This is a genomic window from Pseudomonas sp. ES1, assembly GCF_050586605.1.
Lineage (GTDB): Bacteria > Pseudomonadota > Gammaproteobacteria > Pseudomonadales > Pseudomonadaceae > Aquipseudomonas > Aquipseudomonas sichuanensis.
In genome coordinates, this window is record NZ_JBOBDM010000026.1 from 1 (window position 1) to 55525 (window position 55525).

51 protein-coding genes (1 of these 51 cut by a window edge) are annotated in these 55525 nt (G+C 64.3%); 26 read left to right on the forward strand and 25 right to left on the reverse strand.

Annotated elements, in window-relative coordinates:
- Positions 1-7 precede the first annotated feature (7 nt).
- The 3 genes from ACQ4N9_RS12825 to ACQ4N9_RS12835 form a co-directional block, all read right to left on the reverse strand.
- The gene (locus tag ACQ4N9_RS12825) at positions 8-1312 is read right to left on the reverse strand and encodes an MFS transporter (RefSeq protein WP_110993296.1); all 1305 of its coding nucleotides are present in this window, start codon (positions 1310-1312) and stop codon (positions 8-10) included.
- Between the two features lie 242 nt (positions 1313-1554).
- Positions 1555-2739 (reverse strand): transporter associated domain-containing protein, encoded by a 1185-nt coding sequence (locus tag ACQ4N9_RS12830; RefSeq protein WP_125859958.1) that lies wholly within the window; start codon positions 2737-2739, stop codon positions 1555-1557.
- A 9-nt stretch (positions 2740-2748) separates the two neighbouring features.
- On the reverse strand, positions 2749-3558 hold the full coding sequence (locus tag ACQ4N9_RS12835; protein ID WP_390968267.1) for a cytochrome C assembly family protein: 810 nt from the start codon (positions 3556-3558) through the stop codon (positions 2749-2751).
- Positions 3559-3878: 320 nt separating this feature from the next.
- Between ACQ4N9_RS12835 and ffh the strand changes: the two genes are divergently transcribed.
- The 6 genes from ffh (at position 3879) to ACQ4N9_RS12865 (ending at position 7949) form a co-directional block, all read left to right on the forward strand.
- Complete coding sequence (gene ffh / locus ACQ4N9_RS12840; RefSeq protein ID WP_125465251.1) at positions 3879-5255, forward strand: signal recognition particle protein; 1377 nt, start codon at positions 3879-3881, stop codon at positions 5253-5255.
- Between the two features lie 232 nt (positions 5256-5487).
- Positions 5488-5739: a 30S ribosomal protein S16 gene (gene rpsP, locus ACQ4N9_RS12845; protein WP_011535318.1), complete on the forward strand. Its 252-nt coding sequence runs from the start codon at positions 5488-5490 to the stop codon at positions 5737-5739.
- Positions 5740-5744: 5 nt separating this feature from the next.
- On the forward strand, positions 5745-6281 hold the full coding sequence (gene rimM / locus ACQ4N9_RS12850; protein ID WP_390968265.1) for a ribosome maturation factor RimM: 537 nt from the start codon (positions 5745-5747) through the stop codon (positions 6279-6281).
- Positions 6282-6284: 3 nt separating this feature from the next.
- A complete protein-coding gene (trmD, locus tag ACQ4N9_RS12855) occupies positions 6285-7037 on the forward strand; it encodes a tRNA (guanosine(37)-N1)-methyltransferase TrmD (RefSeq protein WP_110993301.1) in 753 nt (250 codons plus the stop codon).
- A gap of 43 nt (positions 7038-7080) precedes the next feature.
- Positions 7081-7431, forward strand: a complete 351-nt coding sequence (gene rplS / locus ACQ4N9_RS12860; protein ID WP_023629812.1) for a 50S ribosomal protein L19 — start codon at positions 7081-7083, stop codon at positions 7429-7431.
- A 101-nt stretch (positions 7432-7532) separates the two neighbouring features.
- Positions 7533-7949 carry an acyl-CoA thioesterase gene (locus ACQ4N9_RS12865; RefSeq protein WP_390968262.1) on the forward strand — a complete coding sequence of 139 codons (417 nt, stop codon included), beginning with the start codon at positions 7533-7535 and terminating at the stop codon, positions 7947-7949.
- 203 nt (positions 7950-8152) lie between these two features.
- On the opposite strand, the gene ACQ4N9_RS12870 is transcribed toward ACQ4N9_RS12865, so the two are convergent.
- Positions 8153-9976 carry a cation:proton antiporter gene (locus tag ACQ4N9_RS12870; protein WP_390968260.1) on the reverse strand — a complete coding sequence of 608 codons (1824 nt, stop codon included), beginning with the start codon at positions 9974-9976 and terminating at the stop codon, positions 8153-8155.
- Positions 9977-10044: 68 nt separating this feature from the next.
- On the opposite strand from ACQ4N9_RS12870, the gene xerD reads away from it, so the two are divergent.
- The 7 genes from xerD to ACQ4N9_RS12905 all read left to right on the forward strand — a co-directional run bounded on the left by xerD (position 10045) and on the right by ACQ4N9_RS12905 (position 17784).
- Positions 10045-10941, forward strand: coding sequence for a site-specific tyrosine recombinase XerD (gene xerD, locus ACQ4N9_RS12875; protein WP_322360062.1), 897 nt, complete (start codon positions 10045-10047; stop codon positions 10939-10941).
- 155 nt (positions 10942-11096) lie between these two features.
- Positions 11097-11846, forward strand: coding sequence for a DsbC family protein (locus tag ACQ4N9_RS12880; RefSeq protein ID WP_390968258.1), 750 nt, complete (start codon positions 11097-11099; stop codon positions 11844-11846).
- 82 nt (positions 11847-11928) lie between these two features.
- Positions 11929-13233, forward strand: coding sequence for a homoserine dehydrogenase (locus ACQ4N9_RS12885; protein WP_125465245.1), 1305 nt, complete (start codon positions 11929-11931; stop codon positions 13231-13233).
- A 167-nt stretch (positions 13234-13400) separates the two neighbouring features.
- Positions 13401-14810 carry a threonine synthase gene (gene thrC / locus ACQ4N9_RS12890; RefSeq protein ID WP_390968256.1) on the forward strand — a complete coding sequence of 470 codons (1410 nt, stop codon included), beginning with the start codon at positions 13401-13403 and terminating at the stop codon, positions 14808-14810.
- A gap of 366 nt (positions 14811-15176) precedes the next feature.
- Positions 15177-16760, forward strand: coding sequence for an ATP-binding cassette domain-containing protein (locus ACQ4N9_RS12895; protein ID WP_390968255.1), 1584 nt, complete (start codon positions 15177-15179; stop codon positions 16758-16760).
- Between the two features lie 224 nt (positions 16761-16984).
- Positions 16985-17374, forward strand: a complete 390-nt coding sequence (locus ACQ4N9_RS12900) for a histidine kinase (RefSeq protein WP_390968253.1) — start codon at positions 16985-16987, stop codon at positions 17372-17374.
- 128 nt (positions 17375-17502) lie between these two features.
- Entirely contained in the window at positions 17503-17784 is a 282-nt protein-coding gene (locus tag ACQ4N9_RS12905; RefSeq protein ID WP_110993308.1) for a DUF3509 domain-containing protein, read from the forward strand.
- 136 nt (positions 17785-17920) lie between these two features.
- Here ACQ4N9_RS12905 and ACQ4N9_RS12910 read toward each other — a convergent pair whose 3' ends face one another.
- Together ACQ4N9_RS12910 and ACQ4N9_RS12915 are read right to left on the reverse strand one after the other, a co-directional pair.
- The gene (locus ACQ4N9_RS12910; protein WP_390968473.1) at positions 17921-18823 is read right to left on the reverse strand and encodes a TIGR02285 family protein; all 903 of its coding nucleotides are present in this window, start codon (positions 18821-18823) and stop codon (positions 17921-17923) included.
- Positions 18820-20019 carry a CaiB/BaiF CoA transferase family protein gene (locus ACQ4N9_RS12915; RefSeq protein WP_258642915.1) on the reverse strand — a complete coding sequence of 400 codons (1200 nt, stop codon included), beginning with the start codon at positions 20017-20019 and terminating at the stop codon, positions 18820-18822. Before ACQ4N9_RS12915 ends, ACQ4N9_RS12910 begins: the two co-directional genes overlap by 4 nt.
- 150 nt (positions 20020-20169) lie before the next feature.
- Between ACQ4N9_RS12915 and ACQ4N9_RS12920 the strand changes: the two genes are divergently transcribed.
- Together ACQ4N9_RS12920 and recJ are read left to right on the forward strand one after the other, a co-directional pair.
- On the forward strand, positions 20170-20712 hold the full coding sequence (locus ACQ4N9_RS12920; protein WP_110993311.1) for a YaeQ family protein: 543 nt from the start codon (positions 20170-20172) through the stop codon (positions 20710-20712).
- Between the two features lie 31 nt (positions 20713-20743).
- Complete coding sequence (gene recJ, locus ACQ4N9_RS12925; RefSeq protein ID WP_390968250.1) at positions 20744-22453, forward strand: single-stranded-DNA-specific exonuclease RecJ; 1710 nt, start codon at positions 20744-20746, stop codon at positions 22451-22453.
- A gap of 974 nt (positions 22454-23427) precedes the next feature.
- Here recJ and ACQ4N9_RS12930 read toward each other — a convergent pair.
- The gene (locus ACQ4N9_RS12930; RefSeq protein WP_110992449.1) at positions 23428-24057 is read right to left on the reverse strand and encodes a TetR/AcrR family transcriptional regulator; all 630 of its coding nucleotides are present in this window, start codon (positions 24055-24057) and stop codon (positions 23428-23430) included.
- 185 nt (positions 24058-24242) lie between these two features.
- Between ACQ4N9_RS12930 and ACQ4N9_RS12935 the strand changes: the two genes are divergently transcribed.
- Together ACQ4N9_RS12935 and ACQ4N9_RS12940 are read left to right on the forward strand one after the other, a co-directional pair.
- Positions 24243-25340: an efflux RND transporter periplasmic adaptor subunit gene (locus tag ACQ4N9_RS12935; protein WP_390968085.1), complete on the forward strand. Its 1098-nt coding sequence runs from the start codon at positions 24243-24245 to the stop codon at positions 25338-25340.
- A gap of 6 nt (positions 25341-25346) precedes the next feature.
- A complete protein-coding gene (locus ACQ4N9_RS12940) occupies positions 25347-28412 on the forward strand; it encodes an efflux RND transporter permease subunit (RefSeq protein WP_390968084.1) in 3066 nt (1021 codons plus the stop codon).
- Between the two features lie 194 nt (positions 28413-28606).
- Here ACQ4N9_RS12940 and ACQ4N9_RS12945 read toward each other — a convergent pair whose 3' ends face one another.
- From ACQ4N9_RS12945 to plsB, 3 genes are all read right to left on the reverse strand, one after another.
- Positions 28607-29293, reverse strand: a complete 687-nt coding sequence (locus ACQ4N9_RS12945) for a DUF4197 domain-containing protein (protein ID WP_390968083.1) — start codon at positions 29291-29293, stop codon at positions 28607-28609.
- 34 nt (positions 29294-29327) lie between these two features.
- On the reverse strand, positions 29328-29726 hold the full coding sequence (locus ACQ4N9_RS12950) for a YbaY family lipoprotein (protein ID WP_390968082.1): 399 nt from the start codon (positions 29724-29726) through the stop codon (positions 29328-29330).
- Positions 29727-29927: 201 nt separating this feature from the next.
- Entirely contained in the window at positions 29928-32417 is a 2490-nt protein-coding gene (plsB, locus tag ACQ4N9_RS12955) for a glycerol-3-phosphate 1-O-acyltransferase PlsB (RefSeq protein WP_390968081.1), read from the reverse strand.
- A gap of 230 nt (positions 32418-32647) precedes the next feature.
- Between plsB and ACQ4N9_RS12960 the strand changes: the two genes are divergently transcribed.
- Positions 32648-32857 (forward strand): cold-shock protein, encoded by a 210-nt coding sequence (locus ACQ4N9_RS12960; protein WP_110992443.1) that lies wholly within the window; start codon positions 32648-32650, stop codon positions 32855-32857.
- 98 nt (positions 32858-32955) lie between these two features.
- On the opposite strand, the gene ACQ4N9_RS12965 is transcribed toward ACQ4N9_RS12960, so the two are convergent.
- The 3 genes from ACQ4N9_RS12965 to dapE are packed head-to-tail and all read right to left on the reverse strand — an operon-like array spanning position 32956 to position 35316.
- Complete coding sequence (locus ACQ4N9_RS12965; protein ID WP_390968080.1) at positions 32956-33333, reverse strand: hypothetical protein; 378 nt, start codon at positions 33331-33333, stop codon at positions 32956-32958.
- Between the two features lie 19 nt (positions 33334-33352).
- Positions 33353-34165 (reverse strand): putative RNA methyltransferase, encoded by an 813-nt coding sequence (locus tag ACQ4N9_RS12970; RefSeq protein ID WP_390968079.1) that lies wholly within the window; start codon positions 34163-34165, stop codon positions 33353-33355.
- Positions 34165-35316 carry a succinyl-diaminopimelate desuccinylase gene (gene dapE / locus ACQ4N9_RS12975; RefSeq protein ID WP_390968078.1) on the reverse strand — a complete coding sequence of 384 codons (1152 nt, stop codon included), beginning with the start codon at positions 35314-35316 and terminating at the stop codon, positions 34165-34167. The genes ACQ4N9_RS12970 and dapE overlap by 1 nt, the downstream gene beginning before the upstream one ends.
- Before the next feature lie 229 nt (positions 35317-35545).
- Here dapE and ACQ4N9_RS12980 point away from each other — a divergent pair, with 229 nt between their 5' ends.
- The 6 genes from ACQ4N9_RS12980 (at position 35546) to ACQ4N9_RS13005 (ending at position 41989) form a co-directional block, all read left to right on the forward strand.
- On the forward strand, positions 35546-36202 hold the full coding sequence (locus ACQ4N9_RS12980; RefSeq protein ID WP_390968077.1) for a DUF1120 domain-containing protein: 657 nt from the start codon (positions 35546-35548) through the stop codon (positions 36200-36202).
- A gap of 72 nt (positions 36203-36274) precedes the next feature.
- A complete protein-coding gene (locus tag ACQ4N9_RS12985) occupies positions 36275-36925 on the forward strand; it encodes a DUF1120 domain-containing protein (protein WP_390968076.1) in 651 nt (216 codons plus the stop codon).
- Positions 36926-37056: 131 nt separating this feature from the next.
- The gene (locus ACQ4N9_RS12990) at positions 37057-37779 is read left to right on the forward strand and encodes a fimbria/pilus chaperone family protein (protein WP_390968090.1); all 723 of its coding nucleotides are present in this window, start codon (positions 37057-37059) and stop codon (positions 37777-37779) included.
- A gap of 1 nt (position 37780) precedes the next feature.
- Entirely contained in the window at positions 37781-40174 is a 2394-nt protein-coding gene (locus tag ACQ4N9_RS12995) for a fimbria/pilus outer membrane usher protein (RefSeq protein ID WP_390968075.1), read from the forward strand.
- Positions 40175-40185: 11 nt separating this feature from the next.
- A complete protein-coding gene (locus ACQ4N9_RS13000; RefSeq protein ID WP_390968074.1) occupies positions 40186-41316 on the forward strand; it encodes a DUF1120 domain-containing protein in 1131 nt (376 codons plus the stop codon).
- A 28-nt stretch (positions 41317-41344) separates the two neighbouring features.
- The gene (locus ACQ4N9_RS13005) at positions 41345-41989 is read left to right on the forward strand and encodes a DUF1120 domain-containing protein (protein ID WP_390968073.1); all 645 of its coding nucleotides are present in this window, start codon (positions 41345-41347) and stop codon (positions 41987-41989) included.
- A gap of 42 nt (positions 41990-42031) precedes the next feature.
- Here ACQ4N9_RS13005 and ACQ4N9_RS13010 read toward each other — a convergent pair whose 3' ends face one another.
- Complete coding sequence (locus ACQ4N9_RS13010) at positions 42032-44629, reverse strand: glycosyltransferase (RefSeq protein ID WP_390968072.1); 2598 nt, start codon at positions 44627-44629, stop codon at positions 42032-42034.
- A gap of 254 nt (positions 44630-44883) precedes the next feature.
- On the opposite strand from ACQ4N9_RS13010, the gene tcdA reads away from it, so the two are divergent.
- Positions 44884-45693, forward strand: a complete 810-nt coding sequence (tcdA, locus tag ACQ4N9_RS13015) for a tRNA cyclic N6-threonylcarbamoyladenosine(37) synthase TcdA (RefSeq protein WP_390968071.1) — start codon at positions 44884-44886, stop codon at positions 45691-45693.
- A 110-nt stretch (positions 45694-45803) separates the two neighbouring features.
- Here the strand turns inward: tcdA and ACQ4N9_RS13020 are convergent, their stop codons facing one another.
- From ACQ4N9_RS13020 to graT, 6 genes are all read right to left on the reverse strand, one after another.
- Positions 45804-46214 (reverse strand): SufE family protein, encoded by a 411-nt coding sequence (locus tag ACQ4N9_RS13020; RefSeq protein ID WP_390968070.1) that lies wholly within the window; start codon positions 46212-46214, stop codon positions 45804-45806.
- The gene (locus ACQ4N9_RS13025; protein WP_390968069.1) at positions 46211-47416 is read right to left on the reverse strand and encodes a cysteine desulfurase; all 1206 of its coding nucleotides are present in this window, start codon (positions 47414-47416) and stop codon (positions 46211-46213) included. Before ACQ4N9_RS13025 ends, ACQ4N9_RS13020 begins: the two co-directional genes overlap by 4 nt.
- A 78-nt stretch (positions 47417-47494) precedes the next feature.
- Positions 47495-48529, reverse strand: coding sequence for a 2,3,4,5-tetrahydropyridine-2,6-dicarboxylate N-succinyltransferase (dapD, locus tag ACQ4N9_RS13030; RefSeq protein WP_125465222.1), 1035 nt, complete (start codon positions 48527-48529; stop codon positions 47495-47497).
- A gap of 31 nt (positions 48530-48560) precedes the next feature.
- Positions 48561-48908 (reverse strand): ArsC family reductase, encoded by a 348-nt coding sequence (locus ACQ4N9_RS13035; protein ID WP_390968068.1) that lies wholly within the window; start codon positions 48906-48908, stop codon positions 48561-48563.
- Positions 48909-49032: 124 nt separating this feature from the next.
- Positions 49033-49332 carry a type II toxin-antitoxin system antitoxin GraA gene (gene graA, locus ACQ4N9_RS13040; RefSeq protein WP_003252274.1) on the reverse strand — a complete coding sequence of 100 codons (300 nt, stop codon included), beginning with the start codon at positions 49330-49332 and terminating at the stop codon, positions 49033-49035.
- A gap of 8 nt (positions 49333-49340) precedes the next feature.
- Positions 49341-49619 carry a type II toxin-antitoxin system toxin GraT gene (graT, locus tag ACQ4N9_RS13045; protein ID WP_390968067.1) on the reverse strand — a complete coding sequence of 93 codons (279 nt, stop codon included), beginning with the start codon at positions 49617-49619 and terminating at the stop codon, positions 49341-49343.
- 252 nt (positions 49620-49871) lie between these two features.
- On the opposite strand from graT, the gene ACQ4N9_RS13050 reads away from it, so the two are divergent.
- A complete protein-coding gene (locus ACQ4N9_RS13050) occupies positions 49872-51518 on the forward strand; it encodes a Na+/H+ antiporter (RefSeq protein WP_390968066.1) in 1647 nt (548 codons plus the stop codon).
- A 55-nt stretch (positions 51519-51573) separates the two neighbouring features.
- Here ACQ4N9_RS13050 and ACQ4N9_RS13055 read toward each other — a convergent pair whose 3' ends face one another.
- From ACQ4N9_RS13055 to ACQ4N9_RS13075, 5 genes are all read right to left on the reverse strand, one after another.
- Positions 51574-52428, reverse strand: coding sequence for a hypothetical protein (locus ACQ4N9_RS13055; protein WP_390968065.1), 855 nt, complete (start codon positions 52426-52428; stop codon positions 51574-51576).
- A 274-nt stretch (positions 52429-52702) separates the two neighbouring features.
- Positions 52703-53275, reverse strand: a complete 573-nt coding sequence (locus tag ACQ4N9_RS13060; protein ID WP_390968089.1) for a hypothetical protein — start codon at positions 53273-53275, stop codon at positions 52703-52705.
- A gap of 22 nt (positions 53276-53297) precedes the next feature.
- Positions 53298-53987 carry a hypothetical protein gene (locus tag ACQ4N9_RS13065; RefSeq protein WP_390968064.1) on the reverse strand — a complete coding sequence of 230 codons (690 nt, stop codon included), beginning with the start codon at positions 53985-53987 and terminating at the stop codon, positions 53298-53300.
- A 98-nt stretch (positions 53988-54085) separates the two neighbouring features.
- The gene (gene dapC / locus ACQ4N9_RS13070; RefSeq protein ID WP_390968063.1) at positions 54086-55285 is read right to left on the reverse strand and encodes a succinyldiaminopimelate transaminase; all 1200 of its coding nucleotides are present in this window, start codon (positions 55283-55285) and stop codon (positions 54086-54088) included.
- Between the two features lie 21 nt (positions 55286-55306).
- Positions 55307-55525, reverse strand: partial view of a [protein-PII] uridylyltransferase gene (locus tag ACQ4N9_RS13075; protein ID WP_390968062.1) — the 3' portion only. It continues 2484 nt past the right edge of the window; the window shows 219 of its 2703 coding nt (coding positions 2485-2703); its start codon lies beyond the right edge, outside the window; it ends in the stop codon at positions 55307-55309.

The window sequence follows — 55525 nt, forward strand, 5'->3', positions numbered from 1 at the left end:
CAGCGGTTCAAAGCTCGGTATTGCGGGTTTCTTTCAGGCACAACACGGCAATCAGGCTGATCACCGCCGCCGCCGACACATACCCACCCACCCAGCTCAAGCCCCCCATGCTCACCAGCTTCTGGGCAAAGAACGGTGCCGCCGAGGCGCCGACGATGCCGCCCAGGTTGTAGGCCGCCGAGGCGCCGGTGTAGCGCACGTGGGTCGGGAACAGCTCTGGCAGCAAGGCGCCCATCGGCGCGAAGGTCACCCCCATCAGGAACAGCTCGATGCTCAGGAACAGTGCCACGCCCGTGGTCGAGCCCGAGGTGAGCAGCGGCTCCATGGCGAAGCCCGAGGCGATGGCCAGCAGCGCACCCACGATCAATACCGGCTTGCGCCCGTAGCGGTCGCTGAGCCAGGCCGACAGTGGCGTGGCCAGGGCCATGAACACCACGGCGAAGCACAGCAGGCCGAGGAAGGTCTCGCGGCTGTAGCCCAGCGTCGACACGCCGTAGCTCAGCGAGAACACCGTGGAGATGTAGAACAGCGCGTAGCACACCACCATCGCCGCTGCGCCCAGCAGGGTCGGCAGCCAGTACTGGGCGAACAGCTCGACCACCGGCATCTTGACCCGCTCCTGGCGCGCCACGGCCTTGGCGAATACCGGGCTTTCCTCGAGTTTCAGGCGCACGTACAGGCCGACCAGCACCAGCGCGGCGCTGAGCAGGAACGGAATGCGCCAGCCCCAGTCGCGGAACTGCTCGTCGCTGAGCACCAGGGCCAGGGTGAGGAACAGGCCGTTGGCGGCCAAAAAGCCGATCGAGGGGCCCAGTTGCGGGAACATGCCGAACCAGGCGCGCTTGCCTTCGGGGGCGTTCTCGGTGGCCAGCAGCGCCGCGCCACCCCATTCACCGCCAAGGCCCAGACCTTGGCCGAAGCGCAGGATGCAGAGCAGGACCGGCGCCCATACGCCGATGCTGTCATAACCCGGCAGCACGCCAATCAGCGTGGTCGAAACCCCCATCAGCAGCAGCGAAGCGACCAGGGTCGACTTGCGCCCGATACGGTCGCCGAAGTGACCGAACAGCGCCGAGCCCAGTGGCCGGGCGAGGAACGCGATGCCGAAGGTAAGGAAGGCCGCGAGCATCTGCGCGGTGCCCGACCCGGACGGGAAGAACACCGGCCCGATCACCAGGGCGGCGGCGGTGGCGTAGACGTAGAAATCGTAGAACTCGATGGCAGTGCCGATGAAGCTGGCGGTGGCCACCCGCGCTGGCGAGTTGACCGGGGCCGCCGAGGCAGGTTCGGCGTAGGTGCTGCTGGTAGTCATGCGTAGGTCCCTGACAGTCGATGCTCCATGGGGCACGGCCCATGTGGCAGGCACACGGGAGCCGGAGCGTATTGTTATGAGTCGCGTGACTGACGATAGCCCAGGGGGTAGGGAGGGTCGGGCGCTGTTCGGGGTGGTGACGCAGGGCCGTGGGGCGTGTCAGTGATGCGGACTGGCCGTGGGGCGCCGGGTGCGGGTAGCAGGCGGGACGGCAGGGCTGGGTAAGCGTTGGCCGAGTATAACTATCGGGTCAGGGTCCAGACCAGCACCTTGCTGGCGCAATTGTCCTCGGTTTCGAGGATTTCCAGGCGATAACGGCCGATCTTCAGGCATACCGCCGTTGCCGGGATGCTTTCCAGCGCCTCGGTGACCAGGCCGTTGAGGGTTTTCGGCCCGCCATCACAGGGCAGGTGCCAGCCGAGGGTGCGGTTGATCTCACGCAGCGAGGCGGTGCCCTCGATGATGAAGCGGCCATCGCTCTGCGGGTGCACGTGCGGGTTGTCGAGGCTGTGTTCGTCTTCGAATTCGCCGACGATCTCTTCGAGGATGTCTTCGAGGGTGACGATGCCCAGCACTTCGCCGTATTCGTCCACCACCACGCCCATGCGCCGCTGTTGCTTGTGGAAGTTCAGCAACTGCATCTGCAGAGGCGTGCTTTCGGGGACGAAGTAGGGCTCGTAGCAGGCGGCCTGGAGCTTTTCGAAGGTGAGTTCGGCGCGCGGCAGCAGGTGGCTGATCAGTTTGGTGTTGAGTACCGCTTCCACCTGGTTGATGTCGTTGTGATAGACCGGCAGGCGGGTGTGGCGGCTGACGATCAGTTGCTCGACGATACGCTCGATGGGGTCGTCGAGGTTGATGCCGTCGACTTCGTTGCGCGGTACCAGGATGTCGTTGACGGTGATCTTGTCCAGGGCCTGCAAGCCCGCCAGCAAGCCATTGTGGGACGGGTCATGCTGCTCGTCGTCATCGAAGTCGTCTTCCTGCGGGTGCAGCGCCACCGCCATGGGCTGCACGCGGAACGGGCGCAGGATCAACCGGGCGCAGCCATCGAGCAGGCAGGCCAAGGGTTGCAGTGCGGCCAGCGGGACCTTGAGCAGGCTGGCGCCCAGGCTGATGAATGCTTGCGGATTGCGTCGGGCCAGGCGTCGCGGCAGGTACTCGGCGAGCACCAGCAAGGCTGCGGTGGCGGCCAGCCCGGCCAGCCAGAAACCGTGTTCGCCGCTGTAGCGCTGGCCGATCAGGCAGGCCAGGCCCAGCACCAGCAGCTTGCCGAGGCTGGCGCAGAGCACCAGGGCCTGGGCGGGCAGGGTCGGGTCGGCGTGGCCGTTCTGTTGCTGGCGAGCGCAGTCCACGGCGGTGAACAGCGCTGACCACAGCAGGGCCAGTACCAGTGTGCCGAGCAGCGGGGCGTACGGCAGGGTATCCATGGGCGGCCGTCAGATATGCAAGATGAATTCGCGGACCAGCTTGCTGCCGAAATAGGCCAGCATCAGCAGGCAGAAACCGGCGAGGGTCCAGCGGATCGCCTTGTGGCCACGCCAGCCCAGGCGGGTGCGGCCCCACAGCAACACACTGAACACGATCCACGCCACGCAGGCCAGCAGGGTCTTGTGCACCAGGTGCTGGGCAAACAGGTTGTCGAGGAACAGCCAGCCGGAGATCAGCGACAGCGACAGCAGCCCCCAACCGGCCCAGAGGAAGCCGAACAGCAGGCTTTCCATGGTCTGCAGCGGCGGGAAGTTGCGGATCAGCCCGGACGGGTGCTTGTGCTTGAGCTGGTGGTCCTGCAGCAACAGCAGCAGGGCCTGGAACACGGCGATGGTGAACAGGCCATAGGCGAGGATCGACAGCAGAATGTGCGCGAGGATGCCCGGCTCTTCATTGATCAGCGGCACCGTGCCGGGCGGGGCGAATTGCGCCAGCAACGCTGTTACCGCACCCAGCGGGAACAGCAGCACCAGCAGGTTTTCCACTGGAATGCTCAGGCAGGCGATCAGCGTCAGGCCGATCACCGCCACGGCGATCAGGCTGGCGGCGCTGAAGAAATCCAGGCTCAGGCCCAGCGGGGTGATCAGCTGGAAGAACAGCGCGCCGCCCTGGGCGAGCACCGCCAGTGCGCCGAGCAGGCCGAGCAGCCGCTTGTCGGCGCGGGCGCCACGGGCCAGGCCGGTAGCCTGGTAGACGGTCGCGGCCACATAAAGGAAGGCGGCGATCAGGTTGGGGATGAGGCTGGGTGAAGAGAGCATAAGTCCTGGCAGGCAAGCCTTAAAGGGACGGAGTTTGGCATAGAACGCGGTGGGCAAGGAAGACTGCTGCACTGCGCCGGCCATTTCGCGGGTAAACCCGCTCCCACAAGGGTTGCGCTGAACCTGTGGGAGTGGCGGTTCGCCGCTGCGATTTACCCGCGAAGGCGACATCCAGGCCACCGAATATCCAGCGCCTCTGCACCGAGGTGTGCGCCAGCGCCGCTCTTCGCTATAATCGCCGCCTTGTTGTGCCCAGCGCGTGTGCATTTCCACCTGGGCGCCTGAAAAACCTTGGCTTCACTGGGCCTGAAAGGATCACCATGTTCGAAAACCTGACCGACCGCCTGTCACAGACGCTGCGCCATGTCACCGGCAAGGCCAAGCTGACCGAAGACAACATCAAGGACACGCTGCGCGAAGTGCGCATGGCCCTGCTCGAGGCCGACGTTGCCCTGCCGGTGGTCAAGGATTTCGTCAACAGCATCAAGGAGCGCGCGGTCGGCACCGAAGTGTCGCGCAGCCTCACCCCGGGCCAGGCCTTCGTCAAGATCGTCCAGGCCGAGCTGGAGCGCCTGATGGGCGCGGCCAACGAAGAGCTGACGCTCAATGCCGCACCGCCCGCCGTCGTACTGATGGCTGGCCTGCAGGGTGCCGGTAAGACCACCACCGCCGGCAAGCTGGCGCGCCACCTGAAAGAGCGCAAGAAGAAAAGCGTGATGGTGGTGTCCGCCGACGTTTATCGCCCGGCGGCGATCAAGCAGCTGGAAACCCTGGCCAACGACATCGGCGTGACCTTCTTCCCGTCCGACATCAGCCAGAAGCCGGTGGACATCGCGCAAGCGGCGATCCGTGAAGCCAAGCTCAAGTTCATCGATGTGGTGATCGTCGACACCGCCGGCCGCCTGCACGTCGACGCCGACATGATGGACGAGATCAAGGCGCTGCACGCGGCGGTCAAGCCGATCGAAACGCTGTTCGTGGTCGATGCCATGACCGGCCAGGATGCCGCCAATACCGCCAAGGCCTTCGGCGACGCACTGCCGCTGACCGGTGTGATCCTGACCAAGGTCGACGGTGATGCCCGTGGCGGTGCCGCACTGTCGGTGCGCGCCATCACCGGCAAGCCGATCAAGTTCATCGGTATGGGCGAGAAGACCGAAGCCCTCGAGCCGTTCCACCCCGACCGGATCGCCTCGCGCATCCTCGGCATGGGTGATGTGCTCAGCCTGATCGAGCAGGCCGAGCAGACCATCGACAAGGCCAAGGCCGACAAGCTGGCCAAGAAGCTGAAGAAGGGCAAGGGCTTCGACCTCGAAGACTTCCGTGATCAGCTGCAGCAGATGAAGAACATGGGCGGCCTCGGCGGGCTGATGGACAAACTGCCGAACATGGGTGGCGTCAACCTGTCGCAGATGGGCAACGCCCAGGGCGCGGCCGAGAAGCAGTTCAAGCAGATGGAGGCGATCATCAACTCCATGACCCCGGCCGAGCGTCGCGACCCTGACCTGATCAGCGGTTCGCGCAAGCGCCGCATCGCCCTGGGTTCCGGTACCCAGGTGCAGGACATCGGCCGGCTGATCAAGCAGCACAAGCAGATGCAGAAGATGATGAAGAAATTCTCCGCCAAGGGCGGCATGGCCAAGATGATGCGCGGTCTTGGCGGCATGCTGCCGGGCGGCGGCATGCCCAAGATGTAATCGAATCTGGGTGGCTGCCTTCATAAGAAGGTGGCCACCCAACCCCCGCTTCGGCGGGAATAGTGCCGCAAAACAGCGGCTTAACCGGCAGATCTGAACGGTGGGTCAATCGCTCGCCGAAAAAGGCATTTGCAAATGTCCGTGTATTCCCCGAGAATATGCGGCCTTTTGGGCACCCGTGTGCCCATTGGGCATTCAGTTTTGCAGCACCGACTATAGGAACGATGTTCACATGGTAACCATCCGTCTTGCCCGTGGCGGCTCGAAAAAGCGCCCTTTCTACCACCTGACCGTGACCAACTCGCGTAACGCCCGTGACGGCCGTTTCGTTGAGCGCGTTGGCTTCTTCAACCCGATCGCATCGGGCGCCGAAGTCAAGCTGTCGGTCAACCAAGAGCGCGTCACCTACTGGCTGAGCCAGGGCGCACAGCCGTCTGAGCGTGTTGCTCAGCTGCTGAAGGAAGCTGCCAAGGCTGCAGCCTGAGCAGTATGAACGCGACGCCAGAAAAGGCTGACGACCTCATCGTCGTTGGCAAGATTTTTTCGGTTCACGGCGTTCGCGGCGAGGTGAAGGTGTACTCCTTTACCGATCCGATTGAAAACCTGTTGGATTATCCGCGCTGGACGCTCAAGCACGAAGGCAAGGTAAAGCAGGTCGAGCTGGTCAGCGGTCGTGGCTCCCAAAAGGGCCTGGTCGTGAAATTGAAAGGCCTCGATGATCGTGATGAAGCCCGGCTTCTGAGCGGTTACGAAATCTGCATTGCGCGGAGCCTTTTGCCCAACCTGGCAGCCGACGAGTACTACTGGTACCAGTTGGAAGGCCTGAAGGTCATCAATCAGGACGAACAGCTGTTCGGCAGGATCGATCACCTGTTGGAGACCGGCGCGAACGATGTAATGGTGGTCAAGCCTTGCACAGGCAGCCTGGATGATCGCGAGCGACTGTTGCCCTATACGGAGCAATGCGTGCTGGCAATCGACCTTGAAGCTGGTGTGATGCGAGTCGAATGGGACGCGGACTTCTAAACGATGGGTAACCTTCGCGTAGACGTCATCACGTTGTTCCCCGAGATGTTCTCGGCCATCACTGAGTACGGCATTACCAGCCGTGCGGTGAAACAGGGGTTGCTGCAAGTGACCTGCTGGAACCCGCGGGACTACACCACTGATCGCCACCACACCGTGGATGATCGGCCGTTTGGCGGTGGTCCGGGCATGGTGATGAAAATCAAGCCTCTGGAAGACGCACTGGTCAACGCCAGGCAAGTCGCCGGAGCAACGGCAAAGGTGATCTACCTTTCGCCGCAAGGCCGCAAGCTGACTCAGCAAGCGGTCAAAGGCCTGGCCGAACAGGAATCTTTGATCCTGATCGCCGGTCGTTATGAAGGCATCGACGAGCGCTTTATCGAGGCTCATGTCGATGAGGAGTGGTCGATTGGCGACTATGTGCTTTCCGGTGGCGAGCTGCCGGCCATGGTACTGATCGATGCGGTTACGCGGCTGCTGCCCGGAGCTTTAGGGCATGTGGACTCGGCGGAGGAAGATTCTTTCACCGACGGTCTGCTGGATTGCCCGCACTACACCCGACCTGAGGTGTATGCGGATCAGCGTGTACCCGACGTGTTGCTTAGTGGCAACCATGCACATATCCGGCGTTGGCGGATGAAGCAGTCCCTTGGTAGGACCTTCGAACGACGCGCCGATCTTCTGGAAAGTCGCTCGCTTTCTGGAGAAGAGAAGAAGCTGCTCGAGGAATATCTCCGCGAGCGGGACGATAGTTAAACGTATCGATGGTGGATCGCGTTATCCATCTTAGGAGCACAGCATGACCAACAAGATCATCCAGCAGCTCGAAGCCGAGCAGATGAGCAAAGAGATCCCGACCTTCGCACCAGGCGACACCATTGTCGTCCAGGTTAAAGTGAAGGAAGGCGACCGCTCGCGTCTGCAGGCGTTCGAAGGCGTCGTTATCGCCAAGCGTAACCGCGGTCTGAACAGCGCCTTCACCGTGCGCAAGATCTCCAGCGGCGTTGGCGTAGAGCGTACCTTCCAGACCTACAGCCCACAGATCGACAGCCTGGCCGTGAAACGTCGTGGTGACGTGCGTAAAGCCAAGCTGTACTACCTGCGCGACCTGTCCGGCAAAGCCGCTCGCATCAAGGAAAAACTGTCCTGAGTGCAGTTTGACCGGTGGCCTCGGCCATCTTGCGAGAGAAAAAGCAGCCTTCGGGCTGCTTTTTTGCTTTCTGTACCTTGCCTTAGCGATGTGACCCGAACATGACAACTCGAGACCAGGAAATCCAGCGCCGTACCGAACTGTCGGTGACCCGTGTGACCAAGGCGGTGTTCCCCAACACCACCAACCACCACAACACCCTGTTCGGCGGTACGGCCCTGGCGTGGATGGACGAAGTGTCGTTCATCGCCGCCACGCGTTTTTGCCGCCTGCCGCTGGTGACCGTGTCCACCGACCGCATCGACTTCAAGCACCCGATCCCGGCGGGCTCGATCGTCGAGCTGGTGGGTAGCGTGATCAAGGTCGGCAACACCAGCCTGCAAGTGCAGGTGGATGTGTTCGTCGAGAACATGTACCTCGATGGCCGCGAACGCGCGATCCATGGGGTGTTCAGCTTCGTCGCCATCGACGAGGACAAGCGCCCGGTGCCGGTGCTGCCGCAGGCCGGCTCCCACTAAACGGACTTGCACGGCCACTGTGGGAGCAACTGTCTTATGTTGTCAGTGCTGGCCTCATCGCTGGCAAGCCAGCTCCCACAGGTACGATGCTTGCCTCGAGGTTAGCGCGGTCCATGTGGGAGCGGGTTTACCCGCGAACACCGGCAGAGCCGGTGCCATCCACCGCGCCGCCTGCTTCGCGGGTAAACCCGCTCCCACACGAATTACGCTGCCCCTTCAGCCTGTGCTTTATTTTCAGGCTCTATCAGCGCCACCAGCGTCCAGCCCGGTTGCGGCTGCAGCGGGTGTTCCGGGGTGGCCACATGCACCCAGCCGTGGTTGTCACGGGCGAACATCAACGTCGCACGCTCACCGTGCAATTGCCGGTAGGCATCCCAGTTGAACGCCTCGGTCAGGGTCGTGCTGTACAGCTCTGCCCCCTGATTCAGCAGCGTGGCCAGCTGGTTGTAGGTCAGCGCGCTGGAGCCCAGTGGCTGGCCACGGTGCTCCTCGCTGGCCCGGTGCTTGTCGCTGCGCTGTTTCTCCAGGCCGCTGGCCAGCACGAACAGCCGGCCATGGCCGAAATCGTGGCGAAACCGGGCGCAGGCCAGGGCGTTGATTTCCCCGGCCGGTGACAGGCCGAGCAGATGACCCAGGCCCACCAGGTCCAAGTGGGCGTCGGCATGTTGCGAGGCCGGGTTGCCGAAGTAGGTGGGCAGGTTGTCCATGCGCGCGGCACGGATGTTCTCCCAGCTCGAATCGGTCAGCAGCACGCGGCAGCCAAGTTGCTGCAAGGCCTTGGCAATGGCCCGGGCAGGCGGGTTGGCGCCGACCATGAGAAAGCCGCTGGGGGCGGGCTCGGCGACCTTGAGCAGGCGCGCCAGAGGCCTGGCGGTAGCGCTCTGCAGGACCACGGTGCCGATGATCACGGCGAAGGTCAGTGGCACCAGCAGCAGCGCCCCCTCGTGGCCGGCCTCATGCAGGCGGATGGCGAAGATCGCCGATACCGCCGCCGCGACGATGCCGCGCGGGGCGATCCAGGCCAGCAGCGCACGTTCGCGCCAGCTCAAGGTGGAGCCCAGTGTCGAAATGAACACGTTCAGTGGCCGGGCCAGCAACTGGATCACCAGCAGCAGGGCGAGTACCGCAGGGCCCAAGCCGAGCATGGCATGCAGGTCCAGACGTGCGGCCAGGAGGATGAACAGGCCGGAGATCAGCAGCACGCTGAGGTTTTCCTTGAAGTGCAGGATCTGCCGCACATCCACCCCTGGCATGTTGGCCAGCCACATGCCCATCACCGTCACGGCCAGTAGCCCGGACTCGTGGACGATCTGGTTGGCGGCGATGAAGATGCCCAGCACCGCGGCCAGCGAGGCCAGGTTGTGCAGGTATTCCGGCAGCCACTGGGCGCGCATGATCTGCCCCAGCAACCAGCCCCCGGCGGCGCCCAGGGCGCCGCCGCAGAAGATCACCCCGGCGAAGGTGCCCAGGCTCTGGATCAGCCCGTCACCGTCGCTGCGGGCGATGATGAAGCTGTACACCACCACCGCCAGCAGCGCGCCGATCGGGTCGATGACGATGCCTTCCCAGCGCAGGATGTTGGCGATGGTCGCCTTGGGCCGCACCACGCGCAGCATGGGCACGATCACGGTGGGGCCAGTGACCAGCGTCAGGGTGCCGAACAGGATCGCCAGCGGCCAGTCGAAGCCCAGCAGCCAGTGGGTGGCCACGGCGATCACCAGCCAGGTGCTCAGGGCGCCGACCGTGACCAGGCGGTGGACCACGCTGCCGATCTCGCGCCATTGCGAGACATGCAGGGTCAGGCTGCCCTCGAACAGGATCAGGGCCACGGCCAGCGACACCAGCGGCATCAACAGCGGGCCGAACAGCGCTTGTGGCTGCAGCCAGCCCAGCACAGGCCCGGCGAGGATGCCGGACAGCAGCAGGAACAGGATCGCCGGCAGCTTCAGGCGCCAGGCCAGCCACTGGCAGGCGAGGGCGGCGGCGCCGATGCCACCGAAACTCAGAAGAATCTGCTGTTCGCTCATGCGGGCTCCCTATGCGTGCGCCGTTATGAAAGACTAAGCGCCATTTCGCCGTTTGCCACCGAGTCTTCATGCCCGCCCTCGACCACCCCCTGATTGACCAGTTTCTCGATGCCCTGTGGCTGGAAAAGGGGCTTTCCGACAATACCCGCGCCTCTTACCGCAGTGACCTGGCCTTGTTCAATGGCTGGTTGCAGGAGCACGGGGTGGCGCTGCCCGATGCCGGTCGCGAGCTGATCCTCGATCATCTCGCCTGGCGTTTCGACCAAGGCTACAAACCCCGCTCCACGGCGCGATTTCTTTCTGGCGTGCGGGGTTTCTTCCGCTACCTGCTGCGCGAGCGACTGATCGCCGTCGACCCGACCCTGCAGGTGGACATGCCGCAATTGGGGCGCCCGCTGCCAAAGTCGCTGTCGGAAGCCGACGTCGAGGCGCTGCTGCAGGCGCCGGACCTGGGCGAAGCTATCGGCCAACGTGACCGGGCCATGCTCGAAGTGCTGTACGCCTGCGGCCTGCGGGTGACCGAGCTGGTCAGCCTCACGCTCGACCAGGTCAACCTGCGCCAGGGTGTGCTGCGGGTGATGGGCAAGGGCAGCAAGGAGCGCCTGGTGCCGATGGGCGAAGAGGCGGTCGTATGGATCGAACGCTACCTGCGCGATGGCCGAGCCGAGCTGCTCAATGGTCGCCCCAGCGATGTGCTGTTCCCCAGCCTGCGCGGTGAGCAGATGACCCGCCAGACCTTCTGGCACCGTATCAAGCACCAGGCGCGGGTGGCCGGTATCGACAAGCCGCTGTCGCCCCATACCCTGCGCCACGCTTTCGCCACGCACCTGCTCAACCATGGTGCCGACCTGCGCGTTGTGCAAATGCTGCTGGGCCACAGCGACCTGTCCACCACGCAGATCTACACCCATGTGGCCAAGGCGCGGCTGCAGCAGTTGCACGCCCAGCACCATCCGCGTGGATGAATGATCTTCATGTTCCGCTTACCGGTGCCTGAGGAGCCTTTCTGCGCGGGCCTGTTGTGGTAGGCTTGGACGGTTTGTTGCACGGGCCGACCGTTCGCCACCTCTGAAGCGTAGGCGACGCCCCTCCGGCCCCGTCCGTCTTCAGGAGTACCCCCATGCGTGTCACCCGTATTTTTGCCGCCGCCGCCCTGGCGTTGGTCAGCACCTTTGCCGCCGCTGCCGCCACTGAACCTGCGGCCGGTGCCGAGCAGGCGATCCGCAAGTCGCTGCAGAACCTGGCCCTGGATGTGCCGGTCGAAAGCGTTGCCAGCAGCCCGCTCAACGGCCTGTACGAAGTGAAGCTGCAGGGCGGTCGTGTGCTGTACGCCAGCGCCGATGGCCAGTTCGTGATGCAGGGCTACCTGTACCAGATCCAGGACGGCAAGCCGGTCAACCTCACCGAGAAGACCGAGCGCCAAGGCATCGCCAAGCTGATCAACGGCATCCCGGCGGCAGAAATGGTCGTTTATCCGGCCAAGGGCGAGACCAAGTCGCACATCACCGTGTTCACCGACACCACCTGCCCGTACTGCCACAAGCTGCACGCCGAAGTGCCGGAGCTCAACCGCCGCGGTATCGAAGTGCGCTACGTCGCCTTCCCGCGCCAGGGCCTGGGCTCGCCGGGTGACGAACAGCTGCAGGCGGTGTGGTGCTCCAGCGACCGCCGCGCGGCGATGGACAAGATGGTCGACGGTAAAGAGATCAAGGCCGCCAAGTGCGCCAACCCGGTCGGCAAGCAGTTCCAGCTCGGTCAATCAATTGGTGTAAATGGCACGCCGGCAATCGTTCTAGAGAGTGGCCAGGTGATTCCGGGCTATCAGCCGGCGCCGCAAGTGGCCAAGCTGGCCCTGGCAGAGCGCAAGTAATCAATTCAATACGCCATCGTCATGGGGTGATGGCATGTTTCACGGTCGGCGCAAGTGCCGGCCGTTCAATGGGGAGTTCACAGTGAAACCGGTCAAAGTAGGCATCTGTGGGTTAGGGACCGTCGGTGGCGGAACCTTCAACGTACTTCAGCGCAACGCCGAGGAGATTGCCCGCCGTGCCGGGCGCGGTATTGAAGTGGCACAGATTGCCATGCGCTCGCCCAACCCGAACTGCCAGATTACCGGTACCCCCATTACCGCTGATGTGTTCGACGTGGCGAGCAACCCCGAAATCGATATCGTCATCGAGCTGATCGGTGGCTATACCATCGCCCGCGACCTGGTGCTCAAGGCCATCGAAAACGGCAAGCACGTGGTCACCGCCAACAAGGCGCTGATTGCCGTGCACGGCAACGAGATCTTCGCCAAGGCCCGCGAGAAGGGCGTCATCGTCGCCTTCGAAGCCGCCGTCGCCGGTGGCATCCCGGTGATCAAGGCGATCCGTGAAGGCCTGTCGGCCAACCGCATCAACTGGCTGGCCGGGATCATCAACGGCACCGGCAACTTCATCCTCACCGAAATGCGCGAAAAAGGCCGTGCCTTCCCCGACGTGCTGGCCGAAGCCCAGGCGCTGGGCTATGCCGAGGCCGACCCGACCTTCGACGTCGAGGGCATCGACGCCGCGCACAAGCTGACCATCCTGGCGTCCATCGCTTTCGGCATCCCGCTGCAGTTCGACAAGGCCTACACCGAAGGCATCACCCAGCTGACCACTGCCGACGTGAACTACGCCGAAGCCCTGGGCTACCGCATCAAGCACCTGGGTGTGGCCCGTCGCACCGCCGAAGGCATCGAGCTGCGCGTCCACCCGACCTTGATCCCCAGCGACCGCCTGATCGCCAACGTCAATGGTGTGATGAACGCGGTGATGGTCAACGGTGATGCTGCCGGTTCCACCCTGTACTACGGCGCCGGCGCCGGCATGGAGCCAACCGCCTCGTCGGTGATCGCCGACCTGGTCGACGTGGTCCGCGCCATGACCAGCGACCCGGAGAACCGTGTGCCGCACCTGGCCTTCCAGCCGGACTCGCTGTCGGCCCACCCGATTCTGCCGATCGAAGCCTGCGAAAGCGCCTACTACCTGCGCATCCAGGCCAAGGACCATCCGGGTGTGCTCGCGCAGGTCGCCAGCATCCTCTCGGAGCGCGGCATCAACATCGAGTCGATCATGCAGAAGGAAGCCGAGGAGCAGGACGGCCTGGTACCGATGATCCTGGTTACCCACGGCGTGGTCGAGCAGCGCATCAATGATGCCATCGTCGCCCTGGAATCCCTGCAGGACGTGGTTGGCCCGGTTGTGCGCATCCGCGTCGAACAGCTCAACTAAGCGGCAAGCTTCAAGCTGCAAGCTGCAAGTAAAGGCAGTGCGGTGTTGAGGCTTGAATAGAATACATTCGTGGCAAGGTGAGACGCAGAGCACGAGAGCAACGCCAATCGGCTTTAACTTGTAGCTTGCAGCTCGAAGCTTGCTGCTCAAACCAAAGGTTTGTACCCATGCGCTATATCAGTACCCGCGGCCAGGCTCCGGCCCTGAACTTCGAAGACGTGCTGCTCGCCGGCCTGGCCAGTGACGGTGGCCTGTACGTCCCTGAGAACCTGCCACGCTTCACCCAGGAAGAGATCGCTTCCTGGGCCGGCCTGCCGTACCACGAGCTGGCGTTCCGGGTGATGCGCCCGTTCGTCGCCGGCAGCATCGCCGACGCCGACTTCAAGAAGATCCTCGAAGAAACCTACGGCGCCTTCGCCCATGCCGCCGTCGCGCCGCTGCGCCAGCTCAACGGCAACGAGTGGGTGATGGAGCTGTTCCACGGCCCGACCCTGGCGTTCAAGGACTTTGCCCTGCAGCTGCTCGGCCGTTTGCTCGACCACCTGCTGGTCAAGCGTGGCGAGCGCGTGGTGATCGTTGGCGCCACTAGCGGTGACACCGGTTCCGCCGCCATCGAAGGCTGCCGCCGTTGCGACAACGTCGATATCTTCATCTTGCACCCGCACCAGCGTGTGTCGGAAGTGCAGCGCCGTCAGATGACCACCATCCTCGGCGACAACATCCACAACATCGCCATCGAGGGCAACTTCGACGACTGCCAGGAGATGGTCAAGGCCAGCTTCGCCGACCAGTCGTTCCTCAAGGGCACCCGCCTGGTGGCGGTCAACTCGATCAACTGGGCGCGGATCATGGCCCAGATCGTCTACTACTTCCACGCCGCCCTGCAGCTCGGCGGCCCGGCGCGTTCGGTGGCGTTCTCGGTGCCGACCGGCAACTTCGGCGACATCTTCGCCGGTTACCTGGCCCGCAACATGGGCCTGCCGATCAGCCAGCTGGTGGTCGCGACCAACCGCAACGACATCCTGCACCGCTTCATGAGCGGCAACCAGTACGTCAAGGAAACCCTGCACGCGACCCTGTCGCCGTCGATGGACATCATGGTCTCGTCGAACTTCGAGCGCCTGCTGTTCGACCTGCACGGCCGCAACGGTGCCGCCATCGCCGAGTTGATGGACACCTTCAAGCAGGGTGGCGGCTTCAGCGTCGACCAGGACCGCTGGACCGAAGCGCGCAAGCTGTTCGATTCGCTGGCGGTGACCGACGAGCAGACCTGCGAGACCATCGCCGAAGTCTTCGCCAGCACCGGTGAGGTGCTTGACCCGCACACCGCGATCGGCGTCAAGGCCGCCCGCGAATGCCGTCGCAGCCTGGACACGCCAATGGTGGTGCTGGGTACCGCGCACCCGGTCAAGTTCCCGGACGCGGTCGAGAAGGCTGGCGTCGGCAAGGCCCTGGAGCTGCCGGCCCACCTCAGCGACCTGTTCAGCCGCGAAGAGCGCTGCACGGTGCTGGCCAACGACCTGAAGGCCGTACAGACCTTCGTCAGCCAGCATGGGAATCGCGGCAAGCCGCTGTAAGCCTGGCTGCAACTGAAAAAAGCCCGTCCTCGGACGGGCTTTTTTGTGGGCGCTGGTTCTTGGCTGTTTTCGTTGCATTGCTTCAAGTTATTCGTGTTTCGGTGACATGCCGGGCGCCCTGAGCAAAGTTGCCAGGCAAGCTTCTCGGTTTATTTGGGTGTTATCTGCAATTCTTAGAGTGCGTAGGAACTTGCCGAAAGCTTTGTGGGCTGAGCGAAAATGGCGTGAATGAGGTTCTTTCGGTGATGAGTTCAGTGCAATTTGGCCGCTTGTAGAACGGGTTTTCGCCCGATGGCTGCAGCAAGCGGTCACGGATCATGGAGAGATACACCCGGCTTGCCCGGGTCTTGTGCCGGAGTACAGGCAATGAGCCAACGCTTGCTGCAGCTCGATCATGTCTCGTTCAGCCTGCCCGATGGGCGGGTGCTGCTCGACGACCTGAATTACACCTTCAGTGCGAGGGTCACCGGCATCGTCGGGGCCAATGGCACCGGCAAGTCCCTGCTCGGGCGACTGCTCGCCGGGCAACTGCGCCCGAGCAGTGGCGCTTTGCGCCGCGAGGGGCAGGTGCAGGTGGTAGGTCAGTTGCTGGAACCCGAGCACTTGCCCAGCGTGGCGGACCTGGCCGGGGTCGCTCCTGTTCTGCAAGCGCTGGAGCGAATTGCCCAGGGCAGCGTCGACGAGGAAGACTTCACCCGGGTAGCGGACCAATGGGACTGCGCCGCGCGCCTGCAGGTGGAGCTCGAGCAGATTGGCCTGGGGCATCTGGATGCCAGCTCGGGCACCGCCACGCTCAGTGGTGGCGAGCGCCAGCGCGTGGCGCTGATGGGCGCGTGGCTGTCGAGGGCCGATTGGCTGATTCTCGACGAGCCGAGCAACCATCTCGATCGTGAGCAGCGGCGCAAGCTTGCCCAACAGATCGAACGCTGGCCCAACGGCCTGGTCGTGATCAGCCACGACCGCGACCTGTTGCAGCAGGTGGATGAAATCGTCGAACTGACGCCCATGGGGCTGACCGTCTATGGCGGCAATTACAGCCACTACGCCGCCGTGCGCGAGCAGGAACAACAGTCCTTCCAGGCAGCCTTGCGCAGCGAGCGGGCCCAGGCCAGGCGTGAGCAGCGTGACATGGCCACGCAAATGGAGCGCCAGCAGCGCCGCAGCTCCCGAGGCGAGCGCCAGGGCCGCGAAGGCAACCAGGCTAAGTTGATCACCGGTGCGCAGAAGGAGCGCAGCGAAAACAGCCTGGGCAAGCTGCGGCTGAACCAGCAACTGGCCCGCGAGCAGCAACAGCTACGTATCGACGAGGCACGAGCGCGCTGCGCGCCCGAGATCCAGCGGATGATGCTGTCGCCGGAAAGCGTGGTGCCCAATGGCAAGGTGATCGTGCAGCTGGAAGATGTACTGTTGCCCTATGGGCATGCGGCGCCCGTGAACCTGACGCTCACCGGCCCGGTGCGCCTGGCGGTCCAGGGTGCCAACGGTTCGGGCAAGTCAACGTTGCTGCGGGTGATCGCCGGGCAGTTGCCGGCGCGCTCGGGCCAGGTCATGCGCAGTTGCCATATGGGCTGGCTCGACCAGCACGCGGGACTGCAGTACCCGTTGCGCACACCGGTGCAGTGGTTGCACGACAGCAATCCGGAGCTGCCCGAGGCGCAGGCGCGCACCCGCCTGGCACAGCTGGGCATCGATGCCGACCGTGTGTCGCTGCAGACCTGCCAGCTCAGTGGCGGCGAGCGGCTGAAGATCGCATTGGCTGCGTTGCTGTATGCCCGTCAGGCGCCGCAGTTGTTGTTGCTGGACGAGCCGGACAACCACCTGGACCTGCCCAGCAAGATCGCCCTGGAACAGATGCTCGATCAGTACCAGGGGGCCTTGGTGGTGGTCTCCCATGACTCGGCATTGCTCGAGCGCATTCGACTGGACAGCGTCTATAACGTGACGGATTGAGCGTCAACTGCCCTCCGGCGCATGGCCAGCACGGTAACCGCGGCAAGCCTCTGTAAGCCTGGCTGCAACTGAGAAAGCCCGTCCTCGGACGGGCTTTTTTGTGGGTGCGATTTTTTTGCGTTTTTTCTCCGGGCTTTTCAGAATTTTCCTGTTTGGCGTTGTCGAAGTGCCTACTAAAGTGCGGGTCATCGAACCGCCAGAGCGCCTCGTCGAGGGAAACGTCCATGCATCAATTTCAGGTTCTTATCCACCAGCCCCGTCCTTTCCACCAGATTGTTCTGCACCAGGCATTCAATGCCCAGGGCGTCTACAGCGTGCGGTTGACCGAGGACATGCCGGGTACCCTGGCCTGCCTGAACCAGGAGCGGCCAGTGGATGTGCTGGTGCTCGATCACGACATGCCGATCAGCAGTGCGCAGTCGCTGTTCCGCCACCTGGCGACTGAAGGGGCGGCACAGGCGCTGTTGTTCGTCGGGCAAGGCAAAGGCAATGGCCCGGATCTGGCCCGGGAAGCCCGCAAGCTGGGGTTGTGGGTGCTGGACGAGCTGGCATGGCCGATGTCCACCGTAGCGTTGGGCAAGGCACTTGGGCGTCTGCCGGCACCGATTGGCTAACTGGACGGCTAGGGCATTCAAACTGTCATCTTGCCCGCGCATGCTCGCTGCAAGGGCCGGCACTCGAGAACTTTGCGCCAGGCCTGACGGTCAGTTCCTCCAAGCCCATAAGCCAGCGAGTGATACGGATGGAAAGAGTCTGCAGCCTGCTCAACGATGCCCTGACCCCCTACCTGGCCGCACTTGGCGCCGTCGACGCCAGCGGTAATCGCCAACTGACCCTCTACGACCCACGTGGTGGCGTGACCTTGCAGCGCCAGGTGGCTGAGCGCCAGCTGCAGGAGCAGCAGTTGCTGATCGACCTGGTCGATGGCCTGCACCGTGACCTGCAGATTGCCGAGGGCCGCCTGCAGCCCTGTGTGATCGCCGCGTTGCAACATCAACGCCCCAGCCAGGGAACCTTTGCCTGACAGCCGTATCAGATTCATCAACGCCAGTTTGACGGTGCTTAGCTCCGGTAGTGTCAGGCTGTCGCGGGAAGCCCGCATTGGCTTTCGCTTGACCCCGGTCGTCTTCCCCAGCGGCCGGGGTTTCTTTTTGCCCGCTTCAAGGCTGCGCTGCCGAGGCGCCGTTGCTGTCGTCGAAGAAGTGACGCGCCTGTTGCAGGTAGTCCTCGCGCAGCTCCGGGTCCAGCCAGCGGGCATACAGGGCGGGCAGGGTGTCGCGGCGCAGGGCCGGCAGCAGCTGGTCGATGTGGGCGATGGCTTCGCGCCCTTGCGGTGTGTCCGAGCAACCCACATGCAGGAACTGGTAGTGGTTTACACCGCTGATGGGATAGAAGCGGTAGTCGTCCAGTGAGCCACCTTGCTGCTCGATCAGGTAGCGCGCCTCTGGCCAGTAGCTGAGCACCAGCTGCAGGCGGCCCAGTTGCTGCATCTGCAGCAGGCTGGCGGTCGCATCGTTGCCGAAGTGGCGGCTGAAGGCGCTGTCGGGCAACTGGCGGAGGATTTCGTCGACCTGCGTGCTGTAGCTGCGCTCGGCGACGATGCCCAGTTTGAGCCGGGTCTTGTCGAGCAAGGCTTTGAGCTCGACCTGCTGGCCGTCGAGGAAGGGTTCCAGCAATGCCTGGTCCTGCTTGCGCACCACCAGTCCGGTGCTCAGCACCCCCAGCGAAGGCTTGGAGAAATGCACGTACTTGGCGCGCTCGGGTGTCCAGAGCAGGGTCGGGTCGCAGGTGAAACTCGGTTCCATGAGCATCTGGATGCCCCGGGCGCGATTGACCCGCACGATGCTGTGGTCGTACTCGGGCATCTGCGCGATCAGCTTCGGCAGCATCAGGTCCATTACGCCCTGGCCCTTCTCGGCACCTTCGAAAATGGTGAACGGCGGCAGGTCGCGGACCAGCCAGAACAGGCGCTCCTTGGCGTGCGCCAACGGCATCGCCAGCAGCAGGCAGAGGATGACGGGCAGGCGCGCAAGGCACCTGCACCAGGCTGTCGCGCGAGTCAGACCGTGCCCGCCTGGCGCAGGCCGGCGATGGCGGCCGCGTCGTAGCCCAGGCTGGCCAGCACGCTGTCGGTGTGCTCACCCAGGGCCGGGCCTACCCATTCGGTAGAGCCTGGGGTATCGGAGAGCTTGGGTACGATGCCGGGCATCTTGAACGGCTTGCCGTCCGGCAACTTGGCCTGGAGGAACATCTCGCGGGCAAGGTACTGCGGGTCGCTGAACATGTCCTCGGCCGAAAAGATCCGGCTGGCCGGCACTTCGGCGTCATTGAGTACCTGCATGACGCTGTCGAGCGGCAGGCCGTTGGCCCAGCGGTCGATCACCCCGTACAGCTCGTCGCGGCGTGCGTCGCGGCCATCATTGCTGGCCAATGCCGCATCGTTTGCCAGGTCGTCGCGGCCGATGGCCTGCATGAAGCGCTTGAAGATCGCGTCGCCATTGGCGCCGATCTGCACATGGCGGCCGTCGGCGGTGGTATGGATGGAGGAGGGGGTGATGCCGGGCATGATGTTGCCGGTGCGCTCGCGGATGAAACCGAACACGTCGAACTCCGGGACCATGCTCTCCATCATGGCGAAGATCGCCTCGTACAGCGCCACGTCCACCACCTGGCCCTGGCCGCCGTTCACCTCGCAGTGACGCAGGGCCATCAGCGCGCCGATCACGCCCCACAGGGCGGCGATCGAATCACCGATGGAGATCCCCGTGCGCACTGGCGGGCGGTCCTCGAAACCGGTGATGTAGCGCAGCCCACCCATCGACTCGCCCACCGCGCCAAAGCCCGGCTGGTCCTTCATCGGGCCGGTCTGGCCGAAGCCCGACAGGCGCACCATCACCAGGCGCGGGTTCAGCGCGTGCAGCACATCCCAGCCCAGGCCGAGTTTTTCCAGCACGCCGGGGCGGAAATTCTCGATCAGGATGTCGGCCTCGGCCAGCAGGCGCTTGAGCACCTCGCGGCCTTCCGGGTGCTTGAGGTTGAGGGTCAGCGACTGCTTGTTGCGCGCCTGCACGAACCACCACAGCGACGTGCCTTCATACAGCTTGCGCCACTTGCGCAGCGGGTCGCCGCCGTCGGGCGACTCGACCTTGATCACCTCGGCACCGAACTCGGCGCAGATACGCGAGGCGAACGGGCCGGCGATCAGGGTGCCGAGTTCGATCACTTTCAGGCCGGCGAGGGGTTTGCTGGGCGTGGGCATGGGGCATCCGTGGCAGCTGGGCGTAAACGCAGGTTGTATCACAGCTCGGCAGTGGCAGGTACTGTCGCGGCGCACTCGCGATGCGCAAGGGCCTTCGTCTGCCAGATCGGTTAAACTGTGCGACTTTCTTTTCTACGAAGCCCCGCGCCCATGGCCCAGCCGTCCACCACCTACAAATTCGAACTGAATCTGACCGACCTTGACCGCGGCGTGTACGAGAGCGTCCGTCAGACCATCGCCCGTCACCCTTCGGAGACCGAGGAACGCATGGCCGTGCGCTTGCTGGCCTATGCCATCTGGTACAACGAGCAGCTGTCGTTTGGCCGTGGCCTGTCGGATGTCGACGAAGCCCCACTGTGGGAAAAGAGCCTGGACGACCGCATCCTGCACTGGATCGAAGTCGGCCAGCCGGATGCCGAGCGCCTGACCTGGTGCTCGCGCCGCACTGAACGCACCAGCCTGCTGGCCTACGGCAGCCTGCGGGTGTGGCGGACCAAGGTGGGTGATGCGGTCAAGGGCCTGAAGAATCTGAACATCGCCGCTGTGCCGCAAGAGGTGCTGGAGACCCTGGCCACCGACATGCCACGTACCATCAAGTGGGACGTGATGATCAGCGAAGGCACCATTTTCGTCACCGACGACCGCGGCCAGCACGAAGTGCAGCTGGAGTGGCTGCTTGGCGAGCGCGGCTGAGCCGCCCCTTAGACTGATTACCGAAGACCCCATGCGTATCGAACCCCGCCCCCTGCCGTCGACCCTGCCATTCCTGGGTAACCTGCCGCCCTTGCTGACTCGCCTGTACGCCGCCCGTGGCGTGCAGTCCGAAGCCGAGCTGGACAAAGGCCTGGCCCGGCTGCTGCCGTACCAGCAGCTCAAGGGCATCGAGGCGGCGGTGGACCTGCTGGTCGAAGCCCTCGATCAGCGCCAGCGCATCCTCATCGTTGGCGACTTCGACGCCGACGGAGCCACCGCCAGCACCGTCGGTGTGCTGGGGCTGCGCCTGCTGGGCGCTGCGCATGTTGATTACCTGGTGCCCAACCGGTTCGAATACGGCTACGGCCTGACCCCTGAGATCGTCGAAGTGGCGTTGCAGCGCCAGCCGCAACTGCTGATCACCGTGGACAACGGTATCTCCAGCGTCGAAGGCGTGGCGGCGGCCAAGGCGGCCGGGCTCAAGGTGCTGGTCACCGACCACCATCTGCCGGGCCAGCAGTTGCCGGAGGCTGACGCCATAGTCAACCCGAACCAGCCTGGCTGCGCGTTCCCGAGCAAGTCGTTGGCGGGCGTGGGGGTGATCTTCTACGTGCTGATGGCCCTGCGTGCGCGCTTGCGCAGTCTCGGCCGCTACGACAGCCAGCCGCAGCCGAACATCGGTGAACTGCTCGACCTGGTCGCGCTGGGCAGCGTCGCCGACGTGGTGCCGCTGGATGCCAATAACCGCATCCTGGTGCACCAGGGCCTGGAGCGCATCCGCGCTGGCCGCGCCCGCCCTGGGCTCAAGGCGATCCTCGAGGTAGCCCGCCGCGACCATCAGCGCATCACCTCCACCGACCTGGGTTTCATCCTCGGCCCACGGCTCAACGCCGCCGGGCGCCTGGACGACATGAGCCTGGGCATCGAGTGCCTGCTGTGCGATGACGCAGCGCTGGCATTGGACATGGCCCAGCAACTGGATGGCCTGAACCAGGACCGCAAGTCCATCGAGCAGGGCATGCAGCGCGAAGCCCTGGCGCAGCTCAAGGACCTGCCGGTCGAATCGATGCCCTATGGCCTGTGCCTGTTCGATGCCGATTGGCACCAAGGTGTGATCGGTATTCTGGCCTCGCGCCTGAAGGAGCGTTACCACCGCCCGACCATCGCTTTTGCCGATGCCGGGGAGGGCATGCTCAAGGGTTCTGCGCGTTCGGTGGCGGGGTTTCATATCCGTGATGCGCTGGATGCGGTGGCGGCGCGCCACCCGGCGTTGATCAGCAAGTTCGGCGGGCATGCCATGGCGGCGGGGTTGTCGTTGCCCGAGGCGAACTTCCCGGCGTTTGCCGAGGCGTTCGACGAGGAGGTTCGTCGGCAATTGCGGGAGGAGGACCTGACGGGGCGGTTGCTGTCGGATGGGAGCTTGGCGGTCGAGGAGTTTCATCTGGACCTGGCGCGGGCTTTGCGTAATGCCGGGCCTTGGGGGCAGCACTTTCCTGAGCCGTTGTTCCATGGGGTGTTTCAGCTGGTCGAACAGCGGGTTGTCGGTGAGCGGCATCTGAAGGTGGTGCTCAAGAGCGAGTGTGGTTCGGTGCGGTTGGATGGGATTGCCTTTGGGATTGATCGGGAGGTTTGGCCGAATCCTACTGTGCGGTGGGTGGAGTTGGCTTACAAGTTGGATGTGAATGAGTTTCGTGGGAATGAGAGTGTGCAGTTGATGATTGCTCACATGGAGGCGCGGTGACTGGTCTTTGGTTAGTTAGTTAGTTAGTTAGTTAGTTAGTTAGTTAGTTAGTTAGTTAGTTAGTTTTTGTAGTTGTATGCGCATTCATTTGTGATGTCGACGCGTAGTCACCTTTCCGCCCTTACGGCGGGTTACTTTTTTTCTTGGAAAAAAGTAACCAAAAACCGCTCGCTCCATTCATACGGCCCCTACGCTGCGCTTCGGGGTCCCTTCGCTCCGGCGTCCTCCGGGCCCGCGCGGCCTCCGACTTGCTGCGCAAGTCTACATCTCGCGCCTTCGGCTGCGCCGAAGGGTGCTGCGCACCAAGGCCCTCCAGACGCCTACGCTCAGCCTCCTGAAGTCGCGAAGTTAGGGGCGGCGCCTGGGCTGGCGTTAGCTGTCGCTAGTAGGGTTAGTTGGGATCTCAGGATTGCAATCGCTGGCAAGCCAGCTCCCACAGGTTAGTGCGAACTTTCAGCCTTGCGCTGTACTTGTGGGAGCCGGCTTGCCGGCGATAAGGCCCGAACAAACAACACATAAACAACAGCCAAGCCTAGATAGCCGCATTACTGCTCTTGATCTGCTCTTGATCTGTTTTTGCTTTTGCTTCTAAGCGCGCGATAGTCCAGGCAACACAAATTGCGACTTCAGGAGGCCGAGTGGAGGTGACTGCAGGGCCCTGGTGCGCAGCACCCTTCGGCGTAAGCCGAAGGCGCGAGATGTAGACTTGCGCAGCAAGTCGTAGGCCGCGCGGGCCCGGAAGGCACCGGAGCGAGGGGACCCCGAAGCGCAGCGTAGGGGCCGTATGATGGGAGCGGGCGGCTTTGGTTACTTTGGCCAAGACCAAAGTAACCCGCCGTAAGGGCGGAAAGGTGACTAAAAGTCGCCATCGCCGCCGAATGCGCATACATCTATCAAAACCAACACACTCAGACCCGAACGCCGAACGCCGAACGCCGAACGCCGAACGCCGAACGCCGAACGCCGAACGCGATCTAGCTCCGATAAGCCCGAACAAACACCTCAACCGCCTCCCGCACATGCACCTCCGCCTCATCCCCCGTCAGCGCCGGCGCACACCCGATCAACAACCGATAATCCGGCGCCCCCTTCACCAGACAGAAGAACTGCTCCGCCGCCCGTAACGGATTATCGATCCGCAGCAACCCCCGCTGGTCGATCCCGCGCAGCAGCGCCTCCATTCCCGCAACCACCCGCTTGGGCCCGGCCTCATAGAAGTAATGCCCGAACCCCGGATCCTGGCTGCTCAAGGCAATGATCAGGCGGCTGAGCTGGACCGACTCGTCCGCGCTGATCAGCGCCTGGAACCCACGGGCGATGTTCAGCAGCACATCCATCAGCGCCGCCCCTTCCGGGTACTCGAAGATCAAATCGGGCAATTGCGCCTGGCAGGTCGCCATGACCGCCGCGCCAAACAACGTCTGCTTGTCGGTGAAGTGGCTGTAGACCGTGAGTTTCGAAACACCTGCCGCCGCAGCGACCGCATCCATGCTGGTGTTGGCATAGCCAAGGCTGAGGAACAGCGACTTGGCGGCTTGGAGGATGGCCTCGCGCTTGGCCAGATCCTTGGGCCGGCCGGGGCCGATGGGTGCGTCAGTGGGCATGTGCAATCGTTACCTGCTGGAAAAGGTGACCATCTTACCGGGTCGTGGACGATCCGGCTGTAGCGTGCGTCGCACCGTTATTATGGTTTTTCTCTGGGTAGACCGCTTCCCGGCGCGGATGCGCTGACTTAATATACTCGCCAGTATAAATATTCGATGCGCCCCTCTGCCAAAGGTCCTTCATCATGTTGCGTCGTGCGTTGTCCCTTGCCTTGCCCGCTGCCCTCGTGCTGCTGGCCGCCTGCGGCCAGGAGGCCGCGCCACCTGCTGCGCCGCGCCCGGCCTTGGTGGTCCAGCCCCAGCCTGCGGGTGCGTCGGCAGACAGCTACCCTGGTGAGGTGCGTGCGCGCTTCGAGCCTGAGCTGGCGTTTCGCATCGGCGGCAAGGTGAGCAAACGCCTGGTGGAGGAGGGGCAGCGGGTCAAGGCCGAACAGGCGCTGGCCGAGCTCGATCCGCAAGACGTGCGCCTGCAACTGGAGGCCAACCGTGCCCAGGTAGCCGCTGCCGAAGCCAACCTGGCGCTGGTGCGCACCGAGCGCGAACGCTACCAGAAACTGCTCGACCGCCAGATGGTCAGCCATTCCCAATTCGATAACGCCGAAAACCTCTACCGTGCCGGCCTCGCTCGGCTGAAACAGGCCAGGGCCGAATTCGAGGTGGCCGGTAACCAGGCCGAGTACGCCGTGCTGCGCGCGCCCCAGGCCGGGGTGATCGCCAAGCGCCAGGTCGAAGTCGGCCAGGTGGTGGGCGCCGGGCAAACCGTGTTTACCCTGGCCGCCGACGGTGAGCGTGAAGTGGTGATCGGCCTGCCCGAGCAACAGTTCGCCCGCTTCAGCGTCGGCCAGGCCGTCAGCGTGGAGCTGTGGTCGCACCCCAACGCCCGGTTCGAAGGGCGTATCCGTGAGCTGTCGCCGGCCGCCGACCCGCGTTCGCGCACCTTTGCCGCACGTATCGCCTTCACCTCCGGCAACGCCCCGGCCGAACTCGGCCAAAGCGCGCGGGTGTTCATCGCCCACGCCGAACACGCGCCGCTGGCGGTGCCGCTCTCGGCGGTCAGCGCCGAAGCCGGGCAGGCCTATGTGTGGCGGGTCGGCAAGGACAACCGGCTGGAGCGCGCGGCGGTTCGCCTGGGGCCTTATGGCGCCGACAGCGTGCCGGTGCTCGAGGGCCTGCAGGCCAGCGACTGGGTGGTCGCCGCCGGCGGCCATGTGCTGCGCGAAGGGCAACAGGTGCGGCCTGTGGACCGCAGCAACCGAGACGTGAACCTGACGGCCAAGGAGTAAGTCCCGATGGGTTTCAACCTTTCCGCCTGGGCGCTGCGCAATCGCCAGATCGTACTGTTCCTGATGATCCTGCTGGCGGCTATTGGCGCCATGTCCTACACCAAGCTCGGGCAGAGCGAAGATCCGCCCTTCACCTTCAAGGCCATGGTCATCCGCACCTTGTGGCCGGGGGCGACTGCCGAAGAAGTGTCGCGCCAGGTCACCGAGCGCATCGAGAAGAAGCTGATGGAGACCGGCGAGTACGAGAAGATCGTCTCGTTCTCCCGGCCAGGTGAGTCCCAGGTCACCTTCATGGCTCGCGATTCGCTGCACTCCAAGGACATCCCCGAGCTGTGGTACCAGATCCGCAAAAAAGTCGCGGACATCAAGCACACCCTGCCGCCCGAGGCCCAGGGGCCGTTCTTCAATGATGAGTTCGGCACCACCTTCGGCAACATCTACGCGCTGACCGGTGAAGGCTTCGACTACGCGGTGCTCAAGGACTACGCCGACCGTATCCAGATCCAGCTGCAGCGGGTGAAGGATGTCGGCAAGGTCGAGCTGATCGGCCTGCAGGACGAGAAAATCTGGATCGAGCTGTCCAACGTCAAGCTGGCCACCCTGGGTGTGCCGCTGGCCGCGGTGCAGCAGGCACTGCGTGAGCAGAACGCGGTAAGTACCGCCGGCTTCTTCGAGACCCCCAGCGAGCGCCTGCAACTGCGGGTCAGCGGGCGTTTCGACAGTGTCGAGCAGATCCGCCAGTTCCCCATCCGCGTGGGCGACCGCACCTTCCGCATCGGTGACGTCGCCGAGGTGCAGCGTGGCTTCAACGACCCGCCCGCGCCGCGCATGCGCTTCATGGGCGAGGACGCCATCGGCCTTGCTGTGTCGATGAAGGACGGCGGTGACATCCTGGTGCTGGGCAAGGCCCTGGAGGGCGAGTTCGCCCGCCTGGCCGAGGGGTTGCCGGCAGGCATGCAGTTGCGCAAGGTGTCCGACCAGCCGGCAGCGGTGAAAGCCGGCGTTGGCGAGTTCGTCCAGGTGCTGGTCGAGGCGCTGGCCATCGTCTTGTTGGTGAGCTTCTTCTCCCTGGGCCTGCGCACCGGGCTGGTGGTGGCCCTGGCGATCCCGCTGGTGCTGGCCATGACCTTCGCCCTGATGCACTACTTCGGCATCGGCCTGCACAAGATCTCGCTGGGCGCGCTGGTGCTGGCGCTGGGCCTGCTGGTGGACGACGCGATCATTGCCGTGGAGATGATGGCGATCAAGATGGAGCAGGGCTACGACCGGCTCAAGGCGGCCAGTTACGCCTGGACCAGCACGGCCTTCCCGATGCTCACCGGCACCCTGATCACGGCAGCGGGCTTCCTGCCGATCGCCACGGCGGCGTCGAGCACCGGCGAGTACACCCGCTCGATCTTCCAGGTGGTGACCATCGCCCTGCTGACCTCGTGGGTGGCGGCGGTGGTGTTCGTGCCGTACCTGGGTGAACGTCTGCTGCCGGACCTGGCCAAGCTGCATGCGGCGCGCCATGGCAGTGACGGGCATGCGCCTGACCCCTACGCCACGCCGTTCTACCAGCGTGTGCGGCGGGTGGTGGAGTGGTGCGTGCGGCGGCGCAAGACAGTCATATTGCTGACCATCGCGGCGTTCGTCGGCAGCATCCTGCTGTTCCGCTTCGTGCCCCAGCAGTTCTTCCCGGCCTCCGGGCGGCCGGAGCTGATGGTCGACCTGAAGCTGGCCGAAGGGGCTTCGCTGAACAACACCGCCGAGCGGGTCAAACAGCTGGAAGCGCTGCTCAAGCAGCAGGACGGCATCGACAACTACGTGGCCTATGTCGGCACCGGCTCGCCACGCTTCTACCTGCCCCTGGACCAGCAACTGCCAGCCGCGAGCTTCGCCCAGTTCGTGGTGCTGGCCAAATCGCTGGAAGACCGTGAGCGCCTGCGCAGCTGGCTGATCGCAACCCTCGATGAGCAATTCCCCGAGCTGCGTTCGCGGGTCACCCGCCTGGAGAACGGCCCGCCCGTGGGCTACCCGGTGCAGTTCCGCATCACCGGCGAGCATATCGAGAAGGTCCGTGCCCTGGCCCGCGAGGTGGCGGCCAAGGTGCGCGAGAACCCCCATGTGGTCAACGTCCACCTGGACTGGGAGGAGCCGAGCAAGGCGGTGTACCTGGACATCGACCAGGACCGCGCCCGCGCCCTGGGGGTGAGCACCGCGCACTTGTCGAGTTTCCTGCAGAGCTCGCTGACCGGCAGCACCGTCAGCCAGTACCGCGAAGACAACGAACTGATCGAGATCCTCTTGCGCGGCACCCCTGAAGAACGCCGTGAACTGGGCAACCTCGGCAGCCTGGCGCTGCCCACCGACAACGGCCCGAGCGTGGCGCTGTCGCAGGTGGCCACGCTGGAGTATGGCTTCGAGGAAGGCATCATCTGGCACCGCAATCGCCTGCCAACGGTGACCGTGCGTGCCGACATCTACGACAAGGAACAGCCGGCCACGCTGGTGAAACAGATCCAGCCGACCCTGCAGCAGATCAAGGCCGAACTGCCGGCCGGCTATCTGCTGGAAGTCGGCGGCACGGTGGAGGACTCCGAGCGCGGCCAGCGTTCGGTGAATGCCGGCATGCCGCTGTTCATCGTGGTGGTGTTGAGCCTGTTGATGATCCAGCTGCGCAGCTTCTCGCGGATGTTCATGGTGTTCCTCACCGCGCCTTTGGGGCTGATCGGCGTGACCTTGTTCCTGCTGGTGTTCCGCCAGCCGTTCGGTTTCGTCGCGATGCTCGGCACCATCGCCCTGGCGGGCATGATCATGCGCAACTCGGTGATCCTGGTGGACCAGATCGAGCAGGACATTGCCGCCGGGATGGAGCGCTGGCAGGCGATCATCGAGGCCACGGTGCGGCGCTTCCGGCCGATCGTGCTGACCGCGCTGGCGGCGGTGCTGGCGATGATTCCGTTGTCGCGCAGTGTGTTCTACGGGCCGATGGCGGTGGCGATCATGGGTGGTTTGATCGTGGCCACGGTACTGACGCTGCTGTTCCTGCCGGCGTTGTATGCAGCGTGGTTCAGGGTGAGGAAGGACTGAGTCTCGCAGAGAACTCTGATAGCGCGGCCCTGTGGGAGCGGCTTTAGCCGCGAAGCAGACGACGCGGTGGATGGCACCGGCTTTGCCGGTGTTCGTGGCACAAGGCCGCTCCTACAGGCAAGCGCGAACCCCTGCAGGAGCGGCCTTGTGCCGCGAATGGGCTGCGAAGCAGCCCTGGGGATTTCAGATCAGAATCACAGCGCGCCGAACACCTTCTTGGCCAGGCTGGTAGCAGCCCCGGCCGGGTTCTGGCGAATGCTTTCTTCCTGTTTGCCGATCATTTCGAACAGACCGTCCAGCGCCTTCTCGGTCACATAGTTTTCGATGTTGGCGTCATCCTTGATCAGCCCCAGGCCCTTGGCCTGCCCGGCGAAGCTGTTGTACTGCTGGGCCAGGCCGACCTTGTCGGTGGCCTGTTTGACGATCGGCAGGAACTTGGCGCGGATCTGCTCGCGGCTGCTCTTGTTCAGGTACTGGGTAGCCGAATCCTGACCACCGCTGAGGATGCCCTTGGCATCGGTCACGGTCATCTTCTTCACCGCATCCACGAGGATCGCCTGGGCCTGTGGCACGGCCGCTTCGGCAGCCTTGTTCATGCCGGCTTCCAGGGCGTCCACCTGATCACCCTTGCCGAACATCTTCATGGCCTTGGCGGCCTTGCCGAGGTTGCCTGGCAGCTCGATGCGCACGTCAGGGTTGTTGCTGAAACCGCCCGGGGTGCTCAGTTGCTTGACAGCGATCTGCGTGCCTTGGGTGAGGGCGTCCTTGAGGCCGCCGCTGGCGTCACTTTGCGACAGGTCGCCCAGCGACAGGGCCATGGCACTGGCCGACAGCAGCACGCCGGCACACAGGGTGGTGAAGCGCAGGGAGGTGCGGATCATGGATATTTCCTTATGGGCAATGAGGGGCGGGGGCTCAGCGGACCGGGTCGACCTTGATCCGCACCGGCTGCTGGTCGCTGCCGTCGAGCATCACGCCATAGTGTTCGGTGTTGATGAACAGCAGCTTGCCGTCCAGTTCGATGCGCGCGCTCACCGCGTAGCGGTGGCCGGGCTTGATCTGGGCCGGGTCGTAGGTCAGGTGGAAGGGCAGTGGCACGTTGCCTTTGACCGGGCCGTTCTGGCTGGCCAGGGTGACCGCCGGGGCGTCCATCAGCGACACGTCCTGCAGGGCCACGTTCAGGGTGGCGGCTGGCGGCAGGGCGATGCGCTGCAGGTAGAAAACTTCGCCATCGAGGCTGGCGTGGTTCGACGGGGTGTTGCTGGAGCATGCTGCAAGCAGGGTGGCGCAGCACAGGGTGAAGAGCTTTTTCATGGTATCTCCGGTGTACATGGCGCTGGCTTGTGGCCAACACCGGGGACTTTAGCGGATTTTTGCCTGGTATGCGGCTTTCGATATGGGGCCGCTGTGCGCCCCATCGCCGGCAAGCCGGCTCCCACAGGAGTCATCACCCCTTGTGGGAGCCGGCTTGCCGGCGAAGGGCTGCGCAGCGGCCCCGGGCGCACCAAGGCCAGTTCACTCGGAGGGCGCAGGCTCCGGTGTTTCATCGCGGTGCAGCGCCACCTGGCGAATCGACAAACGCAACTCCGCCGACAGCACACGCTTGGCCACGCCTTCGGCCAGTTCGGCCAGTTTGTCGTGGTAACCCAGCTTGCCGTTGCCGTCGGGGCGCAGCACCCCTTCGCGCACCAAAGTCTGGATAAAGTGGCGGAACAGGGTCTTGTCGAAGAACTCCGGGGCGTTCAGCCCATGCAGGATCGACAGGCGCTGGGCCATCATCACGCAAAGCGCCTCCAGTTCTTCGGCAGTCAGCGTGTGCTGCCCGCTGTTGAGCAGCAACGAGGTGGCCATGTAGAAGCGCTGCAGGGTCTGGGTGATGGTGCGCGCCAGCAGCGTCAGCAGCACGAACTGCCGCGAGCTGGGGGCCGGGCGCAGGTACACGCCGTTCTCCAAGCGCAGCAGGCCTTGCTCGACCAGCGCCGCCAGCCACTGGTCGATGACCTCGTCCAGTTGCTCGGGTGCCCAACGCAGGAACAGTTCGGCCTGCAGGTACGGGTACAGCGCCTTGACGTACTGCCCGACCAGCTCGCGGCTCATGCGCGAGCTGCTGAGGAAGAAGCTCGCCAGCAGTGCCGGCAGGGCGAAGATGTGCAGGACGTTGTTGCGGTAGTAGGTCATCAGCACCGCGTTGGCTTCGTCCAGATACAGGATGCGGCCCAGCGCGTCCTTCTGCTCGGCCAGCAGGTCCATGCCCAGCACATGCTTGATCAGCGCACTGCCGTCGCCCTCGGGCAAGGTGGTGTGGGGCGAGTAGGGCACCTGGCGCAGCAAGGCCAGGTACAGGTCGAGCACACGGGTCAGGGCGCGCTCATCGAGGGCCATACGGCTGGTCGACAGCAGCGCCAGGGCCACCAGGTTGACCGGGTTGACCGCCGCCGCCTCGTTGAGGTGGCGGGCCACAGTTTCGCCCAGGCGCGTGGTGGTGTCGTTGAGCCAGTCCGGGCGAAACTGCGGGGCCAGTGACTGCTCGCGCCAACCGGGCTGCTGCTGGTCGAGGAAACCGGCCAGGCGGATCGGTTCGCCGAAGTTGACGTACACCTGGCCAAAGCGCTGCCTGAGGGCACCGAAGACCTTGAAGATGTCGAAGATCGACTCTTTCTTCTTGCTCGCGCCACGCAGTTCACCCAGGTAGGTGCGGCCTTCCAGCACCCGCTCATAGCCGATGTACACCGGCACGAACACGATCGGTGTACGCGACGAGCGCAGGAAACTGCGCAGGGTGATCGCCAGCATGCCGGTGCGTGGCTGCAGCATGCGCCCGGTGCGCGAACGCCCGCCCTCGACGAAGTACTCCACCGGGAAACCCTTGGTGAACAGGGTGTGCAGGTATTCGTTGAACACCGCGGTGTACAGCGGGTTGCCCTTGAAGGTGCGGCGCATGAAGAAGGCGCCGCCGCGACGCAGCAGGCCGCCGATCACCGGCATGTTGAGGTTGATGCCGGCGGCGATGTGCGGTGGTGTCAGGCCATTGCGGAACAGCAGGTAGGACAGCAGCAGGTAGTCGATGTGGCTGCGGTGGCAGGGCACGTAGATCACTTCGTGGCCCGGGGCGATGCCCTGCACCTGCTCGATGTGGTTGACCTTGATGCCGTCGTAGATCTTGTTCCAGAACCAGCTGAGCACCACTTCGAGGAAGCGGATCGCGGTGTAGGTGTAGTCCGAGGCGATCTCGTTGCCGTAGTGCAGCGCCTTGGCCTCTGCCTTGGTGTAGGGGATCTTCTCGCGCTCGGCCTCGTCGCTGATGGCCTGGCGCACCAGTGGGTCGTGCATCAGGCCCTTGACCAGGTTGCGGCGGTGCGAGATGTCCGGGCCGATCACCGCGGTCTTGAGGTTGCGAAAATGCACGCGCATCAGCCGCTGGGCCATGCGTACGGTGCGCTCATGGCCTTTGTTGTGGCCCACCAGCTCGCGCAGGTGGATAGGCGCGGAGAACTGCACCCGGGTCTTGCGCCCCAGAATGAGGATGCTCAGCAGCCGGCGCAGGCGCCCGGTGACCGCCCAGCTATCGGCGAACAGCAGTTTCCAGGGGCTCGACTCGCTGGCTGGGGTCTGGCCCCAGAACACGCTGACCGGGATGATCTGCGCGTCCTCCTCGGCATGCTGGCTGATCGCCGCGACCAGGCGCTCCAGGGTCGGTGGCGCGCCACGTTTGTCCTGGCGGCCGAGCCAGTCCGGGTCGGGGGTCAGGTAGAAGAACCCGGCAGGCTCCTGCAGCGGGCCGACCGCCACCGGCAATACCGGGCGGGGCAGCCCCGCCTTGGTGCATTCGTGGTCGATCACCGCCAGGTCGGTCAGCGAGGGCGAGGGCAGGGCGTAGAACACCGGGCGGCTGCGGTCGAGCTTGAGGGTCAGCGAGGACTGGTTGATGGTCTCGGAGCGCACCCATAGGTACAGCACGCGGCGCAGGGCGCCGAAGATCAGGCGGCGCAGGGGGGAACGGGTCATGGGGTAGGTGCCCTGGGTGAGATGTTTCGGTGTTTTTCAGGACGTTAGTCTGCCGTATCTGCGTAAGTTCAGCAAAAATCGGCAAAAATCAGGGCTGTAATGAATTTTTTTTGTTCCCTGTCATATACTCGGCCTGCCGCTTGCTTACTATTTGAGCAAGCTGCGACGGCAGGGGCGGTGAGCCCATGCCAGCAAGGCGATCTTCAAAATAAAAATCCGGAGTAGTGCAGATGTCGTCTCGTGAGACTGGGAATGTGAAGTGGTTCAACGATGCCAAAGGTTATGGCTTCATTCAGCGCGACGGTGGTGCGGATGTGTTCGTCCACTATCGGGCTATCCGCGGTGAGGGGCATCGCACCCTGGTCGAAGGGCAGCAGGTGGAGTACGCACTCGTGCAGGGCCAGAAAGGCCTGCAGGCTGAAGACGTCGTCGGTCTCTGACCGCCGCCGCAAGCGGTAAGCTTCAAGCTGCAAGCTGTCCGTGGAGCTTGCAGCCTGATGCGATCGAACTTGAAGCTTGCAACTCGTAGCTTGCAGCTTCAGTGTGTGCGCCAGGTGATTTCCTCTTCGCCGTCGGCGCTGATGCGGATCCAGCGATCGGCATCTTCTTCCCCTTGTTCCTCTGTCCAGCTACCCGGTGCACAACGTACTTCGACGTTGAGCGCGGCGAACGCCGCGTGGGCGCAGGCGATGTCATCGGCCCATGGGGTCTGGTCGCTTTCCAGCAGCAGGCTGTTCCATTTCCCCACAGCCTTCGGTAACCAGGTGACCGGAATGTTACCGGCCATGCACTTGAAGGTCTGGCCTTTCTGCTTCCATTCGCTGCACGGGCCCAAGGCCTCGGCCAGCCAGGCGGCGATCTGCTGGTGATCGACGTCGGCGTCCTTCAGGTAAATCTCGATATCGGGTTGGCGCATAAGGGGCTCCGGGGTGTGCTCAGGCTTGGCGCACGAAATAGTCATAACGCATGGAAACCGTGACCTCGAACGGCTCGGGCTGGTCGATCACCCGGGCGCGTTTCTCGGCGCTGGCGCGCCAGCCGTGCGGGGTCATGGCCAGCAGGTCGGCACGGGCCTGGGGCTCGGCCAGGCTCAGGCGGAATTCGAGCACTTCACCGTGGGCGTGGGCCATGCCCTCGGGGACCAGGACCAGGTGCTTGTCATCGGCGTAGGGGCGTACTTCATCGTAGAGCACCTCGCGCAGTTCCATCAGGTGGCCGCTGGTCGGGCCGACCCGCATCAGGCCGCCGCCGGGGGCCAGCAGGCGCCGGGCCTCGTCCCAGTCGAGCGGGCTGAACACGCTGGCGATGAAGCCGCAGCTGGCGTCCTGCAGGGGCACGCGGGCCATGCTGGCGACCATCCAGGTGACTTGCGGGGCGCGTCGGCAGGCACGCTTGACCGCCTCGCGGGAGATGTCCAGGGCGTAACCCTCGGCCTGTGGCAGCGCCTCGGCCAGCTGGGCGGTGTAGTAACCCTCGCCGCAGCCGATGTCCAGCCAGGTGCCTGGCTGGCGCTCGGCGGCCAGTTGCGCCAGGCGGCGGGCCACCGGCGCATAGTGGCCGGCGTCGAGGAAGCCGCGGCGGGCTTCGACCATGGCCTGGTTGTCGCCGGGGTCGCGGCTGTTCTTGTGCTGCACTGGCAGCAGGTTCAGGTAGCCCTGGCGGGCACGGTCAAAACGGTGGCCGGCGGCGCAGGCCACCCCGTTGTCGAGCCGCGCCAGGGGCGCCTGGCAGAGTGGGCAGGCGAGCATCAGGCGAGCAACCGCACCAGGGTTTGGTAGTAGATCTCGGTCAGCAGGTCGAGGTCGCTGGCCAGGATGCGCTCGTCCACCTGGTGGATGGTGGCGTTGACCGGGCCGAGCTCGACCACCTGGGTGCCCATGGTGGCGATGAAGCGGCCATCGGAGGTGCCGCCGCTGGTGGACGGCTGGGTTTCGCGGCCGGTGACCGTCTTGATGCTCGAGGCGACCGCGTCAAGCAGCTCGCCCGGCTCGGTCAGGAATGGCAGGCCCGACAGCGCCCAGTCGATCGACCACTCCAGCTGATGCTTGTCGAGGATCGCCGCGACGCGCTGTTGCAGGCCTTCGACGGTCGACTCGGTGGAGAAGCGGAAGTTGAACAGCGCGGTCAGTTCGCCCGGGACCACGTTGGTGGCACCGGTGCCCGAGTTGAGGTTGGAGATCTGGAAGCTGGTCGGCGGGAAGAACGCGTTGCCCTCGTCCCAGTGCTCGGCGGCCAGTTCCGCCAGGGCCGGTGCGGCCAGGTGGATCGGGTTGCGCGCCAGGTGCGGGTAGGCCACGTGGCCTTGCTTGCCGCGTATGGTCAGCTTGGCGCCGAGGGAGCCACGGCGGCCGTTCTTGACCACATCGCCGAGCAGAGTGGTGCTCGACGGTTCGCCGACGATGCACCAGTCCAGGCGCTCGTTGCGCGCCTTGAGCAGCTCGACCACGGCCTTGGTGCCATGGTGCGCCGGGCCTTCTTCGTCGCTGGTGATCAGGAAGGCGACCTTGCCACGGTGGTTCGGGTAGTCCTGCACGAAGCGTTCGCTGGCCACCACCATGGACGCCAGGCTGCCCTTCATGTCGGCGGCGCCACGGCCGCAGAGCATGCCGTCGGCATCGATCAGCGCCTCGAACGGCTCATGCTGCCATTGCTGCACCGGGCCGGTGGGCACTACGTCGGTGTGGCCGGCGAAGCACAGCACTGGGCCGTCCTGGGTACCGTGGGTGGCCCAGAAATTGTCGACGTCTTCGAAACGCATCGGCTCGAGCTGGAAGCCGACGGCGCCCAGGCGGTTCATCATTTGCGCCTGGCAGTCGGCGTCGACCGGGGTGACCGAGGGGCGGCGGATCAGGTCGCAGGCCAGTTGAAGGGTGGGCGAGAGCTCGGCGGGGGCCGTCATGGGGGAACTCCGAAGGCAAGGCAAGGCGGGCATTGAGGGGCGATAGTCTAAAGCAAAAAGTGTCGGATCTGTGGGGCAGGTGGGAATCGGAGCTTGGGAAAAGATGACGTTTCGGTAGGAGATTTCTCGAAGTCGCTGGGAAATTGCCAGTGATGTGGGCAAGAGCCAGATCCCTACCATGGGCCCTGCATCACAACTCTTCCCTTGACCCGCTTGATCGGACAACACAATGAACAAATACGCTCCTCTGCTTGCTTTGTGCGCAACCCTGTTCGGCAGTGCTTCTGCCCTGGCTGCCTCCTCCACCGATGTCAGCGTCACCGGCATGATCACGCCGGCAGCCTGTACCCCTTCGCTGAGCGGGGCGGGTAGCTTCGACTTCGGCAAGATCTCGGCGCAGGATCTGAACCAGGACAAGACCACGCGATTCGACTCGGCCATGCAGCGCTTTACGGTGTCGTGCAGTGCGCCCACCCGTTTTGCGGTCGATGGTATCGACAACCGCCCAGGAACTGCCCACATGAACAATTCCATCTACTACGGGCTGGGCTTGAACGGTACCGAGAAGATCGGTGGCTTTTCGATGGGCATTCAGCCAACCGGCCTCAATGCTGACGGTGATACCAACGTGACTCGCATGCGCTCCATCAATGGCAGCGCCTGGATGGCGGTCAACAGCGGTCCCGTCAATATTTCCAGCCGAGGTGTGGGCGCCGCGAACGTTCTGTATGGCTTTGCCGTGCAGGGCGCAAGTGAACCCAGCCCGATCAGCACGCTGTCGGCGGACTTGCAGGTAGTCATGCAGGTAGTCAAAGCCAGTGACCTGACCCTGACTGACGAGATCAATTTCGACGGTTCGGCCAGCATCGAGTTGACCTACCTCTGATCATGCGGGTGGGCGGCAAGCGATTGCTGTCCGCCCGCAGTTGGCTCGTTTGCCGCTCAGGGAGAGCATTCCATGAAGCCTGTCAGTCTGCTTTTGCTGTTGCCGTGCCTGTCTTCGCTGACCGTGGCCTTCGCCCAGTCCACCACCGACGTCAGCGTCATCGGCACGATCACCCCGGCAGCGTGCGTTCCTTCGCTCAGCGGCGATGGCGCATTCCACTACGGCAAGATCGGCTCGATCGAACTGCATCCGGTGCACCGCACCCAGTTCGTCTCGGGCCGGCAGCAGTTGTCGATCAGTTGCCTGGCACCTACGCGCTTCGCCCTGCGGGGCGTGGATGGACGGGCGGGGACCGCGGAGTGGCCGGTGCACGACCGCCACTTCGGTCTGGGCATGAACGATATCCAGAAGGTCGGCACCTACTTCGTGCTGTTCAAGTCCGAGGGTCTGGCGATCGATGGTGACCCCCGGGTCACCCGCCTGCGCAGCGGCGACAACGGCATCAGCTGGCAAGTGGTGCCCACCGCCGACAGTCCGTTGCCCAACGATGGCGGTGCCGGCTTGATCGGTTTCGCCTTGGGTAACAGCAGCGAGCCCAGCGCGATCCGCAGGCTGGACGCTTTGCTCGAGGTGGACATGCACCTGGCGCCGGGCGAGTCGCTGACCCTGACCGACGAAGTGCTGATCGACGGTGCCGCCACCCTGGAAGTGTCTTACCTCTGAAGTTTCTCGAGCCTTCCGGCCCTCGCAGTCCCTGAGCCGCACCAAGACGGCAGGGGAGGGCCTTTTTCCCTCTCTTCATTTCACCCGGTTGCCCGCGGGCGGCCGGCTCACGCCTGGAGTTTGCCGTGCAAATGATCCCTCGCTGCCTGTCCCGGCCCTTGTTGGCTGGCCTGCTGGTCTTGTCTGCCTCCTCGCTCGCATGGGCCGACGGCATGATCCCGGAGACCTCCGTGGTCATCGTCAACGAAGCGGACGGTGAAGCGTCCATCAAGGTGCGCAACAGCGACAATGCCACCGCCTTGTTGCACGTCACCCTGCAGGATGTGCCTGAGGACACCGAGCCCTTGCTGTTCCTGTCGCAGCCCGTTTGGCGGGTAGAGTCCGGCAAGGAGCAACTGGTGCGCTTCATCCTGCGTGGCGAGAAACCCTTGGCCACCCAGCGCCTGAAACGGGTGATTTTCGAGGGTATTCCCCAGTCGCCGGAAGCCAAGGCCCAGGGCCTGGCCAAGGTCGGCGTCAGCGTGCGCCAGAACCTGCCGGTGATCATCCACCCCAAGGGCCTGGCACCCAACCGTGCGCCCTGGACCGAGCTGCAGTGGCGCCTGGCCGATGGCAAGTTGAGCGTGCATAACGGCTCGCCCTACGTGGTACGCCTGGCGCAGGAATTGAAACTGCTGCCTAGCGGCCAGGCGGCGCGTTTGCCACGCAGCTACGTGCTGCCGGGCGATACGCTGGAAATCGCCTTCGACGGCGGCCTGCAAGGCGCGCCGGACAAGGTCCGCTCGTACCCGGCGACGGTCTACGGCTTTGCCGTGGACGCCCATGAAGCCCCTTTGCAGGCGGGTGGTGCCTGAGATGCGTGGGCAAATCGCCGGCCCTTGCGCCGGTCTGTTGGCGCTTGCCGTGGCCCAGGCTCTGGCCGCACAACCCGTGGCTTTCGATGCCGAGATGCTGCGCCTGCGCGGCATCGACCCGAGCCTGGTGGCCTACTTGAGTGAAGCGGCGCGTTTTCCACCCGGCTCCCACCGGGTGAACCTGATCGTCAACGATCAGCCTCGCGGGCGAGTCGAGGCGCGTTTCGATGCCGCCGGCCAGTTGTGTTTCGACCAGCGCCTGCTCGATGCGGCCCGCTTGCAACTGCGTGAAGGCAACGCAGGTGAGCAGGCTGGTTGCGGGGACTTTCTCGAGCAGTACAGCCAGACCCAGATCAGCCTCGATCCACAGGCCGAACGCGTCAGCCTGGTGGTGCCGACTCAGGCCTTGCGCCCCGTCGAGACGGCTCAGGACTTGTCGGCTTACCACACCGGCGGCATGGCCGGCATTCTCAACTACGAACTGTCGGGGTTGCGCAATCGCTTCGAAGGGCGCGACAGCGATTACTGGTCGGCCAGTACCGAACTGGGCTTCAACGCCGGAGACTGGATCGTGCGCAGCCACCAGATCCACACCGCAGTGGATGGCATGCGCCGTAGCGAATTCCTCGACGCCTACGCTCAGCGGACCTTCGCCGAACTGGGCACGGTGTTCCAGGCGGGGCAGATCAACCTGGTCAACCCGGTGTTGGCCGGGGCGCGGGTCGATGGCCTGCAATTGAGCACCGAGCAGGCGCTGGACGGCCCCGCGCGGCGTGGCGCGATCGAAGGCATCGCCCAGAGCCAGGCGCGGGTCGAGGTGCGCCAGGCGGGCGCGCTGATCTACTCCACCGTGGTGCCTGCCGGGCCCTTCGCGCTGGGCGACCTGCCGCACCTGGACCGCCTCACCGACCTTGACGTGACGGTGATCGAAGCCGATGGCATGCAGCGCAGTTTCACGGTGCCGGCGGCCATGGTGGCCTTGGACATACCCGCTCCGGGTTTCAACCTGGGCGTGGGGCGCGTGCGGGAAAACGCCGATGTCGCCGCCGACCCCTGGGTGCTCAGCGCAGGCTGGACCCAAGGCCTGAGCCCGGTCACCACCCTGAGCAGCGGCGTGCTGATGGCCAGCGAATACGAGGCGGCCGGCGTGGGTGTGGGCTTGCAACCTTGGTTGGGCTCGCAGGTGCAGTGGATGATCCAGGCGGCCAGGGCGCGTGAGTCGGACTCGCGCGGGCTGCAGAGCCAGGTATCGTTTTCCCAGCAACTCACCCCGCAGTGGGCCATCAATGGTGCTTATACCCAGCAGACCGAAGGCTACCGTGACCTGCTGGACAGCTTTGCCCGTGACGACGATGCCTTCGTATCGAGTCGCTTCAAGCACCAGTACAGCTTCGGCCTATCGTGGGCCCAGCCTTGGGTCGGCAGCCTCAGCGGCGGTTTTTCCCGGGCTGCGCTGCATGACGGCAGCGAATCCAGCCGCGCCTATGCCTCCTGGGGGCGGCGTTTCGCAGAGGTGTCGTTGTCGGCCAGCATGGAGTGGAACCTGGGGGGCAGCAGCAACCTGGGCAATGCCGCCTACGTCAGTGTGAGCATGCCGTTGGGGCGTGACCGTCGCTTGCGCGCTTCGCTGCGCGAGAGCGGCGGCGACAGCCGCCTGGGCCTGTCGATGCAGGAACGGGTCAGTGACACCCTGAGCTACCGCCTGGGCGCCGAGCGCGACAGCCGCGACCGGCTGGTGGACCTGAATGCCGGCCTCTCGGCCTTGCCACGCTACACCCAGGTGGACGTCAACTACGCCGGTTACGGCAAGGGCAACCGCAGTATCGGCCTGGGCATGCGCGGCGGTGTGGCGATGCACGGCGAAGGCGTGACCTTCTCGCCCTACGCGGTGCAGGACACCTTTGCCCTGGTGTCGGTGGGCCAGTTGTCCGGGGTGAAGCTCGATACACCGGCCGGGCCGACGTGGACCGACGGCGATGGCCAGGCGTTGGTGGCGCAACTGACCCCTTATGGCAGCAGCACCGTGGAAGTGCAGCCACGTTCGTTGCCGCGCAACGTCGATCTGGACAACGCTGTCGAGTTGGTCCAGGCCGGGCGCGGCGCAGTGCCACGCATCGATTTTCGCGTGACCAGCACGCGCCGGGCATTGCTGCAGGCCCGCGACCAGGCCGGCGAGCCCTTGCCGGGCGGCGCCATGGTTACCGATGGCGAGGGGCAGTTCGTCACGCTGGTGCAGGAGGGCGGGCTGGTGTTCGTCCATGGCCTGCAGGAGGCCCGACGGCTTTGGGTCAACCCGGTCGATGGCCCTGCGTGCGAACTGCAATTCAGCCTGCCGCAACAAGCGGATCTGGACGCCTATTTCGAATCCACCACGGCCCTGTGCCGCATCCCTTGATGGAGCCAGCCATGCGCTCGTTTCGATGTTTCATTCCGGCATTGCTCGCCGCCGTCGGCCTGTTACCGGCAGTCGGCCAGGCCGATGACTGCCAGGTAAGCCTCAGCCAGCCCCAGGCGGATTTCGGCCGCTTCAACCGCACCACCCTCATCAAGCATGCGCAAGAACTCGAATTGGGCATGCGCAGTGTTGGCCTGACCGTGACCTGCGCACAGGCCCAGGATGTGTCGCTGTTCTTCCGTGCTGCGCAGCACAGCGGCACAAGATTCGCCCTTGGTGAGCAGGGCAGTTTCGCCTTGCGTCTGGACCAGGCGCTGCTCGATGGCGCACCGGTGGAGCTGGGCCGGTTCAGCGCACCCAGGCAGGCGCCGCAGGCCAGTGGCAGGGCGCTGGACTGGTTGCCGCAGACCTGGCTGGCGCCCCTGCATGCCGGGCAGGCCGTGCCGGGGCGGGTGTTCAGCGCCCGCCTGGAGGTAAAGGGCTGGGGCGTACCGGCGATGCTGGGCGTGACCGATGCGCTATCGCTGCGCGCGGCAGGCCAGGTTGAGGCCGCTGGCGGCAAGGGCCACCTCGATGTAATGGCGGCCATCGCACCCGTAGCCTGTACCCCGCAACTGGGCAATGGCGGGGTGGTGGACTTTGGCCGTATTCCCGCCCGGCAGCTGGCGCAGGAGGCCGGCAGCCGTTGGCAGCGAAGCGTATCGCTGAGCGTACGTTGCGATGCGCCAACCCGTTTCGCCTTGAGCGCCCGTGACAACCGCTCATCCAGCGTGAGGCCCTTCCCGGGGCTGGTCGACCCCGCGCTGCTGTTCGGTGTGGGCCGGACCCGCGCGGGGCAGGCGCTGGGCGCCTATGCAGTGTCGTTCGACAGTGTGCTCGCTGACGGGGCTTCGGTGTCGGCGCTGCAGGCCCCGTTCGGCGCGCTGCAATGGCTGTCGCCCAGTGGCCCGGCCTACCTGGCGCCTGACCGCCGCCTGCTCGGCTTCGCCCCGGGCAATGCACGCCAGGCAGGCCCCACGGCGATGACCCAACTCAACGCCAGCCTCGCCGTCGAGCTGTTCCTGCCGGCGGCCGGCGCCCTGACCCTGGACGAGGAGGCGCCCATCGATGGTGCCGCGACCCTTGAAATCATCTACCTCTAGCCACCACGACTCAAAGGAAGCAAACACCATGAAACCCCAAGCCCTGACGATGCTGGCCCTGCTGATCGCACCCTGGGCTCATGCCCAATCGACCATCGAACTGAACGTGCGCGGCAGTGTGACCCCCGCCTCCTGTACGCCGGCACTGACCAGCGGCGGGGTGGTGGATTTCGGCCGTATCTCGGTGCAGGACCTGAGCAAGACCCAGCGTACGATGCTCAAGCCCCGTCCCATCGGTTTGAGCATCAGTTGCGACGCGGCCACCCGCTTTGCCCTGCGCATGCGCGACAACCGCGACGGCAGCGCCCTGGTGAACAGTGGCATCTATTACGGCCTGGGGCTGGACAAGCGCGGCAACCGCATCGGCCTGTACGAGGTGCAGTTCGACCCACGGCGCATCCAGGCCGATGCCCTCACCCAGGTCTATATCACCGACTCCACCTCCGGCGGGCGTGGCTGGCATGCGGCTGACCTGCAGGTAGACCGGATCGGCAGCAACGACATGCTGTTGGGGTTCAGTGACACGCTTGGCAGCAGCGCCGGCCCGGTGCCGATCCGCGACCTCACCGCGACCTTGATGGTGCAGGTGGTGGTGGCGCCGACCGAAACGCTGGATACCAGCGACGTCATCGCCTTTGACGGGGAGGGGACAATGGAGGTGGTGTACCTGTAAACGCTGGCGCCGATACCGTGCAAAGGTACCGGCGCCTGAGCTTCAGGCCTGGCCGGCGGTGGCCGGTTGGCTGGCCTCGGCAGGCTTGGGCAGCGACGACAGGAAGGCCATGATCAACGCCGCCAGGTACGGCAGCGACTGCACCAGCAGCATGGCTACCCAGAAGCGCATGTCCGAGCTGGGCAGGCCCTGCACCAGGTAGATGCCGCCGGCTGCGCCCCACAGCAGGAGCATGATGAACAGTTCTTCCCGCGCTTCGGAAATTGCCACCAGCAGGCCATGGCTGTCGGCGTTCTTCGGCGTGCGGAAAAACGGCATGCTGCTGGTGAAGAAGCCGTACAGCACCGCTTTGGCGATGGTGTGCGACAGCGCCAGGCCCGCCAGGGCGGCAGCGAAGGCATCCTTCAGGTTCACCCCCACCGCACGGCGGTAGAGGAACACGATCTTGCCGACCTTGAAGAAGAACAGCGCCAGCGGCGGAATGGCGAACATCATCAACGGCGGGTCGACCCGGTGCGGCACGATGATCATCGCTGCCGACCACAACAGCGCGCCGACGGTAAAGAAGATGTTCATGCCATCGGCGATCCACGGCAGCCAACCGGCCAGGAAGTGATAGCGCTGGCCGCGGGTCAGCTCGCTGTCCTTGCCGCGCAGCAGGGCGCTGGCATGGTGCTTGATGATCTGGATGGCGCCGTAGGCCCAGCGGAAGCGCTGCTTCTTGAAGTCGATGAAGGTGTCGGGCATCAGGCCCTTGCCGTAGCTGTTGTGGGCGTAGGCGGCCGACAGGCCTTTCTCGAACACCCGCAGGCCCAGCTCGGCATCCTCGCAGATGCACCATTCGGCCCAGCCCAGCTCTTCGAGCACCGAGCGCCGGGTCATGGTCATGGTGCCGTGCTGGATGATCGCGTCACGGTCGTTGCGGGTGACCATGCCGATGTGGAAGAAGCCCTTGTACTCGCTGTAGCACAGCTTCTTGAAGGCGCTTTCGTGCTGGTCGCGGTAGTCCTGGGGCGACTGCACCACGGCGATCTTCGGGTCGGCGAAGTGCGGCACCATGTGCTTGAGCCAGTTGCGGTCGACGCAGTAGTCCGAGTCGATCACCGCGATCACCTCGGCGTCCTTGGCGGTATGCGGGATCAGGTAGTTGAGCGCGCCGCCCTTGAAGCCGGCCAGGGGCGCGACGTGGAAGAACTTGAAGCGCTCGCCGAGCTTTTCACAGTGGGCCTTGAGCGGCTCCCACACGGCCGGGTCCTTGGTGTTGTTGTCGATCACCAGCACTTCGTAGTCGGGGTAGTCCAGTGCGGCGAGGGCGTCGAGGGTTTGTTTGACCATTTCGGGCGGCTCGTTGTAGCACGGCACATGCACCGACACTTTCGGGCGATAGGCGCTGTCGGCGTGCACTGGCAGGAATTCGCGCCTGCGCTTGTGCGTCCACACGGCTTCGGCCAGTTCATGGGCCTCGGTCAGCAGCACGATGAACACACCCAGCGCGCCCAGTGCCAGCAGCACGCCCACGGTCATGCTGAACCAGGTGCTGTACTGCTGGCTGTAGTCGTAGGCGATCCACACCAGCACCGACCCGCACAGGAAGGTGATGAAGGTCAGAAAGGTGCGCCCGCGCTGGCGCAGCGCCGAGCCATCGATGAACAGCACCATGAGCGCGATCATCGCCAGCACCACCGAGGCCACGGCCAGGGCGCGCCATTGCGGGATGGCGACGATCGGGCCTTCGAAGTTGAACTTCTGCTGGCGCTCGGCGTTGAACACGCCCCAGTACGCGCCCACCGAGCCTTCGTCGCTGGCCTTCCACGGCTGGTCATAGGCTTCGATGACGAAGTAGTTGTAGCCGCGGCGGTTGAGGGTATTGACCAGGGTGCGCAGATAGATGGCCTGGTCGGCCTGGGTGGCGTCGGCGCCGCCGCGCATACGGCCATTGCTCGGCCAGCCGACCTCCGAGAGCAGCAGCGGCTTGCGCGGGAACTGCTTGCGCAACTCGCGGGCGCGGTCGAGGACGAACTGCACCGAGTCCTTCATCGGCACGAACTCCCAGTACGGCAGGATGTGCGCGGCGATCAGGTCGACATGCTTGGCAAGTTCGGGGTGTTCCTTCCAGATGTGCCACTGCTCGCTGGTGGTCACCGGCACTTTCACGGCCTTGCGCACCCGGTCGAGGTAGGCGATCAGCTCCTCGGGGGTAACTTCTTCGCGGAACAGCGCTTCGTTGCCCACCACCACCCGCACCACGCTGCGGGAGGTATTGGCAAGGCCGATGGCTTTTTCGATCTCACGCTCGTTGCGTTCCAGGTCCTTGCTGATCCAGATGCCCAGGGTAACCCGCAGGCCCAGTTCCTCGGCCAGCCGCGGCACCTCGGCCTGGGTGCCTTCGACGGTATAGATGCGGATGTTGTCGGTCAGCTTGTTCAGCTGCTCCAGGTCCTGGCGAATCTCGTCCTCGGTCGGGTACTGGCCCTTTTGCGGGCTTTCACCGAGGCGGAACGGCGAATAGGAAAAACCGGAGATCTGCTCCGGCCAGGCAGGGGCGGATACCGGGCGGTTGATGAGCGCCCAGAACCCGGTGAACAGCGCGGCGATGGCCAGGACCACCACCAGGTTGAGGCCGAATTTGCGTGATGACATAAGGGGTCGAGGTTCCGAAGCTGAGGGCGGGGCGGAGTCTTCGGTGCGTCGGTCCTACGCTTACCGAAGAAGGCAATCCGTTGGATTTTCGACAGAGGATGAAGTTCTGTGCCCGCCTGATTGTCGTCCAGATCTTTTTGTCTGATAGGACATTAAAGCAGGCTTGGTAGGACACTGGCCAACGGCAGCCCTTAATCCAGGCGCTTGGCTTATACTGCGCGCCGATTTTTGAGGTATTGGCCTGGGGTACGAACATGAGCACAGAAGATCCACGCTTTGCCGGCGTCGCCCGGCTGTACGGCGATGACGGGCTGCAACGCCTGCGCCAGGCCCATGTGGCCATCGTCGGCATCGGCGGGGTGGGCTCGTGGGCGGCCGAGGCCTTGGCACGCAGCGGCGTGGGTGAGATCAGCCTGTTCGACCTCGACGATGTCTGCGTCAGCAACACCAACCGCCAGGCCCATGCGCTGGATGGCCAGGTGGGGCGGCCCAAGGTCGAGGTGATGGCCGAACGCCTGCGGGCGATCAACCCGGCCTGCACGGTGCATGCGGTGGCCGACTTCGTCACCCGCGAGACCATGGCCGAGTACATCACCGAACAGATGGATTGCGTGATCGACTGCATCGACAGCGTGATGGCCAAGGCCGCACTGATTGCCTGGTGCAAGCGGCGCAAGATCGCCATCATCACCACAGGTGGCGCGGGTGGACAGATCGACCCGACGCGCATCCAGATCGGCGACCTGAACAAGACCTTCAACGACCCGCTGGCCTCGCGGGTGCGCTCGACCCTGCGCCGGGATTACAACTTCTCGCGCAACACCAGCCGCAACTACCAGGTGCCCTGCGTGTTCTCCAGCGAACAGCTGCGCTACCCCAAGGGCGATGGCAGCGTGTGCCTGCAGAAGAGCTTCGTCGGTGAGGGCGTACGCTTGGATTGTTCGGGCGGTTTTGGCGCGGTGATGATGGTGACCGCGACGTTCGGCATGGTGGCGGCGAGCAAGGCGGTGGAGAAACTCGTTGCCGGCGCGCGGCGGCCGTCGGAGCGGGTCAAGGCTGAATAGGCGGCGTTTGCTTCTTCGCGGGTAAACCCGCTCCCACAGGTGCGCGTGAGCCGCAGTGCCGACGCAAAACCTGTGGGAGCGGGTTTACCCGCGAAGAAGGCATCGCCGACTTACCGGTGAATCGCCAGCTCACCCATCCGCTGCAACACCGCATGCAGCCCGTTGCTGCGCGAGGGCGACAGCTGACGCTCCAGCCCGAGTTGGGTGAACCAGCCGTTCAGGTCTAGCGTCGCCAACTCATCGCTGGCCACTCCCTGCACCCGTACCAGCAACAGCGCCAGCAAACCGCGCAACAGCCGCGCATCGCTGCTGGCCTTGAACCGCCACTGGCCGTTTTCTTGCGCGGCCACCAGCCACACCAGGCTCTCGCAACCATGCACCCGGTTGGCCTCGGTTTTCTCACTGTCGTCCAGCGCCTCCAGCCGATCCCCGCACTGCATCAGCAGCCGTGCCCGCTGCTCCCAGCCGCGCGCCTGTTCGAAACTCTCCAGCGCCTGGCTGGCTTCTGGCGACAGGCTCATCGCAGCAGCTCCAGGCCTTGGTCGAGCGCGTCGAAGAAGCGCTGCAGGTCATCGCTGTCGTTGTACAGCCCCAGCGATACGCGGATCGCCCCCTCCAGCCCCATGCCCTTGAGCAACGGCATGGCGCAATGATGCCCGGCACGCACGGCAATGCCCTGTTCGGTCAGCAGGTGGGCGATGTCGGCGTTGTGCACGCCTTCGACGATGAAGCTGGCCAGCGCTGCCTGTGGCGAACCCAGCAGGCGAATACCTTCGCGATCCCCCAGGCCCCGCAGCAGTTGCTGGTGCAGGCCGGTTTCATGGCGGGCGACGGCCTCGCCATCGAGGCTGGCCAGGTAATCCAGGGTCGCCCCCAGGGCTATCACACTGGCGATGGGCGGCGTACCGGCCTCGAAGCCCAGTGGCGCGGGGCGGAAACTGGCGCTCTGGTATTCAGCCAGTTGCACCATTTCGCCACCGAACTGCCAGTGGCGCAGCAGCGCCAGGGCCTGGTGCCGGCCATACAGCACGCCGACACCGTCGGGGCCGTACAGTTTATGGCTGGAGAACACGTAGAAGTCGCAGCCCAGTTGCTGCACATCGTGGCGGCCATGCACCACGCCCTGGGCGCCGTCGACCACGGTCAGCGCGCCTTGGGCCTGGGCGTGCGCCAGCAGCGGGGCCAGGGGTTGCCAGGTGCCGAGCACGTTGGACAGTTGGCTGATGGCAAGCAGGCGAGTCCGTGGGCCGATCAACTGCAGGGCCTGGTCCAGATCGACATGGCCGTGTTCATTCACCGGCAACACCACCAGGCGCAGTTGACGACGTTGCGCCAGTTGCTGCCACGGCAGCAGGTTGGCGTGGTGCTCCAGGGCGCTGACGGCGATCTCGTCGCCGGCCTCGAAGCGGTGCTCCAGGCCATAGGCCAGCAGGTTCAGGGCTGAAGTGGCGCCATGGGTGAAGACGATCTGCCGTGAGTCGGCGGCATTGAGCCAGGCGCAGGCTTTGTCACGGCTGGCTTCGAAGGCTTGGGTGGCGAGGGCGCCCGGCAGGTGCTGGGCACGGTGCACGTTGGCCGCGCCATGGCCGTAATAATGGCTCAGGGCGTCGAGCAGGGCCTGCGGCTTCTGCGTGGTGGCGGCGCTGTCCAGGTAGGTCTGGTGCTGGCGTTGCAGGGCGGCGATGGCGGGGAAGTCGGCACGCCAGGGGGAGGGCTGGAACATGTTCGCGGGGCCTGGAATGAAAAATCGGGGCGGGCCTTGCGGCCAGCCCCGATCTTATCACTTCGAACCTGCAGGTTCTCAGTTGTGGGCGTGCAGCGCCTCGTTCAGCTCGATGGCCGACTTGTGGGTCTTGCACTCCACTGCGCCGTTGAGCGAGTTGCGGCGGAACAGCAGGTCGGTCTGGCCGGCCAGGTCACGGGCCTTGACCACCTTGACCAGCTGGTTGTTCTCGTCCAGCAGGTTCACCTTGGTACCGGCGGTGATGTACAGGCCGGCTTCCACGGTGTTGCGGTCACCCAGCGGGATGCCGATACCGGCGTTGGCGCCGATCAGGCAGCCTTCGCCGACCTTGATGACGATGTTGCCGCCACCGGACAGGGTGCCCATGGTCGAGCAGCCGCCGCCCAGGTCCGAGCCCTTGCCGACGAATACGCCAGCGGAGACGCGGCCTTCGATCATGCCCGGGCCTTCGGTGCCGGCGTTAAAGTTGACGAAGCCTTCGTGCATGATGGTGGTGGCTTCGCCGATGTAGGCGCCCAGGCGCACACGTGCGGCATCGGCGATACGCACGCCGGCTGGCACGACGTAGTCGGTCATCTTCGGGAACTTGTCCACCGAGAACACTTCCAGCAGTTCGCCCTTCAGGCGCGCTTCCAGTTGCAGTTCGGCCAGCTCGGCCAGGTCGACCGCGCCCTGATTGGTCCAGGCCACGTTCGGCAGCAGCGGGAAGATGCCGGCCAGCGAGACACCGTGTGGCTTGACCAGGCGGTGCGACAGCAGGTGCAGCTTGAGGTAAGCCTCTGGGGTGGACGCCAGGGCACCGTCTTCGGCCAGCACGGTGGCGACCAGCGGCTTGTGGCTCTCGGCCAGGCGGGTCAGCAGGGCGGCCTGGGCGGCATCGACGCCTTTCAGGGCCTCGGCCAGTTGCGCGGCCTGGGCGTTGCTGAAGGCGATGGCCTGGTTGCCACCTTCATAGCCAAGGATCGGCGCGATGGCGGCGACCAGCTCGGCGGATGGGTTGAGCAAAGGCTGCGCGTAGAAGACTTCCAGCCAGGCGCCCTGGCGGTTCTGGGTGCCGACGCCGAAGGCCAGGCTGAACAGGGTATTGGACATGTGATTACCTCGTGCGAAATAGGGTAGGGGCTCAGGCCATGGCAGCGGCGTACAGGTCGGGCTTGAAGCCGACCAGGGTACGCGCGCCAAGGTCCAGCACCGGGCGTTTGATCATCGACGGCTGGGCCAGCATCAGCTCGACGGCCTTGGCCTGGTCGAGGTCTGCCTTGCTGGCGTCGTCCAGCTTGCGGAAGGTGGTGCCGGCACGGTTGAGGATGACTTCCCAGCCGTGTTCGTCGCACCAGCGGTTCAGGCTGTCACGGTCGATGCCTTGGGTTTTGTAATCGTGGAATTCGTAGGCGATGGCCTTGTCTTCGAGCCAGGTACGCGCCTTTTTCATGGTGTCGCAGGCTTTGATGCCGTAGAGCGTGTAGGTCATTGTGTACATTGGGGTTACAAGTCGCCCCAATCTCTCCGTTTCTCGATGTCAGTCGCGGGATTATGCGGGAACGATCTTCGCGGCGCCACGCCTGTGGCGCCCATGTTTACTGATCAGAATGTGTTCAAGCGACCAGGCGCTGTACCGATCCGATGATCTCATCGCCGTGCTGCTGTTCGGCAGTGCGCAAATCGAAGGCCGTCTGCAGGTTGAGCCAGAACTCGGGAGTGGTGTCCAGACAGATGGACAGGCGCAGTGCCATGTCGGCGGAAACACCGCCCCTTTCGCGCAGGATGTTGTTGACGGTTGGCGTTGCAACGCCCAGCGCTCTGGCCAGTGCCGCGGCGCTGAAGCCCATTTCCTTCTGGAAGTCCTCACGCAGGATTTCACCGGGATGGATTGGACGCATACCGTTCTTGAGCATGATGCACCTCAGTGGTAATCGACAATTTCAACGTTAACTGGCCCGTGGTCGGTCCAGGTGAAGCACAAGCGCCATTGGTCATTCACGCGGATACTATGTTGACCGGCACGATTGCCGCTCAGTGACTCAAGGCGGTTGCCAGGTGGCGACCGAAGATCTCGCAACTCTGTTGCAGCATCGAGCATGGCCAGTTTGCGCTCCGCGACTGACTTGATATCTGACCAACGCCGTGACTTTCCAGTGGTAAAGAGTGCTTCCGTGTCGGCACAGCTGAAGCTTCGAATCATGAGCGTGAACGCTTAACGTTATTCGTTAAGATTGATTATACGATTGGATCGCTGCAGTTCAAGCCTTCATCACGGAGCACGCGACTCGCAGGCAACGGTCACGACTGCTGGGTATCATCATGTTACATATTCCCCAGCCACCTGCGACTATCGTGGAGCGGTCCAGCATAGCCGGTCGCCGCTAACATATTGTTTCAAATGCGATGTTTCGCCCCCGCTGTCGTTGTTTCGATTACACAGGAAGCTTGCCCGATGCAGTCAGCCTATACCGTCCTAATCCTGCTGATGCTGGTGAGCCTGTCGAAACTGGTGGGGCGTGTGGTGCCGCTGCCGTTGCCGTTGGTGCAGATCGGCGCAGGTGCCTTGCTGGCCTGGCCCACCCTGGGCCTGCATGTGGCGCTGGACCCGGAACTGTTCCTGTTCCTGTTCCTGCCGCCGCTGCTGTTCGCCGATGGCTGGCGCATGCCCAAGCGCGAACTGTGGCGCATCCGCGGGCCGGTGGTGGCGCTGGCGGTGGGGCTGGTGCTGTTCACCGTGGTCGGCGCCGGTTACTTCATCCACTGGCTGCTGCCGAGTATTCCGCTGGCCGTCGCCTTCGCCCTGGCGGCGGTGTTGTCGCCCACCGATGCTGTGGCGGTCTCAGCCATCGCCCAGGATCGTTTGCCCACACCACTGATGCACATGCTCCAGGGCGAGGCGCTGATGAACGACGCCTCGGGCCTGGTGACCTTCAAGTTCGCCCTGGTCGCGGCCATCACCGGGGTGTTCTCCCTGACCGAAGCCAGCCTCACTTTCGTCCTTGTCGCCCTTGGCGGCCTGGCGGTGGGGGTGGTCCTGAGCTGGCTGGTGGGGCGCCTGCGCATGTGGATGATCACCCGCGGCTGGGACGACCCTGCCACCCACGTGGTGTTCATGTTGCTGCTTCCGTTCGCCGCCTATGTGCTGGCCGAGCGCCTTGGGGTGTCGGGCATTCTTTCGGCGGTGGCCGCCGGCATGATGCAGAGCTGGCTCGACCTGCTGCCACGCCAGACCAGCACGCGGCTGCTCAACCGCAGTGTCTGGTCGTTGCTCGAATTCGCCTTCAATGGCCTGATCTTCCTGCTATTGGGCCTGCAATTGCCGGACATCATCAAGGCGGTGGTCAGCCACGAGCCGACCGTCTGGCCGGCGTTGGCCTGGCGCTGTCTGGACGTGCTGGCGATTTTCGCCGCGCTGGTGTTGCTGCGCTTCGTCTGGGTGCAGAGCATCTGGCGTGCCATCGGCGTGGTGCGGCGCTGGCGCGGCAAACCGGCGCTGGTGCTGATGCCGACTGCGCGGTCGTGCTGGCTGTTGACCCTGGGTGGGGTACGCGGGGCGGTGACCCTGGCCGGCGTGATGTCGATTCCGTTGCTGATCGGGGCTGGCCAGGCCTTCCCTGAGCGCGACCTGCTGATCTTCATTGCCGCCGGGGTGATCCTGTTGTCGCTGGTCAGTGCCGTGATTGCCTTGCCCATCCTGCTGCGCGGCGTTACCCGGAGCCCGGATGAGCGTCTGCACCAGGAAGTTCAGGAAGCCTGGCGACGCACGGCGGAGGCTGCGATCCATGCATTGGAGGCAGAAGAGGTGACCGACGCCAACGCACCGCAGGACGCCGCCCAGGCCGCCCTGGCGGTCGAGCTCAAGGCGCGGTTGATGGCTGAGTACCGGGATGAGCTCGACAGTTACAACGACAGCGCCGAGGCCCGTGCCCTGGCCGAGCAGATGGACCTGCTGGAGCGCCGGCTGCGCCTGCGTGCACTGCGGGCCCAGCGTCTGGAGTTGTACAATCTGCATCGCCAGCACCTGGTCGGCGATGAAGTGGTGAGGCAGGTGTTGGGGGAACTGGATATGAGTGAAGCAAACCTTGGTGCAGTCAGGTAGGGGGCGTGGTCGTGCCAGCCACTCCCGGCAGGAAATGACTGGCCGGTAATCCGCGTCAGTCTTCGATTTTCTCCCGTCCAGGGTAGGCCATGCGCATGAACTGTTTGTCCTTGGCGCTGAGCTCGTCATTTCCGAGCACTTCCCAATCTCCTAGCGTCAATTCCTGTTTGACTGGGTAGTGCATGATGGAGGTCGGATCGTAATCCAGTGTGACAAAACCCTGTGCAGCGATGGGGAGATAATTGATTGCAATCATCTCCTCGATCATCGCTTCGAACTCTTCATCGCTCATGTCCTCGATCATTTCGTCGAGCTCTTCATCGCTCGTTTCTTCGATCATTTCGTCGAGCTCTTCATCGCTCGTTTCCTCGATCATTTCGTCGAGCTCTTCATCGGTCGTTGCCTCTGGCGCGAGGCGTCCAGTGAACCGGGCACGCAGCGCCTCGAGGTCCCATGGAATGTTGGCCATTGGGTGCTGATGCTCGTGAATCATGCCCAGAGCATGACCGAACTCATGCAGCACGATACGCCTGAAATGCTCATCGGCGGGCCGAACACCCAGGCTCATGCTGGGCCCGTCCATGTTCCGCGCAACAAGACCGAGCGCACTTTCGTTGAAATCGGGCGGCACCGCTGTGTCGATCCTGATATCGGCGGACTGGTCATCATCATCGACCAGTTCGAAGTCCAGGTTGGCATGCACCAGCCATGCTCGTGCTACTGCGACGATCGCCTGCTTCAGGTCTTCTTCAGGGTGACCGGTAAAAGAAATCCTGAGCGTGCTACCCGTCTCCCAGAAAATTGTATGGTCGCCAATTGAGCGTTTCTTGCGCGAACTGCGCGGCGTGCTCGGTACGCGACGCGTTTTCAGTCGTTTTGCGATTGAGGTTTCAAAAAGTATGTCTTGCATCGATGCGTTCCTCATTTGCTGGAGCTTGCGAGAATGGGCGCATCGGGCGGGGCAGCTGCGTTAGATAATGCTGCAAGGCTATTGCCTCATCTGTGATAGAGGAGGCGTGACTCTACGGCCGGTCTGGCTGAGTCCGAGATTGGCGTTTTCACCCTGGACGGCAGGGCAATTCGATTTCGTCGGATTGCCCTGCTGGTCGGTACTGGTTTCTGGGTGGCTCAGCGCACCAGGAAGGCCCGATTCCGCCCGGCGGCGTCGGTCAGGTGCAATACGCTCATTTGCGGCAGCCGTTCTGACCTGGCGCTGGATAGACCAGGCGCATGAACCGTTTGTCTTTCTGGCTGAGCTTGGTGTTCTGCCCGACTTCCCAATTGCCCCAGGTATGCGCCTGCCGGATGGGGTAGTGCATGATCGACTCTAGGTCGTAGGGCAGCATCGGTTGTACGTCGTCTTCGGCAAGGGGCAGGTACTGAATGTTGAGCTCTGTCTCGATTGCGGCCAGCAGTTCCTGCGGATCGTTCGTCTCCTGGCTCAGGGCCTGTGCCAACGCTTCTCGCAAGGCGTCGAGGTTCCATGGAATATAGGCATGAGGATGTTGATGCTCGTGTTCCATGCCCAGTGCATGACCAAATTCATGCAGCACGATCTGGTCGAACAGGGGGTCGGACAGGCTTACGCCTAACGCCATGCTGGCGTCTGTGACGAGTTGGGAATAGCGTCCCAGCAAGCTGTAGTTGACGTCTTCGGTCACGTCGGTGCGGATGCGGATTTCGGCGCGATCATCGTTGTCGTCGACGAGCTCGAACTGCAGGTATGCATGCTCAAGCCATAGGCTGGCCGTCTGCAAAACCGCCGTTTTCAGCCACGGATCAGGGGTGCCGGTGAACGATATCCTGAGCGTTTGCCCGGGCTGCCAGAAGGGCGAGTGGACGTCCAGGGAGCGTTTCTTGCGGATGCTGGAGGCTGCAGGCCTTGTGTGCAGTTTTTCGCGCAGGCGATAGAGCGTGTTGGCCAGAAGTACATCGGTCATCGGTGAGCACCTTTTCGATTGAACGGAGGTGCACTATCCGGTTTGCTGGTCGGGCTAGAGCGGTGCATATCGCTGGGCGATATCTGACCGGACGCGCCTTGGCCGATGGTGGGTTTTTCAGGCTGGACAAGACAGCCGGGCAGCCCAGGGCATGGCCGAACTCGTGGAGGACCGTGCGTTCGAAGCTGTCCATGTCCGGTGTCACACCTAATACCATCGATGCGCCTGCACTCCTGCGGGCGTCGGTGCCGAACATCGAGTAGTTCGCGGTGACGCTGCCACCGGTATGAATCTTGATCTGTGCGTCGAAGGTATCGTCATCGACCAGTTCGAAGCGCAGGTTGACGAACGGCAGCCATTGGCAGGCCGCGTTGAAAATCGCTTGCTTGAGGGATGCGCGGGGCTGGTTGACGAAGGTGATGCACAGGGTGCTGGCGGCTGGCCAGAATTTGTCTGCATACCCCAGCGAGCGTTTCTGGCGGTGGTGAGGGGCAGGGCCGTGGGCCCTGCAGTTGATGAGTTCGATCATGCTCTGGACTCCTGGTTGAAGGAGGCCAGAGCATTGGCCAAGGCCGTGCAGGCCATGCGGTAGCTATATTTTGGGCGGATGGCGGGCCATCCCCGTGTTCAGCGCTTGCTCAGGAACGCGCGGATGCGCTCGGCCGCCTCGATGCATTCGGCCAACGGCGCAACCAGCGCCATGCGCACACGCCCGGCACCCGGGTTGACGCCATCCACTTCGCGGGACAGGTACGAGCCCGGCACCACGGTCACGTGCTCGGCTTCGAACAGGTCGCGGGTGAAGGCGGCATCGTCGCTGCCCGGCACCTTGGCCCACAGGTAGAAGCTGCCGTCCGGGCGCTGCACGTCCATCACCGGCTGCAGGATGTCGAGCACCGCGTCGTACTTGGCGCGGTACTGGTCGCGGTTCTCGCGCACATGGGCCTCGTCCTGCCAGGCGGCGACGCTGGCCAGCTGGGTCTGCACCGGCATGGCGCAGCCGTGGTAGGTGCGGTACAGCAAAAACGGCTTGATGATGCTGGCATCGCCGACCACGAAGCCCGAGCGCAGGCCTGGCAGGTTGGAGCGCTTGGACAGGCTGTGGAACACCACGCAGCGCTTGAAGTCACTGCGGCCAAGCTCGGCGCAGGCGCTCAGCAGGCCCGGTGGCGGTGCGTCTTCGTCGAAGTACAGCTCGCTGTAGCACTCGTCGGCGGCGATCACGAAATCGTGCTCGTCGGCCAGGGCGATCAGCTTCTTCAGGGTGTCCATCGGCACCAGCGCACCGGTGGGGTTGCCCGGCGAGCACAGGAACAGGATCTGGCAGCGCTTCCACACTTCGGCCGGCACGGCGTCGAAGTCGGGGTTGAAACCATTGTCTTCCAGGCACGGCAGGTAATGTGGAGTGGCGCCGGCCAGCAGCGCCGCGCCTTCGTAGATCTGGTAGAACGGGTTGGGGCTGACCACCAGGCCGTCATCGGCACGGTTGACCACGGCCTGGGTGAAGGCGAACAGCGCCTCGCGGGTGCCGTTGACCGGCAGGATATGACGGTCGGCATCGAGCCAGCCGGCCGGCACGCCGAAACGCCGCTCACACCACTGGCCGATGGCCTGGCGCAGGGCGGGCAGGCCGATGGTGCTCGGGTACACCGCCAGCTTGTCGAGGTTGTCGGCCATGGCTTGGGCGACGAAGGCCGGCGATGCATGCTTCGGCTCACCGATCGACAGGGCGATGGCGCGTTTGTCCGCTGCCGGTTGTACGGTGCCCAGCAGGGCGCGCAGTTTCTCGAACGGGTAGGGCTGAAGCTGGGTCAAGGCATGGTTCATCGGCGCAAGGTCTCGTAATCGTCAAAAGGTCATGCGGGTAGGGCTGGCGTCGCTGGCCTGGCCGGCCTGCAGCTGCTGGACGATGGCCTCCTGCAGGCGGCTGCACAGCTGCGGGTCGGACAGCGGCTGGTTGTCGGCATCGGTGATGAAGAACACGTCTTCCACGCGTTCGCCCAAGGTGGCGATCTTGGCGTTCTGCAGCGACAGGTCGAACTCCAGGAAAATCCGCCCGATCCGTGC

Excerpts from the sequence above, each read along its gene's own strand:
- ACQ4N9_RS12825 (WP_110993296.1), bottom strand. The coding sequence starts at position 1,312 with ATGACTACCAGCAGCACCTACGCCGAACCTGCCTCGGCGGCCCCGGTC.
- ACQ4N9_RS12830 (WP_125859958.1), bottom strand. The coding sequence starts at position 2,739 with ATGGATACCCTGCCGTACGCCCCGCTGCTCGGCACACTGGTACTGGCC.
- ACQ4N9_RS12835 (WP_390968267.1), bottom strand. The coding sequence starts at position 3,558 with ATGCTCTCTTCACCCAGCCTCATCCCCAACCTGATCGCCGCCTTCCTT.
- ffh (WP_125465251.1), top strand. The coding sequence starts at position 3,879 with ATGTTCGAAAACCTGACCGACCGCCTGTCACAGACGCTGCGCCATGTC.
- rpsP (WP_011535318.1), top strand. The coding sequence starts at position 5,488 with ATGGTAACCATCCGTCTTGCCCGTGGCGGCTCGAAAAAGCGCCCTTTC.
- rimM (WP_390968265.1), top strand. The coding sequence starts at position 5,745 with ATGAACGCGACGCCAGAAAAGGCTGACGACCTCATCGTCGTTGGCAAG.
- trmD (WP_110993301.1), top strand. The coding sequence starts at position 6,285 with ATGGGTAACCTTCGCGTAGACGTCATCACGTTGTTCCCCGAGATGTTC.
- rplS (WP_023629812.1), top strand. The coding sequence starts at position 7,081 with ATGACCAACAAGATCATCCAGCAGCTCGAAGCCGAGCAGATGAGCAAA.
- ACQ4N9_RS12865 (WP_390968262.1), top strand. The coding sequence starts at position 7,533 with ATGACAACTCGAGACCAGGAAATCCAGCGCCGTACCGAACTGTCGGTG.
- ACQ4N9_RS12870 (WP_390968260.1), bottom strand. The coding sequence starts at position 9,976 with ATGAGCGAACAGCAGATTCTTCTGAGTTTCGGTGGCATCGGCGCCGCC.
- xerD (WP_322360062.1), top strand. The coding sequence starts at position 10,045 with ATGCCCGCCCTCGACCACCCCCTGATTGACCAGTTTCTCGATGCCCTG.
- ACQ4N9_RS12880 (WP_390968258.1), top strand. The coding sequence starts at position 11,097 with ATGCGTGTCACCCGTATTTTTGCCGCCGCCGCCCTGGCGTTGGTCAGC.
- thrC (WP_390968256.1), top strand. The coding sequence starts at position 13,401 with ATGCGCTATATCAGTACCCGCGGCCAGGCTCCGGCCCTGAACTTCGAA.
- ACQ4N9_RS12895 (WP_390968255.1), top strand. The coding sequence starts at position 15,177 with ATGAGCCAACGCTTGCTGCAGCTCGATCATGTCTCGTTCAGCCTGCCC.
- ACQ4N9_RS12900 (WP_390968253.1), top strand. The coding sequence starts at position 16,985 with ATGCATCAATTTCAGGTTCTTATCCACCAGCCCCGTCCTTTCCACCAG.
- ACQ4N9_RS12905 (WP_110993308.1), top strand. The coding sequence starts at position 17,503 with ATGGAAAGAGTCTGCAGCCTGCTCAACGATGCCCTGACCCCCTACCTG.
- ACQ4N9_RS12915 (WP_258642915.1), bottom strand. The coding sequence starts at position 20,019 with ATGCCCACGCCCAGCAAACCCCTCGCCGGCCTGAAAGTGATCGAACTC.
- ACQ4N9_RS12920 (WP_110993311.1), top strand. The coding sequence starts at position 20,170 with ATGGCCCAGCCGTCCACCACCTACAAATTCGAACTGAATCTGACCGAC.
- recJ (WP_390968250.1), top strand. The coding sequence starts at position 20,744 with ATGCGTATCGAACCCCGCCCCCTGCCGTCGACCCTGCCATTCCTGGGT.
- ACQ4N9_RS12930 (WP_110992449.1), bottom strand. The coding sequence starts at position 24,057 with ATGCCCACTGACGCACCCATCGGCCCCGGCCGGCCCAAGGATCTGGCC.
- ACQ4N9_RS12935 (WP_390968085.1), top strand. The coding sequence starts at position 24,243 with ATGTTGCGTCGTGCGTTGTCCCTTGCCTTGCCCGCTGCCCTCGTGCTG.
- ACQ4N9_RS12940 (WP_390968084.1), top strand. The coding sequence starts at position 25,347 with ATGGGTTTCAACCTTTCCGCCTGGGCGCTGCGCAATCGCCAGATCGTA.
- ACQ4N9_RS12945 (WP_390968083.1), bottom strand. The coding sequence starts at position 29,293 with ATGATCCGCACCTCCCTGCGCTTCACCACCCTGTGTGCCGGCGTGCTG.
- ACQ4N9_RS12950 (WP_390968082.1), bottom strand. The coding sequence starts at position 29,726 with ATGAAAAAGCTCTTCACCCTGTGCTGCGCCACCCTGCTTGCAGCATGC.
- plsB (WP_390968081.1), bottom strand. The coding sequence starts at position 32,417 with ATGACCCGTTCCCCCCTGCGCCGCCTGATCTTCGGCGCCCTGCGCCGC.
- ACQ4N9_RS12960 (WP_110992443.1), top strand. The coding sequence starts at position 32,648 with ATGTCGTCTCGTGAGACTGGGAATGTGAAGTGGTTCAACGATGCCAAA.
- ACQ4N9_RS12965 (WP_390968080.1), bottom strand. The coding sequence starts at position 33,333 with ATGCGCCAACCCGATATCGAGATTTACCTGAAGGACGCCGACGTCGAT.
- ACQ4N9_RS12970 (WP_390968079.1), bottom strand. The coding sequence starts at position 34,165 with ATGCTCGCCTGCCCACTCTGCCAGGCGCCCCTGGCGCGGCTCGACAAC.
- dapE (WP_390968078.1), bottom strand. The coding sequence starts at position 35,316 with ATGACGGCCCCCGCCGAGCTCTCGCCCACCCTTCAACTGGCCTGCGAC.
- ACQ4N9_RS12980 (WP_390968077.1), top strand. The coding sequence starts at position 35,546 with ATGAACAAATACGCTCCTCTGCTTGCTTTGTGCGCAACCCTGTTCGGC.
- ACQ4N9_RS12985 (WP_390968076.1), top strand. The coding sequence starts at position 36,275 with ATGAAGCCTGTCAGTCTGCTTTTGCTGTTGCCGTGCCTGTCTTCGCTG.
- ACQ4N9_RS12990 (WP_390968090.1), top strand. The coding sequence starts at position 37,057 with ATGATCCCTCGCTGCCTGTCCCGGCCCTTGTTGGCTGGCCTGCTGGTC.
- ACQ4N9_RS12995 (WP_390968075.1), top strand. The coding sequence starts at position 37,781 with ATGCGTGGGCAAATCGCCGGCCCTTGCGCCGGTCTGTTGGCGCTTGCC.
- ACQ4N9_RS13000 (WP_390968074.1), top strand. The coding sequence starts at position 40,186 with ATGCGCTCGTTTCGATGTTTCATTCCGGCATTGCTCGCCGCCGTCGGC.
- ACQ4N9_RS13005 (WP_390968073.1), top strand. The coding sequence starts at position 41,345 with ATGAAACCCCAAGCCCTGACGATGCTGGCCCTGCTGATCGCACCCTGG.
- ACQ4N9_RS13010 (WP_390968072.1), bottom strand. The coding sequence starts at position 44,629 with ATGTCATCACGCAAATTCGGCCTCAACCTGGTGGTGGTCCTGGCCATC.
- tcdA (WP_390968071.1), top strand. The coding sequence starts at position 44,884 with ATGAGCACAGAAGATCCACGCTTTGCCGGCGTCGCCCGGCTGTACGGC.
- ACQ4N9_RS13020 (WP_390968070.1), bottom strand. The coding sequence starts at position 46,214 with ATGAGCCTGTCGCCAGAAGCCAGCCAGGCGCTGGAGAGTTTCGAACAG.
- ACQ4N9_RS13025 (WP_390968069.1), bottom strand. The coding sequence starts at position 47,416 with ATGTTCCAGCCCTCCCCCTGGCGTGCCGACTTCCCCGCCATCGCCGCC.
- dapD (WP_125465222.1), bottom strand. The coding sequence starts at position 48,529 with ATGTCCAATACCCTGTTCAGCCTGGCCTTCGGCGTCGGCACCCAGAAC.
- ACQ4N9_RS13035 (WP_390968068.1), bottom strand. The coding sequence starts at position 48,908 with ATGACCTACACGCTCTACGGCATCAAAGCCTGCGACACCATGAAAAAG.
- graA (WP_003252274.1), bottom strand. The coding sequence starts at position 49,332 with ATGCTCAAGAACGGTATGCGTCCAATCCATCCCGGTGAAATCCTGCGT.
- graT (WP_390968067.1), bottom strand. The coding sequence starts at position 49,619 with ATGATTCGAAGCTTCAGCTGTGCCGACACGGAAGCACTCTTTACCACT.
- ACQ4N9_RS13050 (WP_390968066.1), top strand. The coding sequence starts at position 49,872 with ATGCAGTCAGCCTATACCGTCCTAATCCTGCTGATGCTGGTGAGCCTG.
- ACQ4N9_RS13055 (WP_390968065.1), bottom strand. The coding sequence starts at position 52,428 with ATGCAAGACATACTTTTTGAAACCTCAATCGCAAAACGACTGAAAACG.
- ACQ4N9_RS13065 (WP_390968064.1), bottom strand. The coding sequence starts at position 53,987 with ATGATCGAACTCATCAACTGCAGGGCCCACGGCCCTGCCCCTCACCAC.
- dapC (WP_390968063.1), bottom strand. The coding sequence starts at position 55,285 with ATGAACCATGCCTTGACCCAGCTTCAGCCCTACCCGTTCGAGAAACTG.